This is a genomic window from Kribbella sp. CA-247076, from assembly GCF_050942445.1.
Taxonomy (GTDB): Bacteria; Actinomycetota; Actinomycetes; order Propionibacteriales; family Kribbellaceae; genus Kribbella.
In genome coordinates, this window is sequence record NZ_CP192051.1 from 7,022,468 (window position 1) to 7,076,685 (window position 54,218).

Here is a 54,218-nt window from a genome sequence, read left to right on the forward strand (position 1 = left end):
CGCCGGCCCACCGTCCGGTCCGGTCGTCAGCTCACAGCGCGCCGCGACCGCCAGCTCCAGCTGCGCGGTGAATCCGAAACCCAGGCAGACTGCGTCGACAGCGACCGTCCGCTCGGTCCCGGCAACGGGTGTCCAGTCGGCGTGCACGCGCGCGATCGTGACCGCCTCGACCTGCTCGGTGCCGTGCGCCGCGATCACCGTCCACCCGTGCCGCAGCGGAATCCGGTGACGTGCCAGCAGAGCGCCGTACCCGAGCGCCTCGGAAAGCTTGCTAGAAGCAACGAGTGGATCGGTTGCCCAGCCCCGGCGGACCGTGCGCAGGGAGTTTGCCTCGAGCAACCCGACGACCTTGGCACCGACTCCGACCAGGGACTCCGCCACCGGCAGCAGGAACGGTCCGGTCCCCGCCACCAGGACCCGTTTCCCGACCGCGACCCGCTGACCCTTCGCCAGCGCCTGCGCGGCACCGGCGCTGTAGACGCCGGGAAGATCCCAACCAGGGAAGGGCAGCACGCGATCGTACGCCCCGGTCGCGAGCACGATCGCCTTCGCCTCCACCGCGAAGACCTCGCGCCCGGCACCGTCGGCCGGGCCTCGCTGCACCCACAAGCGATTCCCCTGCTCCAGCGCCCACACGGATGTCTCCGCCCGGTGGGTGATCCGCTCGTGCGCGGTCAGCCGATCCCGCTTGGCGACGAAGTCGTTCCACCCGTGCTGCATCCGGCCGGGCCGCCGTACGCCGAGCTCCTCGGCCGGCTGCCGATTGAACTGCCCGCCCACCGCCCGTGCACTGTCGATCAACAGCACGCTCGCCCCGCCGTCGGCCGCAGCCAAGGCCGCCGCGATCCCAGCCGGCCCGGCACCCACCACAGCAACCTGAGGTTGCGAAGTAGGTGGCGCCTCAGCGGCGACTGCCGAGCCGCCCGGCAGCTGGGCACCGTCCTGGGTGGTGATCGCATCGCCCGGACGGACCGTGCGTTGGCAGGCGCGGACGTCCGGGATGCCGTTGACCACGACCAGGCAGTCGTAGCAGGCGCCGATACCGCAGAAGAGTCCGCGGGGACGGCCGTTGCCACGGGTCGTGCGCCACGACGTGAGGCCATGAGAGAGGAGTATGGCGGCGACCGTCTGGCCGGAGGCTGCCTCGATGGGCTCGCCGTTCACGGTGATCCTCATCCGGCCAGCACCGCCGGGCGGTCGACGCGGAACGGGTCCGCGGCGAGGTGCGGGGTGAGCCCCAGGAACAATTCGGTGACGAGCCGGCCGGTCGAGGCAGCCAGGCCGATGCCAGCACCTTCGTGACCGGTCGCGTGCCAGAGCCCGCTGACCCGTGGATCCGGCCCGATGACCGGCAGATGATCAGGGGCGTACGGCCGGAACCCGCCGTACGTGCGCATCACCGGCACGTCCCCGAGGAACGGGAACAGCCCGACCGCCTTCCGCGCGAGCTCCCGCAGCACGTTCACCCGCAGGGAGTCGTCGTACCCGATCCGCTCCCGGCTGGACCCGATCAGCACCGTCCCGGCCCGCGTCGACTCCACCACCGTCGACGTCTGCAACTCGGCGTCGCCACTCCCGACCGCGCCGACGTAGTCCGCGTCGTACACCTTGTGCCGCACGCACTCCGGCAGCGGCGCGGTGACGAGCAGCATCCCGCGCCGGGGCAGCACCTGGATCGGCGCACCCGCAGCCGCGGCGAACGCCCCGGACCACGGGCCGCACGCGTTCAGCACGGCACCACAAGCGATCTCGCCGTCCGAGGTCTCGAGGCCTACGACGCGACCCCCGGCGGTCCGCACCGACAAGGCATCCACTCCGGAGCGGACGACGCTGCCACGAGCCCGTACGGCGGTCAGCAGCGCGGTCGCCGCGAGCACCGGCTGGAGCTGCGCGTCGTCGGGGTAGTGGACGCCGATGGTCACGTCTCGGGTGAGCAGCGGCTCGAGCTCGAACGCCTCGGCCGGCGTGATCACCCGCGCGTCGACACCGGCCGCGCGCTGCTTGGCCGCGAACGCCTTCAACGGCCCGGGATCGGTCGTCGCGACGACGACGCCACCCTTGTCCTCCCACTCGACGTCCGCCACCCGCTCGGGCAACCGTGCCAGCACCGCGCCCCACTCGGCACGTGACGCGATCGCCAGTTCAAGCTCGGGCCCGGGCTCCTTGTCGGAGACCAGCACGTTGCCCTCACCGGAGGCCGTCGTCCCGGAAGCCACCGCTCCCCGGTCGACCACGACGACCCGTACGCCGGCCGCTGTCAGCGCCTCCGCGCAGGCCGCACCGACGATGCCGGCGCCCACGACCACCACGTCGGCCGTCGCCGCAGCAGGCATCTCACCGTCTCCTCGTCGTTCACTTTAATGAACGACTTCGAGCGTACGGCGGGATCCGGCCCAGGTCAACGCGGTCACTCCGGGAGATGCGGGCCGCCGGGCGCGACCGGGTGCGCGTCCGGCGGGTACTCGAGCAGCAGGACCGACCGCACCGGTCCGTCCAGCGCCTCGTACTCGTGCGGTCCGCCGGCCCGGAAGGCGAGATAGTCGCCCTCGCCCAGCTCCTCGGTCCGTCCGCGCGACGTGACCCGGAGCCGCCCGTTCAGGACGATGTGGTGCTCGGTTCCGGGATGGCCGCCCGAGCGCTGGACCGCCCCAGCCCGGACCTCCTGGTTGTAGATCTCGAACAGCCCGCCCGGATGCTCGAGCCGCCGCAGCATCCGCAGGTCGATCGCCTCGCCGGACAGTACGTCGATGTCCGCGGACCGCACGAGCACCACGTCCGCGGCCGGAGCCTCACTCAGCAGCGCCGACACCGGGACACCGAGAGCGTTCGACAGACTGAACACCGTTTCGATCGTCGGGTTGCCCGTCCCGGACTCCAGCTGGGACAGCGTGCCCTTGGCGATCCCGGACCGCCGGGCGAGCTCGGACAACGAGATGCCCTGCTCGTCCCGCCGCGCCCGCAGGTTCGCCCCGAGCAACCGTCCCGCACCCATCGCCGCCACAGCCCGGAGCATGCCATATCCGCCGCCCGGGCCTTCGGCGCCGGCGTCGTACCGGGCCCGTGGTTCAGGGGATGACGCGGCGCCGCCGGAGCTCGGCGAAGAGGCTGTAGAACATCTCGTCGGTGGCCACGTACTCGTGGAATCCGGCCCGCCGCGCCTTCGACGAGTCGGCGAAGAAGTCGTAGTCCCAGCCGAAGACGAAGTCCGCGAACGGCCAGGAGGAGACCTCGGCGTACGACGTCTCCGCGAGACCGTGCTTCGCCTGGAGTTCCTTCCACAGCGGCTCCTTGTCGGACATCACGTCCTGCAAGGACATCCGCAGCGGCGGCGCGACCTCGAGGCCGAACCAGTCGGCCAGCTTCGGCCACAGCTCGCTCCACCGGAACAGGTCGCCGTTCGTGATGTTGAACGCCTGGTTCGCCGCCGCCGGCGCGGTCGCCGCCCACACGGTCGCCTTGGCCAGCAGCCCGGCGTCGGTCAGCTCGAGCAGCGCGTCGTACGCGCCCGGCTTGCCCGGGAACCGCAGCGGTACGCCGAGCTCCTTCGACATCGATGCGTACACGGCGATCGCGACCGCGAGGTTCATCGGGTTGCCGAGGGCAACACCACCGACGACCGACGGGCGCAGCGCCGACCAGGTCCACGCCTTGCCCTGCTGCCGCTGCTCGAGGAACTGCTGCTGGTCCACGTTGAACTCCGGCGGCAGGTGCGGCGGGTCGTCCTCGCGCGCCGGCGTCTTGAACGGCCCGAGGTGGGCGCCGTACACCTTGTAGCCCTGCATCAGGCTGACGTGCCGCAACCCGCGGGCGACCGGCTCGATCGCCTCGACCACGTTGACCAGCATGGCGAGGTTCGGCGGCACGAGCTCGGCCCAGGTCGGGCGGTCCTGGTAGGCGACGTAGAACACATGGGTCACGTCGGTGAGGCCGGCCAGCTTCGACCGGGTGTCGTCCGGGTCCAGCAGGTCGACGGCTACGTGCCGTACCCGAGGCCCGTCCTGCCCGCCGCGGCGGGACAGGCCGATCACCCGCCAATCACCCAGCGAGGCCAGATGCTCGACCAGATTCGTCCCGATCACTCCGCGCGCACCGACCACCAAAGCAACGTTGTTCATACTCAACAGCCTCGCTGACCTGCGCGAATAAAGCCAAGGCATAGTTTTCACTAGGCCCATAAACTCAGCTCATGACAACTCTCCGGCAGCTGGAGTACCTGGTGACCGTCGTCGACCAGGGTTCGTTCACCAAGGCCGCCGAGCTCCTGCACGTCACCCAGCCGGCGCTGTCCCACCAGATCCGGACGCTGGAGCGGTCGGCCGGCGGGCCGCTGCTCGAGCGACTGCCGCGAAACGTCCGGCTGACTCCGACCGGCCGCGCGATGATGCCGCACGCCCGGGCGGCCCTCGCCGACGCCGAGCGCGCCCGGTGCGCCGCGCGTCAGGCCGCGGGTCTGGAGGTCGGCGAGCTGCAGATCGCGACCCTCTACTCGATCACCCTGGGCGTCCTGCCGGCCGCGCTGCGCCGGTGGCGGCAGGCGTATCCCGACGTGGGCATCCGGCTCTTCGAGCACCGGCACACCGACGAGCTGGTCGAGGCGATGAACGCGGGCCAGGCGGACCTGGCCGTCGGTCCCGAGCCGGCCGGCTGGATGGGCGAGACGTACCCGGTGCGCACCGAGGAGCTGGTCGTCGTCCTCGCCGCGGATGATCCCGCCGCCGTCGGCGAAACGGTCACGCTCACGGATCTCGAGGACCGCGCCTGGGTGCACTACACGCCGGGCCACGGCCTGGGCGACGTCCTGGATCGTGCGTGCGCGCAAGCCGGTTTCGAGCCGCGGGTCGCCGTCCGCACCGAACAGACCGCCGCCGCGCCGGCCCTCGCCACCGCCGGACTCGGACCGGCGCTGGTCCCCGACAACATCCTGTCCCCGGCCTTCGAGGGTCACGTCCTGCGGCCCGATCCCCCGGTCCGCCGAACGCTGACGGCGTACACCCGCGCCACCCCCGACCCGCTGGCGGCGGCCTTCATCGAGGTCCTCAGGTCCTAGTGGGTCAGGTAGAAGCGGGACACCGAGCGGAAGGACTTCTTCGGCTCCCAGCGGTACGGCGAGGCCGGGTCGTCGTCGTTCTTCCGGATCACCTTGCACAGGCTGAACGCCGCCATGTCCTCGTCGTGCGGGCGGTCGTGCGGCCGGTGCGGCGCGTCGGGTGAGATGAAGGTGTACGGCGACGCGCCGAGGAACCCCTCGTCGGTGAACACGTCCAGCATGTTCGCCAGGTGGTCGGCCTGCTCCTGCTCGTCGCGGACGTACTGCGGTGGGATCACCGGCACGTCCCCGCTGTAGTCGACGATGTCCCAGCCCATCCCGCCCCGCTCGGCCGCACCGGTGAACGTGCAGCAGCCGAACTCCAGGATCATGATCGGCTTGTTCCAGCGGCGGAACGGCGCCAGCTCCTCGGTGTGGCCGGCCCGGTCCTCGTGGTACGAGTAGTAGTCCAGCCCGACGATGTCGAACAGCGACCAGTCGACCCGTTCCAGGTCGTGCGCGGCGCCGTACGTGATCCGGCCCTTGAAGTTGCTGCGGGCAACCTTCACCATCTGCGCGGTGAAGGCGCGGAACTTCCGCTGCAGCTCGGCCATGTCGAACTCGCCCTGCTGCAGGTACTCGACCCGCTCGAAGAAGTTCGCGCCGGGGATGATGCCGGGAGTGAACAGCATGAACTCACAGCCGATCACCAGGATCACCTCCTGCCGGTAGCGACGGCGGAGCCGCTCGGCCTGGACCGCGACCTTGCGGAGCTTCTCCAGCTCGTCGGCCTGCGGCTCGTCGAACGACCGCGGCTGGATCGAGACCCGCAGCCCCAGCTCGAGCGCCTCGGTCGCGGTGTCGACAAGACGTCGTACGTCGCTGCCGTAGATGCTGACCCAGTTGGCGTGCAGCCGGTCGCGGACGGCCCGGAGCTCGGAACGGACGATGCACTTGCGCCAGAGCACGCGGCTGTCGTCGCCGACGAACCCCGTGCCGGTGTCGTAGGCGACACCCTTGAACTCGAGCTTCCGGCGGCCGGCGGACTGCGGGGCCGCGGCGGCCGTCGCGGTCCCGGTCGTCGCCGCCCCGAGGGCGAGCAGGCCCACGGCGGCGGTGCGTTGAAGGAATTGGGAGCGGTTGATCCGTGGTGTGTCGGTCATGCCACCGAGTGTTCGCCGGTCCGCCGGGCAGGTCGTCGTACCGAGGTCCCTGCCGGCGCGACTTTGGTCGGGTGACACAGGGATGTCCCGTCACCGATGTGCCCGGGCAATCGCTTGCATTACTCCACGTGCCCGCGCGACTCTTCAGAGTCATGGGACCGCACCGCCCTGGCGGTCCACGAACTCTGGAGTGTGAGGCATGTCCGGAAAGCTCAAGCTCGCCCGCGCGACCTTCGCCGCCGTCGTCGTGGCCGCGGCCTCGGTCGGCGCCGTCGGTGCGGCCGAAGCGAAGACCCCGCCGCCGACGACCAACATCGTCGGCGGAACCCTGGCCAGCACCGCGCAGACGCCCTGGGCGATCGCGCTGAACAACAGCCGGTCGCCGTCACCGAGCGGCCAGTACTGCGGCGCCACCCTGGTCAAGGCGAACAAGATCGTCACCGCGGCGCACTGCGTCACCCAGCCGATGAGCACCTACACGGCGATCCAGGGCCGGGACAACCTGAACACCACGGCCGGCCGGACCTCGAAGATCTCCAAGATCTGGAAGGACCCGCAGTACGGCCGGGTGCCCGGTCACGACGTCGCCGTACTCACGCTGGCCACGCCGTTCACCGGGGTCGCCACGCTGCCGCTGGAGACCAGCCGGTCGGCGGACGCGGTCGGTGCGCAGCCGACCGTCTACGGCTGGGGTGAGACCGAGGGGACCGGCCCGTACGACCGGTTCCAGAAGGTGGTCGTGCCGGTGCTCGGGGACGCGTACTGCGGTGACGTGTACGCGGGCTACGACTACGTCGCCAACGGTGAGATCTGCGCCGGCTACCAGCAGGGCGGCAAGGACTCCTGCCAAGGCGACTCCGGCGGCCCGCTGGTGCTGAACGGCCGGTTGTTCGGGGTCGTGTCCTGGGGCATCGGGTGCGCCGACGCGGGCAACCCGGGCGTGTACGCCGAGGTCGCGTCGTACCACTCGGCCCTGACGGCCCAGATCAACAGCTGACCTCTCGGTGGCCGGCCCCCGCCCGGGCCGGCCACTACGTCTTCTTCGGTACGGCGATCACGACGGCGTTGCTGAGGTACGCCGTACCGTCCCAGTCCTCGCAGGTCACCAGGACCAGCCGGCCCGGGACACCCTGGTCGAAGAGCCGGGCGGCCCGCTTGGCCAGGGTCTTCTTGCGGTAGACGGTCACCGCCGAGACCACGTACTCGACCGTGCCGCGGCCGGTCGTGACCGAGACGGTGGCGCCGGCGGACAGTTGGTCCAGGTCGTCGAACGCGCCGCCGCCGTCGTGCACCGTGTGGCCGGTGATGATGGCCGACCCCTTGGCCGCACCGGGCACGGCACCGTCGGACCACCAGCCCACGAGGCGGGGGTTCGCCGGCGGGACGAGCGTGCCGCCGCGAGCGCGGATGCCGAGGACGCGCGCCGAGATCCCCAGGCTGGGCACGCTCACCTTCACCGGGTTGGCCGGTTTCGCCGGAACCGTGCTTCTGGCCTCGGGCGGTGGACTGCTGTAGGTGGCCGCGGACGGGTGTGTTTGTAGGGCGGCAGTCGTCCCGGGAGTCGTGTCTGTGACCGTCTTGGCCGAGGACTGGCCGGCCGCGGCGGTCTGCTGCCGGTCGGGGTCGTTCTTGCCGGCGTTCGGTCCGAACTGCAGGTAGCCGCCGGTGAGGAGAAGTACTGCGCCGGCCGCCAAGGCCCCGATCGTCCACCACGACGAACGAGCACGACCCGGGCGGCGACGCTTCGCAGGCATCTCAGGCAGCGTGCTGACCGCGCGTCTGCCGGGACTTCAGCACGCCGGCGAGCACGAGCACTCCGCCGAGCATGAGCAGGGCGAGCCCGCCGACGCCCTGGCTGGTGGTGACCGCGGACAGATTCGTCAGCCCACCGGACTGACCCGCGTCGATCTCGGTCGGGATCGCGACCGTCGGGGTGCTCGTCGGGCTCGCCGACGGCGTCTCGCTCGGCGACGCGTTCGGCGTCTGGTCGGGAGTCTCGGACGGGGTCTCGCTCGGCGTCTCCGACGGAGTCTCGTTGGGAGTCTCGGACGGGGTCTCGCTCGGCGTCTCCGACGGGGTTTCGCTGGGCGTCTCGCTCGGCGTCTCCGACGGAGTCTCGCTCGGGGTTTCCGATGGCGTTTCGCTGGGCGTTTCGCTCGGGGTCTCCGATGGTGACCCACTCGGCGTCGACGTACCGGTCGACCCCTCCTTGACGCAGAAGTCGAGGTGGCTGATGCCGTAGTACTTGCCGGTCTTCGCGTTTACTGGCGCGTGCAGGCCGGTGTCCGCCACGGTCCCGGCCGGCTGGTAGTTGTAGTGGTTCGCCGCCGGGCCGCCCTTGACCAGGACCGCGAGGACGACGCCGCCCGAGGCGCTCAGGTCGACCACCCGGCCGCCGGTCTGGTCCCCGGGATGCTCGATGTCGTCCGAGTCCAGGGTGCGCTGCGACCACGTCACGGTGACGCCGTCCGCGGTGTCCGAGCCCGGCGTCGGCGGGTCGAACGTGATGGGGGTCGATCCCGGGATCACGTTCTCGCAGGTCGGGTTGCCGTCGATGATCGCTCCGCCGGCCGAGGCGGACGGCGCCAGCGCGAGCGTGACGCCGCCGAGTACGAGCGCGAGCGCTCCGGCACCGCCGAGCAGCGCGACCGCACGCGAACGCTTGGGCCCGCGCGCAACCGATGTGTCGTTCACAGATGTTCCCCATGTCTGAGGCCGGCCAGGCGACCGGCACGTCGGCGGGCGGCCCTGCCGGAGTACGTTCCGGCCGGGCCAGGCGGTGATTTGCCCCTACGTCGAACCGGCGGTCGGCCGGTGGGGCCGAATCCCGGGCCGGCGACGCGCTGTGCGTCCTCCGGCCTGCCCCGCGGGAACCTCGGCCTCCGCATTCTGGGGCCACCGCGAAGTGACGCGCAAGTTATGACCGCACGACGCGCCGCATCCCTTACGGCTCAACAGAAAATGCGCACCGAACTAGTTGCCTTTCGCTTCTAAAACAATGTATTAGTTCGTGAAACACCGTATTCGCTATGCTCTGCCGGATGGCGCGCGAAGCGGACGAGAAGACGGTGCTGGGATCGGTCTGGTTGCGGCCCGACCCGGTCGCGACCCGGGCGCCGCTGAGCCGGGACGACATCGTCCGGACCGCGGTGAAGGTGCTCGACCGCGACGGGCTGGAGACCTTCTCGATGCGGCGGATGGCGGCCGAGCTCGGGACCGCCGCGACGTCCGCGCTGTACTGGCGGATCGCGAACAAGAACGACCTGCTCGAGCTCGCCGTCGACGAAGTACTCGGTGAGGCTCTGGTCGACACCGGCGACGGCGAATGGCGTGACCAGGTGACCGCACTTGCGACCGCGGCGTACGAGGCCTTGTGGGCGCATCCCTGGGCACCGCAACTGCTCGCGTCGCACGCCGGGCTCGGGCCGAACTACCAGGCACTGGCCGAACGGATCCTGACCGTGCTGAGCTCAGCCGGGTTCCGCGGCGTGCACTTGGATGCGGCCGTGTCGGCGATCTTCCACTACCTGATCGGTGCCGCCGTGACCGACGCGGCCTGGACGGCGACCGTACGGCGAAGTGGTCTGACCGAGCACGAGTGGACCACGGCCGCCGGTCAGCAACTCGGAGTCGGCGCGGCCAGCCTCGCGGCGTACCTGAGCCGGGAGAACCTGGCCGGCCCGGAAGCTCGCTTCACCAGCGGACTCCGGGCCGTCCTGGTCGGCCTGCGACCACGGCAGCTCTCCTGACTTTGTGCACCACGTGAGCACCCCACGGCTTCCGGCGTACTCACGTGGTGCACAGAGTCGGCGTCCTAGAGGTCCGCGAAGGCCGAGGCCGGGTTCTCGAAGGCGTCGGCGACGAACCGGAGGAAGGCGGCCGCCGTCCCGCCGTCGCAGACGCGGTGGTCGAACACGAGCGACAACTGGGTGAGCTTGCGGATCGCCAGCTCGCCGTCCACCACCCACGGGCGGTCGATGATCCGGCCGACGCCGAGGATCGCGACCTGCGGGTGGTTGATGATCGCGGCGCTGCCGTCCACGCCGAAGCTGCCGTAGTTGTTCAACGTGAACGTCCCGCTGCCCAGCTCGTACGGCGTCAGCCGGCCGGCCCGGGCGGACTCGGTCAGCCGCCTGATCTCGGCGTCGAGCGCCCGCGCGGTCAGGCGATGCGCGTTCGGGACCGCCGGTACGACGAGACCGCGGTCGGTCTGCGCCGCCAGGCCGAGGTTGATGCCGTCGTACTGGACGAGCTCCTCGCGCTCGGTGTCGACGAACCCGTTCAGCTCCGGGTACTTCTGCAGCCCGGCGACCACGAACCGCGCCATCAACGCGAGCAGGCCCGGTCCCGCACCTGTTGCCGTTCGCAACGATCCCCGCAGCTCGACCAGCGCGGTGGCATCCACGTCCACCCACGTGGTCGCCTCCGGAATCTCGGCCCGGCTCCGGCTCAACGTCGCCGCCACCGCCTTCCGGAAACCACTCATCGGAATCCGCCGAAGCTCTCCCAACCCCGTCCGCGAATCCGGAGCGCTCGACCCCGGCGCGTCGGCCGCGCGCCCGCTCCGCGCGGGCCCGTCGGCCGAGCTCTCGCTCCGCGCCGGCTCGCCTGCCGGCTGGACGCTCCAGCCCTCGCCGTCTGCGACCCGCCCGGCCGGCTCCTCGAGCCGGCGTGCGATCGCCAGCTCCACGTCCCGCCGCACGATCAGCCCGTCCGGCCCCGACCCCGCGAGCTCCCGGAGGTCGACCTCGGCGTCCCACGCCATCCGCCGTACCAGCGGCGAGATCACCAACGGCACCTTCGGGCTAGTCACCGCCACCGTCGTCGTGACCGCACCCCGCGGCTTGCGACGACGGCCCGCGGCACCACTGCCGGTCCCGTAGCCGACGAGCACGTTGCCCGAGCCGCCCTTCTCCTCGTCGCGGTACGTCGTCCCGGCGTCGACCTCCCCGATCGTGATCAGCGGCTTGCCGACCGGGACGACGGTGCCCGGCTCGCCGTGGAGCTCCTCGACGACACCGGCGTACGGCGACGGGAGCTCGACCACCGACTTCGCGGTCTCGACCTCGGCGACCGGCGCGTCGACGGTCACCACGTCGCCGACCTTCACCAGCCAGCGGACGATCTCGGCCTCCGTCAGGCCCTCACCGAGATCGGGGAGCAGGAACGTGTTCACGAGTCCTCCCACTGGAGGTCGTCGACCGCGTCGAGGATCCGGTCCACGCCCGGAAGCTGGTACTTCTCCAGCTTCGGCGGCGGGTACGGGATGTCGAACCCGGTCACCCGCCGGATCGGCGCGGCCAGCGAGTGGAAGCACCGTTCGGTGACCCGGGCAACGATCTCCGACGACACGCTCGCGAATCCGCTCGCCTCCGCGACCACGACCGCCCGGCCGGTACGACGTACCGCCGCGCAGACCGTCTCGTCGTCGAACGGCACGATCGACCGCAGGTCCACCACGCTCAACTGCCGGCCCTCGGCCGCCGCGACCTCGGCGGCCTCCAGCGCGACCGGCACCGTCGGCCCGTACGCGATCAACGTCGCGTCGGCGCCCTCCCGCCGTACGACGGCCGTCCCGATGCCGGGCTGGTCCTCGGTGAGGTCCACCTCCTCCTTGGCCCAGTAGAGCTTCTTCGGCTCCATGAACACCACGGGGTCGGGGAACTCGATTGCCTTACGCAATAAGGTGTACGCGTCCGCGACGGTGGCCGGCGCGACCACGGTCAGGCCCGGGGTGTGCGCGTAGTAGCTCTCGGACGAGTCGCAGTGGTGCTCGACGCCACCGATCCCGCCGGCGTACGGCATCCGGATGACCATCGGCAGCGAGACCCGGCCGCGGGTCCGGTTCCGCATCTTCGCGACGTGGCTGACGATCTGCTCGAACGCCGGGTAGCCGAACGCGTCGAACTGCATCTCGACGACCGGCCGCATCCCGTTCATCGCCAGCCCGACCGCCATCCCGACGATGCCGGACTCGGCCAACGGGGTGTCGAAGCACCGGTCCTCGCCGAACTCCGCGGTCAGCCCGTCCGTGATCCGGAAGACGCCGCCGAGCGCGCCGACGTCCTCGCCGAACATCAGCACGCTGTCGTCGGCCTTCATCGCGTCCCGCAGCGCCTGGTTCAGCGCCTGCGCCATGGTGATCTTCACGTGCGTCATGGCTCAGGCCTCCTCTCGCACGAGCTCGTCCCGGAGGAACGCGGCCTGTTCGGTCAACTGTGGCGTCTGCTCGGTGTAGAGGTGCGTGAACAGGTCCTCGGGGTCCACGTCGGGCTCCGGCATCAGGCCCTCCCGGAGCCGCTCGGCCACCTCCTGGGCGCCGGCCTCGGCCCGTGCACGCACGGACTCGTCGAGCAGACCTGCCTGCTCGAGGTACGTCGCCAGTCGCTTGATCGGATCGCGCTCCAGCCACGGCGTGACTTCGTCGTCGGCGCGGTACCGGGTGGCGTCGTCGGCGTTCGTGTGCGCCTGCACGCGGTAGGTGTGCGCCTCGACGAGCTGCGGACCTTCACCGGCCCGCGCCTTGTCCACGGCCTGCCCGAGGACGGCGAGCAGGCCGGCCAGGTCGTTGCCGTCGGCCCGTTCGCCGGGAACGCCGTACCCGATGCCCTTGTGGGCCAGCGACGGCGCGACGGTCTGCCGGGCGAGCGGGACGGAGATCGCGTACTCGTTGTTCTGGACGAAGAAGACGACCGGCGCGTGGAAGACGGCGCCGAAGTTCAGCGCCTCGTGGAAGTCGCCCTCGCTGGTCGCGCCGTCACCGCAGAGCGCCATCACCACCGTGTCCTCGCCGCGCAGCCGGGCGGCGTGTGCGACGCCGACGGCGTGCGTGAGCTGGGTCGCGAGCGGCGTGGCCTGCGGCGCGACCTTGCGGGCGTACGGGTCGTAGCCCGAGTGCCAGTCGCCCCGGAGCAGGGTGAGCGTCTCGATCGGGTCGACGCCGCGGCTCACGATCGAGACGGTGTCGCGGTACGTCGGGAACAACCAGTCGCCCTCGCGCAGCACCATCGTGGCCGCGACCTGGCACGCCTCCTGCCCGTGCGACGACGGGTAGACGGCGAGCCGGCCCTGCCGGACGAGCGCACTGGCCTGGTCGTTGATCCGGCGCCCCTTGATCAACTCAACGTAGCCGTCGACCAGAGCTTCCTCGGTGGGCAGCCGGTACGACGGGTGGTCGTGCGGTACGCCGTCCTGGTCGATCAACCGGACGGGTTCCGCGGAGGGGAGCAACTGCTCCTCGACGGTGGTCATGGACCCTCCTGCGCAGGAGACGGACGGTGGGCTCATCGTCGTCCTTCTGGCCAATCTGATCCAGACCTGGGAAAATGCCGAGACGTTTGGTACCGCGATGGTTGGTTGGGAGCAGGATGTCCGACGACGTGATGATCGGCGCGGCCGGTCCTGGACAGATGGTCGTGGCTCCGGCGCTGGACGAGGTCGACCGGCAGATCGTCGAGGCGCTCGGCCGGGACGGACGGCTGTCGATCCGGGCGCTCGCGGACCAGGTGCACATCTCCCGCGCGAACGCCTACGCCCGGGTCGAACGGCTCACCACGACCGGGGTGATCACCGGCTTCACCGCGACGGTCGACCCGCTCAAGCTCGGTCTCGCGACGTCGGCGTACGTCACTCTCAGTCTCCGCCAGAGCTCCTGGCGCACCTTGCGCGAACAACTCCAGGCGATCCCCGAGGTCAAGCACATGGCCCTCGTCGGCGGCGACTTCGACGCCATCCTCCTCGTCCGAGCGGCCGACAACGAAGGCCTCCGCCGAGTCGTCCTGGAAAAGCTCCAGGCCATCCCCGAAGTCCTCGCCACCCGAACAGCCCTGATCTTCGAGGACCTCGGCACCCTGTAGCTCGCGGAGACCTAACAGCCGCAGGAGGTTCGGAGAGTGAGGGCGGTGGGGCAGGTCAGGGACTCGACGGCGGGACGGGGGTTGATCAGGCGGTCGACCGCTTGCTGGGCCAGGTGTTCGAGGGGTTGGCGGACGACGGTCAGCGGCGGCCAGGTGTACTCGGTCTCGGCGGTGCCGTCGAAGGAGACGATGGCGACGTCGTCCGGCACGCGCAGGCCGGCCTCGTGAACGGCTCGGAGGACGCCGATCGCCTGCAGGTCCGAGCTCGCGAAGACCGCGGTCGGTCGGTTTGTTGCCGAGAGCAACTCCCGGCCGGCCGCGTACCCGCCCGCTCGGCTGAACGTCGTCCGCGCGATCGGCCCTTCGTCCAGCCCAGCCTCCTGAAGCGCGTCCCGCCATCCCAGCTCACGTTCCGCCCGGCCGCCTCCACCGATCACCAGACCGATCCGCCGGTGGCCGTGGCCGATCAGGTGTTCGACGCCTTGGCGGGCACCTTCGCGGTACTGCGACCGCACCGAGGTGGCCCGCTCCAGCACGCGGTTGATCGCGACGACCGGGACGTCGACGCCGGTGAGATCCGGGTCCTCGGTCGGCGCGACCAGCAGCAGGCCGCTGAGCTGGCGGGTGAGGAGCTCGGCGATCTTGGCGTGCTCCGTGGCCGGGTCGCCGTCGGTGCTGGTCTGCAGGACGACGTACCCGTGGGCCGAAGCCTCCTTGTCGATCGCCTTCGCGAGCTCGGCGAACAGCGGGTTCCCGCCGTCGGGGGTGATCAGGCCGAAGGTGCGGGTCGTCCCCATCCGCAGCGCCCGGGCGGTCGCGTTCGGGCGGTAGCCGAGGACCCGGATCGCCTCGAGCACCCGCTCACGCGTCTCCGGTGAGACCCGGCGCGGACCTTCGTTCACCACGTAACTGACCACGGCCGTGCTGACCCCGGCGTACGCCGCGACGTCGTTGCGGGTCACCGGCGCCTTGGTCATGTGCCGATGATACGGGCGTTGACCGTCCTGGAAAGCGGTTGCTAGCGTGAGCAGCTACACGAGTAGAAAGGCTCCCGTCGTGCCCAGACGCTATGCAGTGGCAGGAACCGGTTCGCGTGCGCAGGCCTACGTCCGCGCGATCCTCCAGGAGCACCCGGAGGAGGCCGAACTGGTCGCGTTGCTCGACCCGAACCCTGGCCGGCTCGCGTTCCACGACCGCAAGGTGAAGGAGCTCGGCGGGCCCGAGCTGCCGCAGTACGGCGCCGACGACCTGGAGCGCATGGTCAAGGAGCAGTCGGTCGACCGGGTCGTCGTCACCAGCCCGGACTACACCCACGCGAGTGTCGTCTCCCGGCTCCTGCGGGCCGGCGCGGACGTGATCGTCGAGAAGCCGCTGACCATCGACGCGGACGGCACCCGGCAGATCGTGGACGCGATGAACGAGTCCGGCAGGTCGGTCGTCGTCACGTTCAACTACCGCTACTCGCCGCGCAACAGCGCGCTGCGGCAACTGATCGCCGACGGCGAGATCGGCGCGGTCACGAGCGTCGAGTTCCAGTGGGTGCTCGACACCCGGCACGGCGCGGACTACTTCCGCCGCTGGCACCGGGAGAAGCGGTTCTCCGGCGGACTGCTCGTGCACAAGGCGTCCCACCACTTCGACCTGGTGAACTGGTGGATCGCCTCCACCCCGGTGCGCGTGTTCGCCTCCGGCGGGCTGGCCTTCTACGGCGCCGACAACGCGGCGACTCGTGGCCTCGGGCAACGACCAGAGCGCGGGACGGTCGACGACTCCGCGAACGACCCGTGGTTGCTCGACCTGCGCGCCGACGAGACCAACCGGCAGTTGTACCTGGAGAGCGAGCAGTACGACGGCTACCGGCGCGACCAGGACGTGTTCGGGCCGGGGATCACGATTGAGGACAACATGGCGGTGATCGCGGAGTACGCGAACGGCGCCCGGCTGAGCTACTCGCTGAACGCCCACTCCCCGTGGGAGGGCTACCGGGTCTGCGTCAACGGCACCGAGGGCCGGGCCGAGCTCGAGGTCGTCGAGCGCGCCGCCGTGGTCGACGACCAGATCGACCCGAGCTACCCGTCCGAGCGGATCGTCGCCGGCGACGTCCGGACGGACGGCGAGCGGCTCGTCCTGCAGAAGCACTGGGCCGAGGCGGTCGAGGTCGAGATCCCCAGCGGGGTCGGCGGTCACGGTGGCGGCGACCGGCTGCTGTACGCCGATCTCTTTCAAGGACCGGGCAACGATCCGCTCGGCCGCGCGGCCGACGTCCACGACGGCGTCCGCGCGGTCGCGGTCGGCATCGCCGCCAACGAGTCCCTGACGTCAGGCCAACCGATCGCGATCGCCGACCTTCAACTCGGCGGCTGGGTGCAGCGTTAGCTGCGAACCGCCAGGCCATCACAATGACGGTCCATCGGTGAACTCCCGCTCAGCCGTCCGTGGCGGGACGCGATTGTGATGGCCTGGCCATCCGTGTCAGTCCCGTCTCGGTGAGGATGCGCGTGACGGTCGTCTCCAGCGAGCTGTGCTGGTCGATGACCGTCTCGCGCGGCTCGCCGAGCAGGTCCTGCGGCTGGTACCACTCGGCCATGTCGTCACCGGAGAACTCGCTCGCCTTCGCCCGGCTGGCGTGCCGCCGGACCGTCTCGTCGAACGGGATGTCCAGGTAGTAGAAGTACGACGGCCCGTCGTACGCCGCCCGCAGTTGCGCGAGCATCTCGCCGTACCGGGCTCTCGGCATGATGCCCTCGACCACCGCGTGGTACCCACGGTCGAGGGCATGCCGGGCGAGCTGCCCGATCGCCTGGATGTTGGCGCCGTCGGGCTCGTCCAGTTCCTTGAAGATGATCCGGCGGACGTAGTCCTGCTCGATCCAGGCGATCCCGCGGCCATAGACCTGCCGGATCGCCGCGACGATCGAGCTCTTACCGGACCCCGAGTTGCCCCGAATGACGATCAGTCGTGGTTGCACCCCACGGTGTCTACCAGGAAGCGGGTTGGCCGGGGCGGTGGGTGCCGAAGGTCCACTCGTAGCCTTCGGGGTCGGCGACGCGGCAGCGGTAGTTGCCCCAGGCGGTGGCGGCCGGCTCCCAGATCGACTCGGCGCCGGCCGCGACCGCGGTCCGGTGGATCGCGTCGACCTCGTCCTGGCTGTCGAAGGCGATGTAGCTGCCGTGACCGACGGTCTCACCCTTGCGGATCGGCTTGTCGTAGCCTTCCTCGTCGGTGAACAGGGTGAAGGCGACGCCGCCGTACCGCATCTCGGCGTGCATGATGCCGCCCTTGTCGTCCGGCACCTCCATCGTGGTCTCGAAGCCGAACGCCTTCTCCAGCCAGCGCAGGGCGCCGACCGCGTCCCGGTAGCCGAAGTACGCATGCAGGGTGGCTGAGGTGCTGCTGTTCTCGGTCATGTCTCCAGCATCCTCGGAGTAGCGGCCAGCTTCTGACCGCTACTCCGCCGGATCTGGCCGAGTTTGCCGGAGACGTCCACCGCTAGGCCTACGGGCAGGCCTGAGTGCCGAGAGGAAATAGGATTCGAGCGGACCAGAGACTCGGGTGAGGAGAGCTATGGGACTGCCAGTGGTGCTGATGCCGGGCCGGATGAACCCCGTGGTCGCGGAGGGACTGGACGGGAAGGTCGAACTGATCCGGCTCTGGGAGGAGGCGGATCCCGACGCGGTCCTGGCCGAGCGCCGGGACGACATCGTCGCGGTCGCGACCGGTGGGACGCCGATCGACGGCGCGTTCCTGGACAGGCTGCCCGCACTCCGGATCGTCGCGAGCTTCGGCGTCGGCTACGACCAGATCGACGCGGCGGCCGCGGCCGAACGCGGTGTCGTGGTGACGAACACCCCGGGCGTCCTGGACGACGAGGTCGCCGACACCGCCCTCGGGCTCCTGCTGATGACGGTCCGCCAACTCCCCCAGGCGGAGCGGTACCTCCGGGCCGGCGAGTGGCAGAACGGTGCGTATCCGTTGACCAAGGCAACATTGCGCGGCCGCCGGATGGGCATCCTCGGCCTGGGGCGGATCGGCCAGGCGATCGCCGACCGGGTGGCGCCGTTCGGGGTCTCCGTCGGGTACCACAACCGGCACCGCAAGGACGTCGAGTACCACTACTACCCGACGCTGCTGGAGATGGCCCACGACGTCGACATCCTGATGATCGTCATTCCCGGTGGCGACAGCACCAGGCACCTGGTCGACGCCGAGGTCCTGCGCGCGCTCGGGCCGGACGGCATCCTGATCAACGTCGCCCGCGGCACCGTGGTCGACGAGCCGGCGCTGGCAGACGCGCTCCGCGACGGCACCATCCTCGGCGCCGGTCTGGACGTCTTCGAGGACGAGCCCAACGTCCACCCGGGTCTCCTCGAGGTCCCGAACGCCGTACTCCTGCCGCACGTCGGCTCGGCCACGATCCCGACCCGCGACGCGATGGGCGGCCTGGTCGTGGAGAACCTGCTCAACTGGTTCAGTTACGGCACTCCGGTGACCCCGGTCCCGGAGTCGGCCGAACTGCTGAAGCGTCAGGACTGACCGGAGTCAGCTGGTGGGGCGCTCGGCCTCCGGGAGGTCCCAGATGCGGCTGTGAGTCCAGGCATACTCCCACGCCTGGATGTCGGGCGGCTGGATGCCGAGGCCGGTGAGGATCGCGCACACCTGCTCGCGGTGGTGGTTGGCGTGGTTGATCGCCTGGGCGATGAAGATGCCGAGCCGGGTGCCGCGGGTGTTGTCGTCGATGATCACCACGCGTTCGACGTCGATCGGCTTGGCCAGCACCTCCTCCCAGAGCGCGCCCGCCTCGTCGTTCCATCGCTCGAGCGCGTCGAAGTCGGCCGTCTCCTCGCTGTCGACGAAGGCGAGCGGGCTGTCCGCGACCCGGCGGACGTAGCTGCCCTCGCACCGGACGATGTGGTCGAGGGTGGCGAGGATCCCGCCGTACGTGCCGACGCCGGTCACTTCCAGCTGTTCGGCGGTGAGGTTCCGGTCGCGGCAGAACTTGATCAAGCTCTTCGTCGCCCAGATGTTGTGCCGGATGGGGTCGTACAGCACGTCGTTGAGTCCCATGCGTTTCACGGTAGCCCCGCGGCCGCCGGACGCCGTACTCAATTTTCCTTGGCCAGCGTGGTCAGGATGTCGTCCCAGTGGTCGTGCAGTACGGCGAGGTGCGTGGTCTGCTCGCGGACGACCAGGGTCGCGTGCGGGATCCGGTCGGCGAGCCAGCGGCCGTTGCGGACCGAGGCGTTCGCGTCCAGGTCGCCGTACCAGAGGTAGGTCGGACAGGTGATCCGCTCGGGGCGGAAGTCCCAGGCGCGGAAGGAGATCGCGGCGTCGCGGAGGTAGCCGTCCGGGCTGGCGAGGGCCTCGCGTACGGCGGCCGCGATCGCGCCGGCCGAGCCGAGGGTCCGGCCGTCGATCGTCGGTCCGGGTCTCGTGGTCAGTTCGGCGTCCCGCGGGTCGAGCTCGGCGAGGAACCGTCGTACGAGCGCCGCGTCGTCCGGATCGGCCGGGTTGAGGTGGTCGACGTACGCCTCGAAGTCGGGACGCATCCGGGCGACCGCCTCATCCGGGGTGAGCCCGGCCAGGCGGGTGAAGAAGGCCTGCTGCTCGGGGCGGAGGTCATCGCGGTGGTACGGCGGGTCCAGCTCGGGAACGATCGCCGGACTCGCCGCGACGCCGACCGCGGTCACCCGGTCGGGGTGGGCGGCCGCGCACGCGAGCGCGTACGGGCCGCCGATCGACATGCCGAGGACGGCGTACCGCTCGATCCCGAGCAGGTCGGCCACCGCGGCGACGTCGTCCGCAACGGTCAGGTGCGTCGACGGGCACGCGTCGGACAGCCCGTAGCCCGGCCGGTTCACCGCGATCAGCCGTACGCCGGCACGTCGCGCGGCCGCGTCACCGGCGTACGCCGCATGCCGAGTGTCCGGACACCCATGCAGAAAGAACACCGGCACCCCGTCACCGGAGCCCCCGTCCCACCCCTGCACGAGCCGCCCACCCGCCAGCCGCAACAACCCATCCGGCCAACCCCACGACCCCTCGCGGTCGGCGTGTTCCGCCCGGTCGGCGGGACCCGCACCGCCGGCGTGACGAGCGCGGTCGGCGCCAGGCACGCCGAGCGCCGGGTCCACTCCCGCGCCGTCGGCCTGTTCCGTGGTCAGGTTCGTGCTCAGCTCTGGCCGATGTTGACCATCCAGTTGATGCCGAACTTGTCGGTGACCATGCCGAACTCGTCGCCCCACATCTGCTTCTCCAGCGGCGCCGTCACCTCTCCACCGTCGGCGAGCTTCTCGTAGTACCCGCGCAGCTCCTCGTCGTCACCGCTCAGGCTGACCGAGATGTTCTGCCCCGGGTTGTACGACATGCCCTGAGGCGTGTCCGACGCCATCAGTGTGAAGCCGCTCGGCGTCTCGAGCTGGCTGTGCATCAGCTGGTTCTCGTCGTCCGGACCGCTGCTCGCGCCGAACTCCGCGAACGTGCTGCTGGTCAGCTCCCCGCCGAACACGCTCTGGTAGAACTCCATCGCCTCCCGCGCCTTGCCGTCGAACTGGATGTACGGGTTGAGTCGAGACGCCATCGGACTGCCCTTCCCCCTCTACGGAAACCACTCTTGCCCGCACAGTAGACCCGGCCACCGACAGTCCGCGAGACCCCGCGAACGCCAACCCCGCGCCGCCCCCTGCGCCGGCGCCACGTCGGCCGTACGCCGATCCCGCGCCGTGACCGATCGTTCACCGCCTGGCCGGGTGGACGGCTATGGTCTCGGCATGATCCTGCGACACGTCACGATCGACGCCGGCGACCCGTACGAGCTCGCGAAGTTCTGGAGCGCGGTCACCGGCTGGCCGATCGCCGACGGCGACGAACCGGGCGACGACGAGGTGCTCGTGGTCGCCCCCGCGCCGGTCCCCGGCCTGCTGTTCATCGCCGTCCCCGAGACCAAGGCCGTCAAGAACCGCGTCCACATCGACTGGGTCCCCGACCAGCGCACCCGCGACGAGGAGGTCGACCACCTGCTCTCCCTCGGCGCCACCATCCACGAGGACCACCGCCAACCCGACGGCCGCGGCTGGGTCACCCTCCACGACCCCGAACACAACGAGTTCTGCATAGAACGCAGCGAATCCGAACGCACCGCCTGACTCGAACCAGGTCCGCGAGCGCCGTCACCCCGACCGGGTGGCGGCGCTCTGCCGTTGCCACCACCAACAGCCATCGCGCGAGCACGGTGGGTGCCCAGGGCAAGGCCTCGCAACTTTTCCGGCGGGATGGCCATCGTGCGTGTGACAGGGAGATTTCACCGCCGGCCGGGGGGCCGCGGTTCGAGGGTTGGGGAATGCGATGGTCAGGTGGGTGTTGGCGTGCGCGCTTGTGGTCGCGGCGGGGGTGACGAGCGGTGGGGGTATGGCGACGGCGACGGAGACCGCGGGGAATCCGGGGATCGCGATCGCGCCCGAGCTGCCGGAGCCGCCGGGGGCGCAGTTCGTGCCGGGGGCAACGAATGTGATTCCGGCCACGGCCGCGCCGGCGAAGGACATCAGGAGCAAGAGCGAGGCCAGGTCGAAGAACGAGGCGCAGGCCGCCGCCGGGACGTACACGTGTCCGGGGTTCAGCACGGTCGACGACGCGACCCCGGTGTCGTACCTCCTGAAGGACACCTACGCCTGGGGCGGGTTCGCGGCGTACAAGGTCGGCAACGGCAGCGGCAACATCAACTGGAAGCTCAATCCGTACCAGAACCCCAGTTGGTACATGTGGTTCCACTCGTTGCGCTGGCTGGGGCAGGGCATCACCGCCGCCGGCCAGGGTGACACGGCCGCGATGGCCCGCGTGACGACGATTGTCCGCGATTGGGTTGTCGACAATCCGTACTCCTGGAAGGCGAACATCGGCGCCTGGGAGTCGACGATGCATCGCACCAACGTGCTCATGTGCACCCGGCAGGCCGTGCTGACCGGCCTGAAGGTCACCACCCTGCCGACGCAGTACCAGTGGCTCGACAAGGCGCTGCTCGACCACGCGGCGTTCCTGGTCTACAACTGGAGCGGCGCCTGGAACCACGGCACGGACGAGAGCATCGCCCTGTTCGGCGTCGGCTGCACGCTGAACCGGACCGACTACAAGAACCTCGCCCAGCAGCGCCTCGCGTCCGGCATCACCACCTCGATCGACGCGCAGGGGTCGACCAACGAGCAGTCGACGGCGTACGCGCAGTTCAACTACTCCCTCTGGGGACGCGCGGTCGAGGTACTGCAGGCCTGCGGCGCCGACCCGGGTACGACGATCACCCAGCGACGGGCCCTGCTCGCGAACTGGATCGCGCTGGCCACGAACTCGCTCGGCAACCTCCACCAGATCGGCGACTCCGAGGTCGTGAAGACCGCACCGATCGCCGGCACCCCGCTGCAGTTCGCCGGCACCAAGGGGGCGGAAGGAACCGCGCCCGCGCAACGCGTCGGCGTCTACTCGGCCGGGTTCGTCTTCGGCCGCTCCGGCTGGGGCACGGGCGCGACGTTCGCGGCCCAATCGTCGTACAGCATCAGGTACGGTCCGAAGCGCCAGCTGCACGGGCACAGCGACCACATGTCGCTCACGTACGTCGCTCGCGGTCGGGACATCCTGATCGACGGCGGTCACGCCGGCTACCAGAACGACGTCTGGCGGACGTGGGCGAAGAGCCCGTTCGCGCACAGCACGATGACGACTCCGCTGTCGGCGGACGCGATGCCGGCTACGAAGCTCAACCGGCACGTGCTGGGCACGAACTCCGACTTCTACGAGTTCTCCGACGTACCCGGGGCCGGGATCAGCCGGGTCCGCGGCGTCCTCGTGCTCAAGGACCCGGACCTAGTCGTCACGCTCGACCGCGGATCGTCCAAGACCGCGCAGCAGTTCCAGACGTTGTGGCACCTGCCGTCGGACCAGAAGGCGTCGGTGTACTCGCGGACGACCGCCCTCGCGGCGAAGCCCGGTGAGAACACGCGGACGATCCTGTTCCAGGTGCCGTACCGGCAGGCGCTGCCGCCCGGCGCGATCCTGCTCAAGCAGGCCCAGACGAAGCCGATCCAGGGCTGGCACTACCCCAACATCCGGACCCGGAACTCGGCGCCCACGCTGATGTTCGCGCGCTCGGGATACTCCGCCTCGATCCTGTCGTTCATCGCCCCGGTCCGCGCGTCCGGCGCGGTCACCTACGCCACCCGCTGGGTCGGTACGACGTACGTCGTCGACCTGACCGTTGCCGGTGTGAAGACCTCCGTCGGAATCACCGCCGGCGGATCACTGGTCCGGCTTGCTTGAATCCGACCGACATCCGGAGGGCCCGTCGTTCGGCGGGCCCTTCGTGATGCAGCGAAGCCTCTCGTGATGCCGCGACGCCGTTCGTGATGCCGCGACGCCTTTCGATGCAGCGAACGGGCCACCCGTCGCGTCGAGAGAAGTAGAGAGGCAAACTGGTAGCCGGGGAGGGTGTGGGGCTGGTGCGGCATCGAGAGGCACTCCGTGAGGGCTTCCTGGATTCGTCGATCGCCATCGTGGTGACGCTCGGCATCCTCGCTGTCACAGGCGGTTTGCTGGTCCTGCTCGAACCGGCCCGGCCGTCCGTGACGTCCATGAGCAGCACCCCGCCGAGCACCGGTGCGCGGTCGATCGATCCGGGAGCCTTCGGCTCCGGCACGCTCGGCCCGTGGCAGGACCTGCTCAAACACATCTCGTCCGACGACGAGATCCAGGACGCGCTGGCGTTCAACGGCGTCTTCATGTTCGGCGACAGCATCGCCGTCCAGGACCGTGCCGCCCTGGAGACCCTCCTCCGGAACCGCACCGGCGAGGCCCTCGCCGTTCACGACTGGTCGGGTCAGCCCACCTCGGCGGCCGTGGACGCGCTGGCCGACTGGGAACGACGGTTCGGACTGCCGAGCCGGATCGTGATGGCGGTGGGCTCGAACGACATCTTCGACCCGCCCGCGTTCGCCGCGCAGGTCGAGCGGGCGCTCCAGATCGCGGGCCCGACGCGGACGGTCTTCTGGGTGAACGTGTACGTCGGCCGGGTCCGTCAGCCGGCCGAGATCCGGGCCGCCGACGAGTCCAACAGCGCGTGGATCAATCAGCAGCTCGAGCAGGCCGCCGTACGCCACCCGAACCTGCGGATCATCCGCTGGGCCGAGTTCCTCGCCGGTCAGCCGGGTGGTCCGGCGAGCTACCTCCGGGACGGGATCCACACCTCCCACCCGGTCGGCACGAACGCGCGCAACGAGCTGATCCTGCAGGCGATTCTGGACCGGTGAAGTCTGCCCGGACGGGCACCGCGGAACCGGAGTGAGGGGTCCGGGCAACTTTTGCCGTGAGTCCGGACATCTATAACAACAGATGCCGGATGCAACCTTATCGGCGCCCGCCGGCGTGTTACCCCAGCAAGAGCTTCCATCGAGACGCCAGACCTTCTCGAGCCTGAGTCCCGCCACCTCGGGCATCGCGACGACACACCAACGGACCTGACCCAGGGACACGTCTGCCCCTATTCAGGTCTAGTCCGGAACAAGGCATGCCCGTGGGGGGCTGCAGTGAGGAATCAACCATGCCCGCGCACCACCGTCGCAAGGCCGCCACGACCCTGCGGCTCAGCATCGCCGTCCTGCTGAGCGCGGTCGTCGTCGTGACCTCTCTGGTCATCCCCTGGAACAACTCCACGCCCGAGGCCGCACCGGACCCGACGATCGCCCGGACTCCGGAGCCGCCGACGCCGACCGTGACGCAGGCGACGAAGCGGGACGTCTACACCTGCCCGGCGTACAGCGGGATCGACCGCGCCAACCCTTTGACCAACCTCTATCGCGACACCTTCACCTGGGGGACGTCGGCGCCGTACCAGGTCGGCAACGGCAAGGGGGACGTCGACTGGAGCGTGAACCCGTACCAGAACCCGAGCTGGTACATGTGGTTGCACTCGCTGCGCTGGCTGGGGAAGGGCATCGCGGCGGCCGAGAAGGGCGACCGGCGCGCCCTGGCCCGGGTGAGCGCGATCGCTCGCGACTGGGTCCGCGACAACCCGTACTCGTGGAAGAAGAACGTCGGCGCCTACGAGGCGACGATGCACCGGACGAACGTGCTGATCTGCTTGCGTCAGGCAACTTTGTCGGGCCTGAAGGTGGCGAAGCTGCCGCTGTCGTACACCTGGCTGGACAAGGCGCTGCAGGAGCACGCGTGGTTCCTGCAGAAGAACTACAGCGGCGACTGGAACCACGGCACCGACGAGAGCATCGCGCTGTTCGGCATCGGCTGCACGCTCGGTCGGGCCGATCTCAAGAAGATCGCCGCGGACCGGTTGACGAACGCGATCAAGACGTCGATCGACACCCAGGGATCGACCAACGAGCAGTCGACGGCGTACGCGCAGTTCAACTACTCGCTCTGGGGACGGGCGAGCGACGTCCTGCAGAAGTGCGGCGTCGACCCCGGTACGACGATCAAGGCGCGCCGGCGTGAGCTCGCCAAGTGGCTCGCCCTCGCGACCAACTCGCTCGGCAACCTGCACCAGCTCGGCGACTCCGAGGTGGTGAAGACGTACCCGGTCGAGGGCACGGTCCTCGAGTACGCCGGGACGCTCGGGAAGCGCGGGATCCGGCCGACCCAGCGGGTCGGGATCTTCGACGCCGGCTACATCTTCGGCCGGACCGGGTGGGGTGAGAGCCGGCCGTTCACGCAGGAGTCGACGTACAGCATCCGGTTCGGGCCGTCGCGGAAGCTGCACGGTCACGAGGACCACACGGCGGTGACGTACACCTCACGCGGCCGGGACATCCTGATCGATGGCGGTCACTCCGGCTACAAGTGGGACGACTGGCGGAGCTGGGCGAAGAGCCAGTTCTCGCACAACCAGATGACGGTGTTGTCCACGGCAACGTCGCATCCGGAGACCGAGCTCGTCCGCTCCTCGATCGGCGCGACGTCGGAATTCTACGAGCTCAGTGACTCGTTGGGTCCGGGCATCGACCGGAAGCGCAGCGTCCTGGTGCTGAAGGATCCGGACCTGATGGTGGTGCTCGACCGCGGGACGTCACGGTCGGACGAGGAGTACCAGACGTTGTGGCACCTGCCGTCGGACCAGAAGGTTCGCGTCGTCGGTAACTCCGCGGTGGCTCAAGCGCCTGGCGACGGGGTGAAGACGACGCTCGTGCAGGTCCCCTTCCAGCAGGAGACGACGCCGATCAAGGTCGCGACCGGCGAGACCGACCCGGTGCAGGGCTGGCACTACCGCACCATCGACGACCGCAAGCCGTCCCCGGTGGTGAAGTTCACCCGCTCCGGCCGGTCGGCCTCGATCCTGTCGCTGATCGTCCCGTCGCGCTCCAACGCCGTGGTCGCGTACACCACCACCCAGCAGGACAATCAGATGATCGTCAATCTGATTGTCGACAAAGTGCGGACGTCGATCGCCGTCTCCCCCGACGGCACACTGAAGCGCCTCAAGTAAACCGCTCGACCGAACCAGGCCGGGCCAAGTCCGAACGTGGGGGCGCGGCCGATGCACCTGCTTCGCGTGCACGGTCGTCTCGGCCTGCCCTGGTTCGCGGTGCCCGCCGCAGCGTCTCCCACCCGGACGGCGCGGAGCTCATTTCACCGGACGGCGCAGGGCTCAGTTCGCTGCGGCACGCGATCCCGCGGACGCGGCCGACGTGTCTCGAGCCCTCCGCCGGCGCGGGGCTCAGTTCGCGGCGCTGGTGCGGGCGCCGACCGGGCGCCAGTCCTCCGGCGGGTCCTCGCCGACGCGGCCGTCGACGGCTTCACGGAGCAGGTCGGCGTGACCGGTATGACGCCCGTACTCCTCAATGAGATCGCAGACCAGCCGCCGCAGACTGGCATGCTGCCCGTCCGGCCAGGAGATGTGCGCCGGCTGATCGAGCCCACCGTCGGCGATCGCGGCAGCCAACGCCTCGCGTGACCGCACCACGGCGCCGTCCCACAGCGCGTAGAGCTCCTCAGGCGTGTCCTCGGCCGCGGACGCGAACTCCCAGTCGTTGTCGTCGGTCCACCCGTTCGTCTCCCACGGCCCGCCCATCGGCTCACCACGGAACTTCACGGTGATCAGGTAGTCCTCGTTCGCCGCCAGATGCTTGAGCAACCCGCCCAGCGTCAACGACGACTTCGCGATCCGCGTGTTCAACCCGTCGGCGTCCAGCCCGTCGGCTTTCCACCGGAACGTCGTACGCAACCGCTCGAGCGCCCCGACCAAGTGCTCCACATCGGTCCCGGCAATCGGAGGTTCCCACGGAATTTCAGCCATGCCGACACGCTAACGCCAGTTCCGGACGTTCCCCTTCCGGAACTATTGTCGACAATCATGATCCGCCTAGAGATGACGTCTCCCGCCCACCTCATCCCCGGCGACCCACCGCCCGCCCCGCTCACCCTCGAAGAAGTCACCGCGGCCGCCGCACCCCAGATCCGCGCCCTGTACAACCGCATCTGGGCACCCCTCGGTCCCAGCGGCCGAACGGCCTGGACCACCGCGGAGTGGACAGCCGAACTGTCACTGCCGGGCATCCACACGCACCTGGCCGTCATCGACGACGAACCGGCCGGCTTCGCCGAACTCTCCGCAGAACCCAACGGTGACGTAGGCATCGTCGTCTTCGGCCTCCTGCCCGAACATCAGTCGAAGGGCTTCGGCAGCGCCTTCCTGACCCTCACCGCCCAACTCGCCTGGACGCTCAACGACCCCACCACCCGCGTGTACCTGCACACCACTCCCGATGAGCACCCCGCCGCCCTCCCCAACTACGAGTCCCGAGGCTTCCGCGTCGTCTGAGTGTGCTAGTAGACAAGTCACCTAGATGTGATGTCTACTAGTTGGCATGATTCTCCAGCGCATCGTCCTGGGACTGCTGTCGATCGCGCCGATGTCGGGCTACGACCTGAAGCGGCACTTCGACTCGACGGTCAACTACTTCTGGTCGGCCGACAAGGCGCAGATCTATCGGACCCTGGCAGCGCTGGTGAGCGACGGGCTGGTCGAGGTGCAGAAGGTGCCGGGTACGGCGGGTCCCGATCGTCAGGAGCACCGCATCACGCCCGCCGGACGTGCGGTACTGCGCGAATGGCTTGTCTCCGACCTGGATCGACAACCCGAACGCGACGCCTTCCTGGCGCGAGTCTTCTTCGCGGGTGAGCTCGACCCCGCGGACGTCTCCGGGCTGCTGCAGCGACGCCGCGACGCAGCGCTCGCGACCCTCGCCACCCTGGAGGCGATCCGCGCCGCCAACCCCGAGCCTGACCAGTCTGCCTCCCGCGCCGAGCGCCTCCGGCTCGCGACGCTCGACCACGGCCTGCGCCACACCCGGACCGAACTCGAGTGGCTCGACAACCTCGAGAAGGAATTCCGATGACCACCACCTTCCCCGAACTCCACCCCGCGACCCGTACGTCCGCGGATGCCCTCGACGACCTCCCCGTCGTACTACTGCACGGCGGCAACGTCGCCGGCTGGATGTGGGAGCCGCAGCTTCCCGCGTTGGCACACCGCACGGTCGTCACCCCCGACCTGCCCGGCTTCGGCCGACGTACGGCGGAGTCCTGGCCCGGCCTCGCCGGTGCCGCCGACGACGTCGCCGGACGCGTCAAGCAACTCACCGGCGCCCAACGCTTCCACGTCATCGGCCTCTCCCTAGGCGGCGCCATAGCCCTCCACCTCGCCGCCCGCCACCCCGACGCCGCGGCATCAGTCCTCGTCTCGGGCGCCCCGCTCCTCCCGGTCAGAGGCTTCTCGCGTTTCCTCGCCCGCCTCCAACTGACCTTCTGGAGCTCGCCCTGGTTCTGGAAGGCCTTCGCGGCTGGTCTCCGACTACCTCCCCAAGCCCGCGAACAGTACGTGCACCACGGCCTCTCGGTTCAGCGCGAAACCGCCGAACGCATGCTGCACGACATCCTGACCGGCGGCGTCCCGGCCGACCTGGAGGCATACGACGGGCCGATGCTCCTCGTCGCCGGCGAGCGCGACACTAAGGCCGTACGACGCTCGTTGCCCAGAGCGGCCGCCGTATTACCCCATGCAAAACTCCGCATCGCACCCAACATGCATCACGTCTGGAACATCGAAAACCAAACCCTCTTCAACGACATGATCACCACGTGGCTCACCGGACAAATTCACCCAGGCCTGCGCGGTCACTAACTCCACGCACATTCCACCAGCCGGGTGCACTGCTTCCACATGTTGCCTCAGGCAACATATTCGCCCGGTCACCAGGATTTGTAGAGACGTCGACGATCCCGACCTGCCTGCAGGTAATCGGCGCGGGCCGGCCGCCGTGCAGTACGCCGGCGACAACGAGACCGAAGGCGATGACGCCGGCGATCGTGAGGACCTGGCCACACGGGCCAACAACCGGCCACAGGACAAGCAGTCGGCCTCAGACACGGCCCGACCCTACGGCAGCGCGCGGCACCCCGACCTTGACTCGCGGCCCGGCCTACCAGCGGTCAAGGCGGCCAACTGGTTGCGCGACGCCCGACCTGCCGCTTGCGCAGAACTCTCGGCCGCCCGCAGCCGCCGCCGAAATACGAGGGACAAGGTGAGATCACGAATGTAGCCTGACCTGGTCATGGAGATGTCCGAGGTTGCGCGTGCGATTGCGGCTGCAACGTCGGTTGCTGCGTCGCTCGATCTGCCGGCCACAGATGCAATCGTTCTCCACAACTCGAACAAGCTGGCGCTGCGGCTGATTCCGTGCGACGTGTTTGCCCGGGTCGCACCTGTGGGGCAAGAGGTTGCACAGTTCGAAATCGACCTCGCTCAACGGCTCACCGAGCTCGGATGCCCCATAGCTCATTTGGAGCCTCGGTGGACCCGCTTGTCTACCAGCGCGATGGCTTCGCAGTGACGCTGTGGATCTACCACGAGCCTGTGACACCTGAGGTCTCACCAATCGAGTACGCCGAGGCGCTGCAGCAACTTCACGCCGGCATGCGCCAGGTTGATATGGCGAGTCCGCGGTTCACGGATCGAGTCGCGGAGGCGGAAGAAGTCGTTGCCAACCCGGATCTCTCGCCGGAGCTCGCCGACGCCGACCGCGTGTTCCTCAGCAGCAGACTCGGACGCGTACGACGGGCGATCGAGGCCCGCGGCGCCGTCGAGCAACTGCTTCACGGAGAGCCGCATCCGGGCAACGTGCTCAGCACGAAGAACGGCCCGTTGTTCATCGACTTCGAGACGTGCTGCCGTGGACCCGTCGAGTTCGATCTCGCCCATGTTCCCGAGGCGGTCTGCGAGCACTACCCAGGCGTTGACCAGACCTTGGTGGACGACTGCCGGCAGCTCGTCCTCGCGATGGTCGCAGCGTGGCGTTGGGAGCGTCGCGACCAGTTTCCGAACGGGAGGCGATTCGGAGAGGAGTTCCTGCGCGCACTGCGCGCGGGGCCACCTTGGCCGACCCTCGACACGATGTCCAGGCGCCTGGACGCTCTGCGGGAATCGCCGAAGGGTCACGTAAACACATAGCCGTCAACCGGAGGGCCGCGACCTCAAAGGGCTGAGCGTGCGCCGCCGCCGACCGGCCAGGGAAATCCAGCTGCTGGGGTTTGCGTCGGCCGGGTTCAAGCCGACCTTGGTCTGCGGACCAGGTCGTAGGCCTTGCAGCCCAGACATAGGCCAGTGGACGCGTTGAGGGCTGCCAGAACGAGGGCGAGGGCGGTGAGGCTATAGCCGGCGAGGTCGGCGCCGAGGATGAAGGTGGTCAGGGCCACGGCGGTGAGTACGAAGCCGATGAACTGGGCGAATCTCGGCGGTCGAGCGTCTTCCAACCCGGGCGGCGGTTCGAGCCGCGGCCAGATGAAGCGAGCGAAGAGCTGCGCCCAGAGCGACCACTGGAAACTCACGAACGCGGTGAACCCGAACACGGCAACCTGGGACGCGAGCAGACCCAGACTCAGCGGTCGAGCAACCTCGACGATGAGCAGTACGACGGCGAGCACGGCCGCCGTTGCCCCGGCACTGAACCGCAAGAGGCGCGGATCGACATGAGCACGGAGTGGGCACGCGCCCGGACTCATGCTGCGCATGTGGCTCTCCAGAGAATGCGATGCCAGGGTGTCGAGTTGGTGGGACCGAGCTCGGGAAATCGGTTTGTGGCGTTTCGAAGAGACGACCTACAGTCTATGCCGATGACCGACACGTCCGAATTGTTGCCATTGCCGGACCGGAAGCCGATCGATGAGGCGGTGGCGAGGAGGCTGATCGCGGGGCAGTTCCCGCAGTGGTCCGACCTCGAAGTCCGGCCGGTCGATTCGCAAGGGTGGGACAACCGCACGTTCCGCCTCGGCGATGAACTGCTCGCGCGATTCCCGACCGCCGAGGAGTACGCGCTCGCAGTGGAGAAGGAACATCGGTGGTTGCCGGTCTTCGCGCGTACGTTGGCGTTGGAGATTCCGGTTCCACTGGCCAAAGGCGTACCCGCCGAAGGCTTTCCGCACAACTGGTCGGTGTATCGGTGGCTCGATGGAGTTCCCGCCGACAGCGCGATCGTCGAGAACCTGACGGCGTTTGCCGTCGAACTCGCCGAGTTTCTCCTTTCCCTGCAGCGCATCGACTCGGCCGCCGGACCGGGGCCGGGGCTGCACAATTGGTTCCGAGGCGGTCCGCTGACGACGTACGACGGATGGGCTCGGGCGGCTCTGAAGACCTTGGACGGCGTCATCCGGACCGAGGTCGCCGAGGAGGTCTGGGAACGGGCGCTGCGAACCTCGTGGAGCGGCCGGCCGGTCTGGTTTCACGGTGACGTGGCCTCGGGAAACCTCCTGCTGAAGGATGGTGCGCTCGCGGCCGTCATCGATTTCGGCACCTGCGGCGTCGGCGACCCGGCCTGCGATCTGGCGATCGCCTGGACCATGCTGTACGGCGAGAGCCGGGCCGTGTTCCGCGATCGCCTGGACGTGGATGACGCGACCTGGGAGCGTGGACAGGGCTGGGCGCTCTGGAAGGCACTGGTCGCCTGCGCCGGAGCAGTCCGCGACGGCAACGCCCTCCCGGCGGACGCCTCGTTCGTGGTCGAGCAGATCCTCACCGCCAACGAGCACCCACACTGACGACGGAAGCCCCGCGCGCCCTCGCCCTGACTCCACGAGGGCCGGAAACTCGTCGCTGTCGGCTCGCGCCTTGTCCCGCCCGGCAGTGCACCCGGGACGGCATGCGCGTTGGGCGAAGAAGCGCCGATGCCGCGCCCTGATCACAGCCGAACTCACATCAGGCTCGGCGATCGCGTTCAACCTTCGCGGCACGTATCAGCGTGGCGGCAGACGAAGAGAGGATGCGACGCATGAAGGCAACACCGGAACCGACCGGCAGTCCGCTCCGGAACGGCAGCTCGCCGCTGTCCGGGGATGATGTGATGGCCGTGTTGAACCGGTTCTACGCGGCCGAGGCGAAGTATGTGGCCGCGCGCGGCATCGGCACCGACTTCACCGAAGTCGCTGCCTTCCTCGATCCCGAGGTCGTGGTGTACCAGGCGCCCGGCCTGCCCTTCACAGGGACCGGGATCTGGCGTGGCCATCGAGGCGTTCAGGCCTTCCTCGACCTCTTCTCCGAGACCTGGCAGTCGATGGACGTGATCGACGCGCGAGCCCTCGTCGATGGGCGTACGGTCGTCGTGCTACTCCGTGTACGTTTCTGCGCACGGGCCACCGGCCGTACGGTCGAGACCCACATCGCCCAGGTCAACGTGGTCACCGACGGCCGGATCACCAAATTCCGGCCGTACTACTGGGACCCGGCAGCGATCGCCGACGTCTGCTCCTGACCATTCCGCGGACTGGTCCGGCGCCTGCTGACGGTGAGGCACCGGACCGGACCTGACGCGGTCAGAAGAGCCGGCCGACCAAGCCGTCGAGGAGGTCGGCGACCCCGGGCTTAGCGTTGTCCGGATCCCACTCCGGCCCCAGGCTTCCCGGGTTCCATTCCGGTCCGAGCTGTCCCGGGTTCCATTCCGGACCGAGGTAGCCGGGCGTCCACTCGGGCCCGGGCGTGGTGGCCGCGGCAGTGCCGGCGGTCAACGCCAGCCCGGTCCGGTCGCAGCGACTAGGGCGAGCGTGCGGTAGACCTTGCGCATCATCGAGAACCATCCGTTGGCATGGTTGGTTGCAGGTGAGTACGTGGCAAAGGACCACCGGCGTTCAGCCGAGTTCGAACTGCTGCATTCCCTGGGCGAAGTTGCCCTTAAGCCCCACCGAGTGGCGGTCGGCTGTATCGCGTAGAGAGGATGGTCCGGACCGGGCGGAGTCCCTGGGGTCGACGCCCGACCTTGGTCCGACAGTGATCTGTGCTAGCCGGAGGAACCGATCGCGGCTGGTCCAGTTGTTGACAGCGTCCGGTCGTAGGTATCTCCGAAGCTCAGGCCGGTTCTTGTGGGTGGAGCAGCGGACGGATTTCAGTGAGCATGTCCCGCAGCTCGGCGGATCCCTGACGAACCTGTGCACTGGCGTCGAGCGACAGCTCGTCGCATGCTTCGACCGCACGGTCCCTCTCGGAGGCGAACATCGTGAACACAGCCGCGACGGCGTCTCCGACGTACGTGCGGTGTTGAAGATCCGCTGAGGCCAACGCTTCAGCGATGATTGCGAGTCCTGCGAGGTCGTGGCGCCGGAGCAACGCCTCTGCGGTCGCATAGGTGACGAACGTGTCGTTGGCATCAAGGACTAGTCGAAGCAGCGACTCGCGTGCTTCTCGAGCGTCGGCGAAACTGGCGAGGGCACGACCCGCGTCGACTCGATCGTGGTAGTCCTCGCTGTTCGCCAGCGCGGTGAGCGCGATGATCGCCGGGCGCCTCCGATCGTCGTCCATACCAAGATCGTGTCACGCGCTCAGGCCGAATCCGCTTAACCGGACATCGTCAGTCGAGGCCTTCGACGATGCGGAAGTCGCGTTCGACGCCGTCGGACAGGGCGACGAGCGCTTTGTGGTAGGCCGCACTCTCGCGCGCTGCAATGGCCTGCTCGAAGCTGTCGAACTCGACCAGGACCGTGCGTTCGGCGATTCCGGCGTCGTGGGCGACGACCCGACCGCCACGGATGAGGGTCCGGCCGCCAAACGCCTGGACGGCCGGACGGGCCAACTCGTTGTAGGCGGCCAGCTTCTCAGGGTCTGAAATGGTGCGGTAAACGCTGACCCAGTAGCCCTTGGACACGAAACCTCCAGTGTGATGAGCGGATGTGACTTGCGGGAGCCGGGTCATCGAGCGCCGGCAGGCTTGCCGATGGCAACCATCCGCTCGACCGAACGCTGGGCTCGCTCGATGATCTCGGGCGGCAGGTGGATCTCGTCGCGGCCTTCGCGTAGGCATCGCACCAGCAGCTCCGGGGTGATCATCTTCATGAACCGGCACGAGGCCTTCGGGTTCACCGGCACGAAATTCGTTCGCTCGTTGACCTTGCGCAGCTGATGGAGCATGCCGATCTCGGTCGCGATCAGGGCCGTCTTCGCGGTCAGGTCGCGGGCGGTGTCCAGCATGCCGGCGGTGGAGAGGATGTGGGTCCGCTCGGCCGGCAGATCACCCACGCCGGCGAGCCAGATCGCGGACGATGCGCAGCCGCACTCGGGATGGACCAGGACCTCGGCCTCGGGATCGGCCGCCACCTGCGCGCGCAGGTCGGCCGCGCTGATGCCGGCATGCACGTGGCATTCGCCCATCCATACTTCGATGTTGTCTCGGCCGGTCTGCCGCCGGACGTGTGCTCCGAGGAACTGGTCGGGAAGGAACAGGATCGGCTGATCCGCCGGAATCGAGTTCACCACCTCCACCGCGTTGGACGACGTACAGCAGACGTCGGCCTCGGCCTTCACCGCCGCGGTTGTGTTGACGTAGGCAACGACTGCGGCATCGGGGTGCTGGGCCTTCCACGCCCGTAGCTGGTCGGCATCGATGGTGTCAGCCAGCGAGCAACCCGCCTGAGCAGTCGGGATGAGCACGGTCTTGTCCGGGCTGAGGAGCTTGGCGGTCTCCGCCATGAAATGTACGCCGCAGAACACGATGGTGGAGGCGTCCGTGTCGGCAGCGATACGCGACAGTGCGAGTGAGTCGCCGACGTGGTCGGCGACGTCCTGGATCGCCGGTTCCTGGTAGTTGTGGGCGAGAATCACCGCGTCGCGCTCCTGGGCGAGGCGGCGTACTTCGTCCTGCCACGTGATCGCTGGGTGCTGACCAATGGTCACAACAGTTCCTTCTTCCTCAGTTGACGCCGTGATCGCGAGCGACCAGCAGGCTGATGTCGAGTGCCGTGGGGGAATGGGTCAGGGCGCCGACCGAGACGGCGTCGACACCGGTGGCGGCGACGTCTGCGACGGTGTCGAGCGTGATGGTGCCGGAGGCCTCGAGTTGTGAAGTGGACCCGGAGGCGTTGCGCCGCTCGACGATCAGGGCCATCTCCTCGGCCGGCATGTTGTCCAGCAGGATCCACTCGACCTGGCAGTCCAGCGCTTCGCGGGCTTCCGCCGCGGTGGTGACCTCGACCTCGATCGCCAGGCCTCTGCCTTCCGCGGTCATGCCGTCCCGGACCCGGCGTACGGCGGGAAGGATGCCGCCGGCCGCAGCGAGATGGTTCTCCTTGAGCAGGACCATGGCGGCCAGGTCGAGCCGGTGATTCGTCCCGCCGCCGCAGTTGACGGCGTACTTGTCCATGGCCCGAAGGCCGGGCGCCGTCTTGCGAGTGTCGAGGAGTCGCACCGGGCGCGCTCCGATCGCGGCCACGAAGGCGGCCGTAAGGGTTGCGATGCCGGACATCCTTTGGACGAAGTTCAGCGCCACGCGCTCGCCGGTGATGATCGAGCGCGCCGCACCACTGATCGACGCGAGCCGCTGTCCAGGGAGGACCGGATCGCCATCGGCAACAGCCGGCCGCACCGTAACGGTGGGATCGATCGCGGCGAACACACCCTGTAGGAGCGGCAGACCGGCCACGCGACCCGCCTGCTTGGCGACCACCGTCGCCTCGACGTGTAGTTCAGCCGGGACGCTCCATCGCGTGGTGACGTCGTCCACCGTCTGGTCCTCGGCCAATGCGGCCGTCACCGCGGTCCGGACCGTCTCCGTCGTCAGTTGCATCGCTTGCTCCGACCCTTCGTGGTGTTTTCGCTTCAGAGGCGATAACTAGCTTCACGCTACCATCGGCGTCGTGCCCGCAGCCAAGAAAGGTGACCCGGTTAACTTCCCCAGCTACCCGCACGAGGTGCTGTCGGTGGTCTTGTCGGTCCGGGACGGCAGGTTGTGCGTCCTGCTGTGGAAGCGCGCACGGAGCCCGTACCGCGGTCGCTGGGCGCTGCCCGGCGGCGGGGTCGAGCCCACACAGCGGCTCCGGGAAGCCATCACCGGGCACCTGGCGACGAAGGTCGCCGTCCGCGACGTCGCACACCTCGAACAGCTGGCCACCCACAGTGCGATCGATCGCGATCCGCGGGCCCGCGTCCTGGCGACGGCGTACCTCGGCCTGGTGCCGTCCGACGTACAGCCGGTGCTTCCGTCCGACACGGTCTGGCATCCGGTCGACGATCTGCCGCAGACCGCGTTCGACCATCACTACTTCATCGATGCCGCGGTCGGTCGGCTGCGCGCGAAGCTGTCCTACACGAACATCGGCTTCGCGCTGGCTCCCCTGGAGTTCACGATCGCCGCGCTGCGCGACCTGTTCGGCGCCGCCCTGGGGTACGAGCTCGGCGCCACCAACCTGACCCGCGTCCTGACCCGACGCCACGTCATCGACCCGACCGAGCGCCGAGCCTCCCCCGGCCAGAGCGGCGGCCGGCCCGCCACCGTCTACAAATTCGTCGCCCGCGAACTGACCGTCACAGACCCCTTCGCAGTACTCCGACCACCCCGCTGAACCGCAAGCAGCTGAGGACCGTCCCGCACCACGACCGCCTAAACGAAGAAACCCCCGAGTCAGAAAGTTGCCTCTGACCTGGGGGTTCGGGTGGAGCCGCCTGTCGGAATCGAACCGACGACCTTCTCATTACGAGTGAGACGCTCTGCCGACTGAGCTAAGGCGGCGTGGCCCGGGGGCCGAGGCAAGAGTGTAGCGGGAGGGGTGGGGAGATTCCGAATCGGATAGGTCGGCAGGCTCGATCCCGGCGCGGGTGGAGGCGGGCCGTGGGGGTGTCAGGGAGCCAGCCGTGGGGGTGTGGGAGAGCTCGGCGTGGGGGTGCGGGCGAGCTCGGCGTGGGGGTGCCGGAGAGCTCGGCTTGGGGTGCTGGAGCTCAGCGTGAGGTGTTAGGGGGATAGGAGGGCGGGCCAGTTGACTGAGTGGGCGTAGGTGGGGAAGGGGATGGGTGGGCGGCCGGTGAGGTGTTCCACGGTGGGGGTGGGGTGGGAGTCGCCGAAGGATTGCTGGTGGGTGAAGAAGGCGATCTCGGCTTCGACCTGGTCGGGTGGGGCGGTGGATGCCTGGCGGTAGTCGGCCGATGCCCCCTTGTAGTGGATGGGGCGGTCGGCGGCCTCAGCGATGAGGGCGACGGCTTCGGCGAAGCTGTGCATCGTGGGGCCGGTGACCTCGTAGGTCTGGCCGTGGTGGCCGGAGCCGGTGAGGGCTTCGACGGCGACGGTTGCGATGTCCTCGGCGTCGACGAAGGAGTGGCGCTGGTCGCCGAGCGGTACGACGAGTTCGCCGGCCTGGATCGCCGGCAGGAAGAAGCCCTCGTCGAAGTTCTGGTTGAACCAGTTGGCCCGCACCACGGTCCACTCGGCGCCGGCATCGCGGACGAGGCGTTCGGCGGCGTACAGGCGGTCGTCGATCTCCTCGGCGTGCATTGTCGACAACAGGACAAGACGCCGTACGCCGCTCGCGACGGCCTGCTCGATGAACGCCGGCTCGACGGGTACGCCGTCCGGCGCCATCACGTAGATGCCGGTCACACCGTCCAGCGCGGGCGCCCAGGTCTTCGGGTCGGCCCAGTCGAACCGCGGGTCACTGTGGCGAGAGACAGGGCGTACGGCGATCTCCCGCTCGCGGAGGAGCCGGGTGACCCGCCGGCCGGTCGAACCTGTTGCGCCGAGCACCAGAAGAGTCATGCACCCATGACACCAGAATCCGCGGAACCGGGCCGCACGGGAGCGCGTCGGAGTGCACGAGAAATACCGCCGGAACATTTCACCACCGAAATACGTTGACTTCTTTGTGGCGCATGGGTGAGACTAATGCCCGCAAGGAACGACAGACCGAGGAGATCACTGTGACCGGGAAGTGGAACGCGAGAGAGGCGTGGCGGGTTGCCATCGCCTTGCCGGCGTGCCCGCGACCCGGGTTCGCCGACCGATCCGTCTGCGGCGAAGCCTTTTATCACCAGCTCGGCACCGAGCTGAGCCCGAGCATGGACGGCCCACCTGGCTGATCTCCAGCAGGAGATCCTCTCCAGGAGCCGTCTGATCCGGGTATCCGGAACCAGGCGGCTCTTTTCATTTCACGTCGGTGTGCACTGGTTGCCGACCGGATTCCAAACCCGCGTCGCGAGGGTTCGATTCCTTCCACCGATGCTTTCTTCGGCATTTACGAATGCCGACCCGAACAATTGACAACTGGACATTCATCGCATTTTCCGCCGGGCCGCCGAGGTCCGGCGGACCTTCCCTGCGGCGCCGCCCGTGCGCCGGGGAAGACGCCCGGGCGGGTCCCGGGCAACCGTCCCCGGGACTGCCTCGGGGGACAGCCGCCGGCCGTCCCCACGCACCTCCCGGGGACGCGACCAGCTGTGGGCCAGTGGCTAGGCCGCCTCATTTGGGTTGAGGACGACGGGGGTTCGAGTCCCTCCAGCTGGACCAGGCGCCCGCAGGATGCTCAGCTACCGGCCGAGCGGGCGCCACGAACGTGCCCTGCGCCGGAAATCCGCACCACATCCGGCGCAGGGCGCTGGACGCCCGTGGCTCAACAGGAGAGAGCACCGGTCTACGAAGCCGGGGAGTGCAGGTTCGAGTCCTGCCGGGCGTGCTGTGTCCGAGGCTGAAGTGGGCGAGGCACCGGGACGTGACCCCGGAGGAAGCGGGTTCGAGCCCCGCCGGACACCCGAGACGTACGACGGCCGGCCACGGCGCGCCGCCGTACGAGAAGAACCTGCGGCTCTGGCCCAACTGGGAGAGGCGCCTGGCTTAGAACCAGGAGGTTCAGGGTTCGAATCCCTGGAGCCGCACCACGTACACGACCGACACAGAGATCACCGACTTCGCGGGGCGGGGTCGGGCACTGGGAGGGAGGAGGGACCACATGAGCGGTGTGATCGTGCTCAACGCCTCGTACGAGCAGCTGCATGTCGTGTCGATCCAGCACGCCATCCGGATGCTCGTCCGCGAGGTCGCCGTCGTCGAGGAAGCGCACGACGGCGCCGGCATCGGCCCGTTCCCCCGGCCCCGGGTGCTCCGCCTGGTCCGGTACGTCGTGACCAAGTGGCGCTACGCCTCCGGCCGCCTGCAGTACACGCGGGCCGGCGTACTGAAGCGCGACAAGCACACCTGCGCGTACTGCGGCCAGCCCGGCGCGACCACGATGGACCACGTGATCCCGCGATCCCGTGGTGGACGTGGCGAGTGGCTGAACGCCGTCGCCGCGCACGCGTCCTGCAACGAGAAGAAGGGCTCGCGCACGCCCGAGGAGGCCGGCATGCCACTGCTGTGGAAGCCGTGGATCCCCTCGCGTGCCGAGATAGCGCTCTGACGCGACCCCCGCGGCGGAGCGCGATGCCAGGTGGGCGACGGCGTCCCACCCTCGGTTCTGACCCGGGGTCCCGCAGGTTCGAGCCCTGCCCTGGCAGCTGTACGCCGTACGCGGCGTACGTGACCTGGTGAGATAAGCCGAGTGTCAGGCCTAGCGGCAGCCGTCTCGAAAACGGCCGGTCCTTCACGGGACGTCTGGGTTCGAATCCCAGTCTCACCGCATGCACACGATCGAGGAGAGTGAGGAGATGAACGTGGAGTTCCCGGTCGAGCTCAGTGGGGCCAAGGGCTCCACGCTCATGTGGGCGCACGAGCACGAGGTGGATGTGCAGGCGCTGCAGCAGCTGCGGAACATCGCGGCGCTGCCGTGGGTGCACGGCGTCCGGGTCATGCCCGACGTCCACCTCGGCAAGGGGGCGACCGTCGGGTCGGTGATCGCGATGAAGCAGGCGGTGTCGCCGGCCGCCGTCGGGGTCGACATCGGCTGTGGGATGGAAGGCGTGCTGACCTCGCTGACGGCCGCGGACCTGCCGGACGACCTGTCCGCGATCCGGTCCCGGATCGAGGCCGCCGTACCGGTCGGGTTCCGGGCGCACGAGTACCCGGTGAGTGTGCGCAGGCTCGGGCTCAACCGCGGGTGGGATCGGTTCTGGGGTTCGTTCTCGAGCCTGCACGACGGGGTGCAGGACCGGGAGAAGAAGGCGCAGCAGCAGATGGGATCGCTGGGTGGCGGCAACCACTTCATCGAGGTCTGCCTCGACGACGAGGACCGGGTGTGGCTGATGCTGCACTCGGGCAGCCGCAACATCGGCAAGGAGCTCGCCGAGCGGCACATGCGGATCGCCCGGACGCTGCCGCACAACGCGGACCTGCCGGACCGTGACCTCGCGGTCTTCCTGTCCGGCACGCCGGAGATGGACGCCTACCGGCGTGACCTGACCTGGGCGCAGGAGTACGCGTCGCGCAACCGCGCAGTGATGCTCGCCCTGGTGATGCAGGCGGTGCGGGAGTCGTTCGTCCAGGAGGTCCGGTTCGAGCGGCCGATCTCGTGCCACCACAACTACGTCGCCGAGGAGCACCTCGACGGGCTCGACCTGCTCGTCACCCGCAAGGGCGCGATCCGGGCCGGGCGCGGGGATCTCGGGCTGATCCCGGGGTCGATGGGCACGGGGTCGTACGTCGTTCGCGGCCTCGGGTCGGAGCGGTCGTTCTACTCGGCCTCGCACGGGGCAGGCCGGCGGATGAGCCGCAACGAGGCGAAGCGCCGGTACACGGTCGACGACCTGATCGCCCAGACCGCCGGCGTGGAGTCCCGCAAGGACGCGGGCGTGGTCGACGAGATCCCGGCGGCGTACAAGGACATCGAGTCGGTGATCGCCGCTCAGTCCGACCTGGTCGAGGTCGTGGCCCACCTCAAGCAGGTCATCTGCGTGAAGGGCTGAACGGGTCCTGCCGTGGTCAGGGGACACGGCAGGACCTGTTGGTGAGGTCCGCCTGAAGGCAGGGGCAGCGGTTTGCTAAACCGTCGGCCGGGTGCGCCCGGTCCGCGAGTTCGAATCTCGCTCTCACCGCTCTCCGGGGTACATGGTGCTGTGGAGGAACACAGTCGAGGAATGGCGGGTGGACGTCACACGATCGCGAAGCTGACCAACGTCCCGATCCCCGAGGCCGTTCTGGCCGGGATCGCGGTCGGGTGCGCGCTCGAGCAGGTTCGCCCGTGGCGGTTGAAGCGCCGGCAAGCCGCCGGATGGTCGGCGGTCATCGCGGGCAGCGTGATCGTCACGGCCGCGGTGAGCGCCGCGGGACGTACGACGCTGGCGCAGCCCGACACGTTGGTGACGACCGGCGTGTACGGCGTCAGCCGCAACCCGATGTACGTCGGCACCACGCTGCTGCACCTGGGAATCGGCCTGACCACCCGATCCGGATGGATCCTCGCCACGCTGCCCCTCACGTCCGCGGCGATTCACCACGGCGTGCTCGCCGAGGAACGCCGGTTGAGCGAGCAGTTCCCCGAAGAGTTTCGGCAGTACTGCGGCGCAGTTCGCCGATATCTGTAGGAGCGCCACCGTGGGAGAGGTGGGGCGGGCTGTAAACCCGTTGCCGCGAGGCTGAGCAGGTTCGAATCCTGTCTCCTGCACGTCAGTTGTCGACAATCCGACAGAGAGGAGGACCGGCCATGGCCGACCTCAGGAACAGAAAGCGAGTGCCCGGCGGACGGACCGGTGCTCCGGTGCGGCAGGGGCACGCGATGCGCCGGGTGCGGCTCGCGTGCGGGCACGTCCAGCGCGACCGGATCGCCCACCGCGGCGATCACGTCTGGTGTGAGGCCGACTGCTCCGACTGGGTCCGCGTCGTCGCGGTCGAAGAGTAGGCGGTCGAAGAGTAAGCGGTCGAGGAGTAAGCGGTCGAAGGCAGCCGACCGGCCGGCCAGGCCGGCGAGAAAGTAGGCAGCCGGGGTACGCCGTACGGAAGCGGCGTACCCCACCGCCCTCTGGTGACGGATGCACGCCTGGCTCTCCGAAGGCCGGGTCCCTGGTTCGACTCCAGGCAGGGGGACGTCAGAGGAACAGCTTGTCCGGGTTGAGCAGATTGTCCGGGTCGAAGACCGCCTTGATCTCGCGCTGCAGGCGGACGCCGACCGGCCCCAGCTCCTGCGCGAGCCAGTGCCGCTTGAGCTTGCCGATGCCGTGTTCGCCGGTGATCGTGCCGCCCAGGGACAGGCCCAGCTCCATCACCGCGCCGAAGGCCTCGAGCGCCCGCGCCTCGGCGGCCGGGTCGTTGCGCTCGAAGATGACGGTCGGGTGCATGTTGCCGTCACCTACGTGCCCAGGGCAACAGATCAGTACGTCGTACTTGGTGCCGATCTCCGCGATCCCGCGCAGCAACGCGACCAGCTTCGACCGCGGTACGGCGACGTCGTCGACCAAGGTGATCCCGAGCGGCTCGAGCGCGGGGTTGACCAGCCGGCGCGCCTCGAGCAGCATCCGCGACTCCTCGGCGTCCGAGGCCTCCGCGACCTCGATCGCACCGTGCTCCGAGCAGATCGCGGCGATCAACGCCACGTCCTCGGCCGCGCGCGGCCCACGGTCGGACTGCGCGATCAGCAGCGAGCCGACGTCGGCCGGCAGGCCCATGTCCCGGTAGTCCTGGATCGCCCGGGCGGTCGGCCCGTCCAGGAACTCCAGCAGCGACGGCCGCAGCCCGGACGCCATCACCGCGGCAGCCGCGGCGATCCCGTCCTCGACGGACAGGAACGTGGCCGCCGCGGTCAACGCCGCTTCGGGCACGGGCCGCAGCGCCAGTGTCGCCTCCGTGACGACACCGAGCGTCCCTTCGGATCCCACCATCAACCGCGTCAGGTCGTACCCCGCGACGCCCTTCGCCGACCGGCGGCCGGTCCGGACGACCTCACCCGACGCCAGCACCACCTCCAGTCCACGCACGAAGTCCGACGTCACGCCGTACTTCACACAACACAGCCCACCGGCGTTGGTGGCGATGTTGCCACCCACCGTGGACATTTCCCACGACGACGGATCCGGCGGGTAGAACAGCCCCTTGTCCAGCACGGCTCGCGACAACTCGGCGTTCACCACCCCGGGCTGGACGACGGCGACCTGGTCCTCGACCGAGACCTCCAGGATCTGGTCGAGACGCGCGGTCGACAGCAGCAGGCAGCCGTCCAGGGCGTTCGCCGCACCGGACAGCCCGGTCCGCGCCCCCTGCGTGACGACCGGCACCCCGAACGAACCGGCCGCCTTCAGCACCTCCGACACCTCGGCGGTCGACGACGGCCGCACGAGCACCCGCGGTACGCCGGCCGTGCAGAAGGTCGCGTGGTCGTTGCGATGAGTGTCCAGTACGTCGGGATCGTCGAGGACAGCCTTGTCCCCGAGCGCCGACCGCAGCCGAGCGACGAGCGGATCGGTCATCCTTCGTCCTGCTCGGCCAGGAGACGCAGGATCAGTTCGGCCCGGCGGACGCGTTCGCGGCCGAGGGCTTCCGCCGTACCGGCGAGGTGGGCGCCGACCGGGTAGATGTTCGGCGCGTTCCGCAGCCCCATCTTCAGGTAGACGGGCGCGGCGACGCGGACGATCTCCGGGACGTCGTAGAAGCGCACATGCCCGCCCTGGTCGTCCGGCACCTCGATGTACATGTCGATCGGCACGGACGTCACCGACCGGATCTCGGCGAGCACCGGCACCGGCAGGTCGGTCGACACGTTCAGACTGGTCGCGCCGAACCGCTCGTACAGCCGGGCGGTCGGCGCGTTCGCCAGCGGCATCAGCACCGACGTCTTCAGCACGAGGTCCGACGGCAGCGACCCGTCGACCTTGAGCTCACCGAGGATCTCCAGGACGCCGAGGTCGCCGACGAGCAGGCTGCGGACACCGAGCTCGACCGCCCGGAAGGCATCACACAGCGAGGCGGCAACCATCTCGTTGCCTCGGGCAACTCCGCCGACCGCGGCCGACACCTTGGCCTGACCGCCGATGTCCCACGCGCCCCGCGGCCCGAGGAACAGGCAGACCTCGACGCCCGCGGACGCACCGAGCGACAGCATCTCCTCGATCTCGCCGTCGGTCAGCATCATCACGCCGCTGCCCTGCGACACGCGGTCGATGGTCACCCCGCGGGTCTTGGCCTCCTCCAGCACGGCCGCCATCACCCCCGGCCCTTCGCAGGACGGGATCTCCACCTTGTACGGCGACCCGTCCGGGAACGTCGACGTGGACGTGTCGCCGGGGCGGAAACCGCGGTCGGCCAGCAGCGCGTGTGCCTCGCGAAGGTTCATGCGTCACTCCAGGGTCCGAGCCGGCCGGCCGACGTCAGGTCCCGCGCCGTCCCGGTGATCTCCAGGTCGAAGCGGTCACCTGCCTCCGTCAGCAGCGCCGGCGTCACCATCAACTCGTTCGGGGACAGGGTGTCCTTGATCCGGGCCAGTCGCAGCTCGGACCAGTCGCGCCGGCCGCACATCGTGACGGCGGCGAGGACGGCGGCCTCGTCGTCCTCCATCACCATCGGCAGCCGCGACCGGCGGGCACCGCCGGCGCCCGAGGTCAGCGCGTTCACGTAACTCACCCGCAGGTCGATCTGCTCGAGGATGCGCGCCGGGATCACGTCGGCCAGGCCGAGTCCCGAGGCGTTCCCGTGCGAGGCCGGGGACAGCGAGTGCACGGTGATCGCGGCGATCGACGGCGATTCGAACTCCGGGATCCCGTGCACCCAGCACCGGCCGATCACGTTCGTGTCCATGCCGGCGCCGGACTTGTCCTTGCCGAGCTCGTCCACCACCAGGACGTCGAGCTCGTCGAACGGCAGCCGCCCGAGCAGGCTGCCGGCCCGTTGCAGCAAGGCGTTCTCGGCCGGTCCGGCGATCCCGTCGGCGTCGACGAACTCCACCGACGCGGTCCGTTCGAGCGCGTTCTCCAGGATGCCGAGGCCGCCGAGGATCTTGCCTTGAGCAACCACCATCCGGGCGGCCGCCTCGATCGAGGAACCCAGTGAAGGGATTCCGCCGGCGTGCAGGGAGGCTGCGCCGGCGTGGTTGCCGAGCCCGATCGCCAGGATCTTCGCGAGACCGCTCTCGATCGGCCCGCGGAAGTCGGTGTGCGGTTTGATCCGGTTCACCAGGAGTACGCCGTCCGCCTTCGCGGCGATCGCGTCGTGGTGGACCGGCGTACCGTCGTCGAGACTGCCGACGACGACCGTCTCCATCGTTGCCTCGACCGGGCAGCCGACCGACTCCGGAGTGATCCCGAGCCCGGCCAGCATCTCCCGCTGACCGTCCGCGGTCGCACCGCCGTGCGAGCCCATCGCCGGTACGACGAACGGCGCGGCGCCGACTGCGGTGAGCCAGTCCACGGCGGCGCGCACCACCGGCACGAGATCGTGGATCCCGCGACTGCCGGCGGTCACCGCGATCCGCGCGCCCGGGAGGATGCGCTCGCGCAACGGTTCCAGCGCCGCCTGGGCCTCGGCGTACGGATCGGCCGAGGCCGGGAGGTCCGGGAGCAGTCGCCGGACGGGCGTGACCTGCGGGATCACGCCGTCCGGCCGCAGCCCGCGGACCTGCTCGAACGGCCCGAGAGGCCCAAGAGCACCCCTCGCTCCGCTCGGCGGTGGGGAGGAGACGGGCGGTGGGGAGGAGGCGGCCGATGGGGAGGAGCCGGGCGGCGGGGAGGAGGGTGTGTCGGGGGGCCCGGAGGAGGCTGGGGGCTGGAGTGGGGTTGTCATCAGTGGCTCTGGCGGGCGACGGCGGAGCCGGTGCGGCCGACCAGGAAGTCGAGGTCGCACCCCTGGTTGGCCTGCGTGACGTGGTCGACGTACAACCGGGCCCAGCCGCGGTCCGACGGCGGCGCCGGCGGCTGCCAGTCGGCCCGCCGCTTCTCCAGCTCCTCCTCCGGGACATCGAGGTGCAACCGCCGCGCCGGGACGTCGAGCTCGATCCAGTCCCCCGTCCGTACGAGCGCCAACGGTCCGCCGACGGCCGCTTCCGGCGTGACGTGCAGTACGACGGTGCCGTACGCCGTACCGCTCATCCGCGCGTCCGAGATCCGCACCATGTCGTCGATCCCCTGCTCGGCCAGCTTGCGCGGGATCGTCATGTTGCCGACCTCCGGCATCCCCGGGTAGCCCCGCGGGCCGGCGTTCTGGAGCACCAGCACGGTGTCCTCGTCGACGTCCAGGTCGGGGTCGTCGACCGCCTTGTCGTAGTCCTCGATGGCGGTGAACACCAGTGCCTTGCCGCGGTGCCGCAGCAACCGCTCGGATGCCGCCGACTGCTTGATCACTGCACCGTCGGGCGCCAGATTGCCCTTCAGTACGGCGGTCCCGGCGCCACTTCCCAACGGGTTGCCGACAGCACGGATCACGTCAGTGTCCACGGTCCGCTCGGCCTGAGCGACGTTCTCTCCGATGGTCTTGCCGGTGACGGTGATCGCGTCGGTTTTGAGCAGCGGCAGGATCTCCTTCATCACCGCGGGCAGGCCGCCGGCGTAGTAGAAGTCCTCCATCAGGTACTTGCCCGACGGCTGCAGGTCGACCAGCCACGGCACCCCGCGGGCCCACTCGTCGATGTCGTCCAGCGTCACGTCGACACCGACCCGGCCGGCGATCGCGAGCAGGTGGATGACGAAGTTCGTCGAGCCGCCGATCGCCGCGTTCGCCCGGACGGCGTTCGCGAACGCGTCCCGGGTGAGGATGTCGCTCGGCTTGAGGTCCTCGCGCACGAGCTGGACGATCCGCTGACCGGTCTGCTGGGCGATCGAGTAGCGCCGCGAGTCGACCGCGGGGACCGCCGCGCCCCCGGTCAGCTGCAACCCGAGCGCCTCAGCCATGCAGGCCATCGTGGACGCCGTACCCATCGTCATGCAGTGCCCGTTGCTGCGGGACATGCCGGACTCGGCCGCTGCGTAGTCCTCCTCGGACATCCGGCCGGCGTTGCGGTCCTGGGTGAACCGCCAGACCGCCGTGCCCGAGCCGATGTCGCAGCCGCGGAATTTACCGTTCAACATCGGTCCGCCGGTGACCACCATCGTCGGCAGGTCGACACTGGCAGCGCCCATGATCGAGCCCGGCGTGGTCTTGTCGCAGCCGGTCAGCAGCACCGCGCCGTCGATCGGGTTGCCGCGCAGCGACTCCTCGACGTCCATGCTGAGCAGGTTGCGGAACAGCATCGCGGTCGGCCGCAGCATCGTCTCGCCGAGCGACATCACCGGGAACTCCAGCGGGAACCCGCCGGCCTGCCAGACGCCGCGCTTCACCGAGTCGGCGACTCGCCGCAGGTGCGCGTTGCACGGGGTCAGCTCGGACCAGGTGTTGCAGATCCCGATCACCGGGCGGCCGTCGAACACCTCGTCGGAGAAGCCCTGCGCGCGCATCCAGGACCGGTGGATGAACCCGTTGCGGTCCTTCTCGCCGAACCAGTGGTCGAAACTGCGCCGCCCGATCGGCGCCTCCGGCCGCTCACCGCCGAAACCGCCACCGGTCTTCTCCGGCGTCGGCTCACCAGGTACGTCGCCCGGCAGCCGCGGATCGGAGTCCACCGGGTCGTTGGTCGGGGGAAGATCGCTCATCGAGACACCTCACCTGTTGTCACGGCCCCGTTGATCCGGCGGCTGATGCCGGCCGGGTTCGAGTCCTTCAGTACGGCGGGCAGCACCGCGTCGGGCGTGTCCTGGTAGGCCACCGGACGCTGGAACCGGCGGGCGGCCGTCACACCGACGCTGGTGTGGATCGATCCGACGGTCGAGGGGTACGGGCCGCCGTGGTGCTGCGCCCAGGACACCGCCACGCCCGTCGGCCAGCCATTCCAGAGCACACGTCCGGCCCTTGCCGTCAGCAACGGCAGCAGCTCGGCCGCCAACTCGGTGTCGGACTCCTCGGCGTGCAGCGTGGCGGTCAGGTTGCCCTCGAACGTCTCGACGGCGGCCTTCAGCTCGTCGACTCCGTCGTACTCGACAACGATCGAGACCGGGCCGAAGCACTCCTCGAGGATCTCGTCCCGGTGGGCGACCAGCTCGGTGACCGTTGTCTGCAGCAACGTCGCCGCACCGGCCGACCAGACTCGGATGCCCTCCACCTTCTGCAGCCGGTCGAGGCCGGAGGTGAAGCCCTCCTGGATCTTGTCGTTCAGCATCTTCGCTTCGGCCACACCGCCGGTCGCCTCGGCCAGCTGCTCCTGCAGGCCGTGGCCGGACGGGAGGAACAGCAGGCCCGGCTTGGTGCAGAACTGACCGACGCCGAGGGTGAAGGAACCGACGTACCCGGTCGCGATGTCCTTGCCTCGGGCATCGATCGCGGCCTGGGTGACGAAGACCGGGTTGAGGCTGCCGAGCTCGCCGTAGAACGGGATCGGCTCGGGCCGGGTGACCGCGATCTCGTGCAGCGCCTTGCCGGCCGGCACCGAACCGGTGAACCCGGCCGCCGTGATCCGTGGGTCCTTGAGTGCGGTGACGCCGACGTCGAAGCCCTGGATCAGGCCGAGGGTGCCGTCCGGCGCGCCCGCGGTCCGCAGCGCGTCGATCATCACCTCGGCGGTCCGGACCGACAGGTCGGGGTGGCCCGGGTGCGCCTTGACGATCACTGGGCAGCCGGCGGCCAGCGCGGACGCGGTGTCACCGCCGCAGACGCTGAACGCGAACGGAAAGTTGCTGGCCGCGAACACCAGCACCGGCCCGAGCGGGACGAGTACGCGGCGAAGATCCGGCCGTGGCACCGGCTTGGCGTCCGGGTCGGCCGTATCGATGATCACGTCCAGCAGCGAACCCTCGTCGAGTACGTCGGCGAACATCCGCAGCTGCCCGCTGCTCCGCGCGACCTCGCCGCGCAGCCGGGCCTCGGGGAGCGACGACTCCCGCATCGCGATCGGGACGAGCTCGTCGGCGGCCGCGTCCAGCGCGTCCGCGACGGCGCGGATCCACCCGGCCCGAGCGGCGGGCTCCGAAGCGCCGAGCGCCGGTGCGGCCGCCGCCGCGTCGGCCAGGGCCTGCTCGAGCTCGGCGGGCGTGGTGTCGGGGGTCATCGCTTTGCCTCCAAGTTCTCGGTCGCCAGGAACGCGAAGGGTTCCCGGCCGACTGCCACCGTATTCATCAGCGTGCCGACCTCGGCGACGGTGATCGTGATGACGTCGCCCTCGGCCAGCGCGAAGCCGAGCTCGGGCACGATCCCGGTCCCCGTCGCCAGGATCACGCCGTCCGGGAAGTCGTTCGGCAGGAACAGTACGTCGATCAGGTCCTGGAGCTCCCGCACCAGCTTCGCGGTGGACGTCGTACCCGCGAACACCTCGTCGCCCGCGCGCTCGATGACCAGGTCGATGCTCAGGTCCTTCGGGTTCCCGACCTCCCAGACCGGCCGGATCCCGGCGGCCAGCGCGCACCCGCCGGCGAACAGCTTGGCCTGCGGGACGTAGAGCGGGTTGACGCCCTCGATCGACCGCGAGCTCATGTCGTTGCACACGATGAAGCCGACGATCTCGCCGTGACTGTTGGCGACGACCGCGAGCTCCGGCTCGGGTACGTCGTGACCGGAGTCGGACCGGATCCCCACCGGCTCGCCGTCCACGACCACGCGCCAGGCCGGCGCCTTCTGGAACAGCTCCGGGCGGTCCGCGGTGTAGACCTTGTCGTACACGGACTGCTCGGTGCTCTCCTCCATCCGCGCACCCCGCGACCGCTCGTAGGTGACACCCGCGCACCAGACCTCGCCGCGACCGTCGAGCGGGGGCAGGAACCGGACGCCGTCGGCCGGCACCGGCTCGCCGAGCTTGCCGACCGCGGTCTGCAGCTCGTCGACGGTCAGCCGGAGCAGCTCGGCGACGCTGCCGACGCCCTCCACCGGAGCCACCGTGTCGCCGGTGCGTACGCCGACGACCGGGCGCCCGCCGGAGGACTGGTAACGGACCACATGCATAGGTACGCCTTTCACATCGAGGTGCCGAGCAAACCGCGGGTGATCTGGAAACCGACGTTGCCAGAGGCAACCGCCTTGGGGACGAGCTCACGACTCGCGACCGCCGCGATCGTGTCGAGGCCGGCCCGGGCCTGTTCGGCCGCGTCCCCGGTGGCGACCGCGTCGAGGTCGTCGCCGTACTTCGCGACCGTCTCCGAGTCGTTGCTGATCGCGGCCACCGGGACGAACCGCTGGGCGGACAGGGTGCCGCCGGCCACGTGCGCGAGGATCTGCTGGACCCCGCCGGCACCGAACCCGGTCGCGGTCTCCATCCAGTCGGTGCCGGGCATCCGCATCACGTGCCAGCCCGGCTCGGCGAACCGCTGGCCGTGCGCGATCGTCGGCTCCACCCGGTCCGGCGATCCGAAGGCCGCCGTACGGAAGAGCTCGTGGGCCGGCAGCGCACCGCGCGAGGACAGTACGACGGAGCCGCCGGAGCCCACGATCTCGCGGCCGACGAGGGCCATGGCTTCGGCGGTCTCGTCCGACAGCGGGCCGCGGGCCTCGAGTCCGACGGTGAGGTCGCCGAGCGTGCCGTCGTACTCGACCGGGGCCAGCAGGTCGAAGCCGCTGAACCAGTCGCGCACCTTGGCGCCGACGGCCTCGAGCCCGCCGTCGGCCTGGATGCTGGCCCAGCCGAAGCGGGCCGGATCCAGGCCGGCCTCGACCAGGCGGGAGCGGAAGTAGTCGTTGTGGGTCTTCTCGCAGCCGTGCTCGAGCAGGAGCGCCATCCGGGTGTTCGGGTGCATCAGGTAGCCGAGCATCGTCCGGGCGAACGTCTCCTCGGAGGCGCCGCCGCTGCTGCCGCAGCCCTCGGTGTGCGGGAGCGCGACCATCCGGGTGACCGCGTCGCCGGCCCACTTCTCCAGCTCCGCCTGGGCCGCCAGCCGGAGCGCGATCTGACCGGAGCACAGGCTCGTCGGCAGGATCAGCCCGACCGACTCGGGCACCAGTCGATCGTCGACTGTCAACAATCGGACAGGAGTCCGGGTGTTCGTCCCCAGGCCTGTCAGCGGAAGGCCGTCCAGCGGGGCGTCGCGGTCCTCGACGGGGAGGTCGGTCAGGTTCCGGCTCATCCGGCCGTCGGTGGTGATCGAGATGCCCTCGCGCGGTCCACTCTGCCGCCAGTTCCGCCAGATCGACACCTGGCTGTGGCCGGCCCGCTCCCCCGCGCTCGGCTCCCCCGACGCGACCCGGACGGTCAGGTCGAACGTGTCCGCGGTCAGCTCGGCCATCGGCGTCCCGGTGAGGTAGCGGCCCGCGTCCACGTCCATCTCGGCGTGCAGGCGCTCGTACCTGGCGCTCGTGGTGACGAACTTGAGCGTGGGGACGAACGGGAAGTTGGTGATCGAGCCGTTCCCGGTGGTGAAGAAGATCAGGTTGCAGCCGCTGGCGACCTCGCCCGCGACAGACTCGAGATCGTTGCCGGGACTGTCCATGAAGATGTAGCCGTTGCCCGGGAGCGGCTCGCCGTACTCGATGACGTGGTCGAGCCGGACCTCGCGCGGCAGTTTGCGGGCGGCGCCGATCGACTTCAGCACGATGTTGTAGAGACCGCGGTACACGTTCCCGCCGGACGGATTGCCCTCCGCGGTGTGCCCGTGCCAGCCGACGCGCTCCTTGAACGAGCGGATGGTCGCCAGGAACCGCCGGGCCGTCTCGAGATCACGGACGTTCGTCAGCACGTACGGCTCGGCGCCGATCAGCTCGTCCGTCTCCGCGAGGACGGCGGCGCCGCCGTGCTTGATCACCTCCGCCCCGACCAGGCCCGCGAGCGGGTTGGCCGAGATCCCGGAGAACGCGTCGGACCCGCCGCACTGCAACGCAATCCTCAGGTTGCTCAGCGGGACCTCGACGCGCGTCTGATTGTCGACAATCGGCAGCCACGGCTCGATCAGCGCGCCGGCCGTGGTCAGGTCGTGCTCGAACCCGGCCCGACGGGTGAAGTACGCGTGCGGAACCTTGATCGACGGGTAGCCGTGCTCGGCCATGAAGTCCTTGATCGCCCGGCCGGACACCACGTCGTCCTCGGTGTCGACGATCAGGACGGCGCCGACGTTCGGATTCAGCGTGAAGCCGGCCAGGGTGGCGAGCAGGAAGTGCAGGTTGTTCGGAACGCCGTCCTCGCCGCCCTCGGTGTGCGCCACCGGTACGACGCCGTCGCCGGCGGCCGCGCCGTCGAAGCGGCGGGCGAGCTCGGTGACGAACCCGCTGCTGCGCGAGCTGGTCGCCATCACCACCACGTGGTTCCGGGTGCCGGCCACGCCCTGCTCACGGGGGTAGCCGAGGAACGTCCCGGGCTGCTCGACGCTGGTCACCTGGGCGCCGAAGTGCAGCGCGGACTCGTCCAGCTCGTACGGGTCGAGCGGCTCGTTCGTGGCCGACGGCTCGGTCGGCAGACCCTTCACCCCGCGGGCGGTGACGGCGGCGAGGCTGGTCGGCGTACACACGTAGTCGCCGGGCACCAGGTCCCGGGAGGCACGGGCGAACGGCGTGTTCCACGAGGTGATCGCGTCGCCCGCGCGGACCGGCCGGACGACGAAGCGGTGGCCCTCGAGAATCGTGTGCGGCAGCGTCACCACGGTCCCGTCGAGGTCGATCGACGTACCCGCGTCCAGGCGGCGGGAACAGATCGCGGCGTTGTCCTCGGGCTCGGGCAGTACGCCGACCTCGTCGAACCTCAGCATGCCGTGCCTCTCTGGCTCTCGGACCTCAAATCATGCATGATGCATGATTACCAGTGCCACCCTGCCGAACCCGACCGGCCGGGTCAAGGCCGCGACCAGGATCCGGAGAGGCCGATGACGGAGTCGACAGCCGGGACCGTGGAGCCGCAGGACCGGCGGCTGCTACGGCGGCAGATGCTCGCCGACGACGTGTACGAGGCGATCAAGGCGATGCTGATGGACCACGTCATCCGGCCCGGTGCCCGGATCTCCATCGACGGACTCGCCCGCGACTTCCAGGTCTCGTCGACACCGGTCCGGGAGGCGCTCGCGCGGCTCGAGTCGGTGGGGCTCGCGCTGAAGGAGCCGCTGAAGGGGTATCGCGCGACGCCGCTGCTCACCCTCGCCGAGTTCGACGACCTGTACCGCTTCCGCCGACTGCTCGAGCCGTGGGCGGCCCGGCGGGCGGCCGAGCTGATCGACGACGACGGCCGCGCCCGGCTCCAGGCCGAGCTGGCGACCGCGGTCGAGCCGACGTCGGTCGACTACGCCGGCTACCGGTCCCTGACGGTGCACGACAACCGGTTCCACCTGCTGATCGCGTCGCTGTCGGGCAGTGAACAGGTCCGGCTCGCGTTCGAGCGGACCCACTGCCACCTGCACATCTTCCGGCTCCACTACGACCGCGACATCGGCCCCGAAGTACTCACCGAGCACCGCGCCCTCGTCGAGGCGATCAGCTCCGGCGATCCGGAGGCCGCCGAAGCCGCGATGAACCAGCACATCGACAACTCGATGTCACTGAGACTCCGCAAGATCTACGAGTAGGTCATTGTTTCGGACTGCCGGGCGCGGGCACGCGGAGAGGATGACGGCACCCGACCTCCCTGCGCCGCGTCCCGTTCTCTGGCCACTCCGTCCACTCGACTCGGCCGCGGTCCGGACCGCGGCCCGCGACGGCCGGACCGTGGTCACCATCCGGCATGCCCTGCTCTCCGACGTCACACCCGAGATGCTGTCGTGGTGGTACTGCCACGTCCCCGGCACCATGCGGTACGCCGGGAAGCAGTGGCCCCGCTACCTCGTCTGGCACCCGCTCGACCACATCACGTACGACGTGACGAGCCCCGGCACCGACGGCACCGTCGGACCAGGCGCCCGCCTGCACATCACCGAGGCCCCCGGCCGCAACCTCGACCAACTGATCGACATCAAGGTCGGCGTCGAACAGATCGACTCCCAGGCCGCGATCATCTCGTCCCGCCTGCTCGGTACGGCGCTCGTCCGCCTCGAGAACGAGTTCACCGCAACCCGCGGCGGAACCCGCTACGTCACCCGCCTCACCATCGGCGACCACACCCCCGCCGGCCGCCTGG

55 protein-coding genes and 10 tRNA genes (2 of these 65 running past the window's edge) are annotated in these 54,218 nt (G+C 69.5%); 33 read left to right on the forward strand and 32 right to left on the reverse strand.

Translation table 11 applies throughout. The features are described 5' to 3' along the window. The 4 genes from ACQPYZ_RS33430 to ACQPYZ_RS33445 all read right to left on the reverse strand — a co-directional run. On the reverse strand, positions 1 to 1,176 hold the 5' portion of the coding sequence (locus tag ACQPYZ_RS33430; protein ID WP_433163067.1) for an FAD-dependent oxidoreductase. Its footprint begins 570 nt before the window's first position; only the first 1,176 of its 1,746 coding nucleotides appear in the window; the start codon lies at positions 1,174 to 1,176; its stop codon lies beyond the left edge, outside the window. Further along, a complete protein-coding gene (locus ACQPYZ_RS33435) occupies positions 1,173 to 2,333 on the reverse strand; it encodes an NAD(P)/FAD-dependent oxidoreductase (protein WP_433163069.1) in 1,161 nt (386 codons plus the stop codon). The genes ACQPYZ_RS33430 and ACQPYZ_RS33435 overlap by 4 nt, the downstream gene beginning before the upstream one ends. A gap of 74 nt (positions 2,334 to 2,407) precedes the next feature. After that, a complete protein-coding gene (locus ACQPYZ_RS33440) occupies positions 2,408 to 3,013 on the reverse strand; it encodes a helix-turn-helix domain-containing protein (protein ID WP_433163070.1) in 606 nt (201 codons plus the stop codon). Positions 3,014 to 3,065: 52 nt separating this feature from the next. Then, positions 3,066 to 4,115, reverse strand: coding sequence for an SDR family oxidoreductase (locus tag ACQPYZ_RS33445; protein ID WP_433163072.1), 1,050 nt, complete (start codon positions 4,113 to 4,115; stop codon positions 3,066 to 3,068). 71 nt (positions 4,116 to 4,186) lie between these two features. On the opposite strand from ACQPYZ_RS33445, the gene ACQPYZ_RS33450 reads away from it, so the two are divergent. Beyond that, on the forward strand, positions 4,187 to 5,047 hold the full coding sequence (locus tag ACQPYZ_RS33450; RefSeq protein WP_433163074.1) for a LysR family transcriptional regulator: 861 nt from the start codon (positions 4,187 to 4,189) through the stop codon (positions 5,045 to 5,047). Here ACQPYZ_RS33450 and ACQPYZ_RS33455 read toward each other — a convergent pair. Continuing rightward, positions 5,044 to 6,189, reverse strand: coding sequence for a hypothetical protein (locus tag ACQPYZ_RS33455; protein WP_433163075.1), 1,146 nt, complete (start codon positions 6,187 to 6,189; stop codon positions 5,044 to 5,046). The genes ACQPYZ_RS33450 and ACQPYZ_RS33455 overlap by 4 nt on opposite strands. A 199-nt stretch (positions 6,190 to 6,388) precedes the next feature. Here ACQPYZ_RS33455 and ACQPYZ_RS33460 point away from each other — a divergent pair, with 199 nt between their 5' ends. Further along, the gene (locus tag ACQPYZ_RS33460) at positions 6,389 to 7,186 is read left to right on the forward strand and encodes a S1 family peptidase (protein ID WP_433163077.1); all 798 of its coding nucleotides are present in this window, start codon (positions 6,389 to 6,391) and stop codon (positions 7,184 to 7,186) included. 34 nt (positions 7,187 to 7,220) lie between these two features. Here ACQPYZ_RS33460 and ACQPYZ_RS33465 read toward each other — a convergent pair whose 3' ends face one another. Then, positions 7,221 to 7,943 carry a class F sortase gene (locus ACQPYZ_RS33465; protein WP_433163079.1) on the reverse strand — a complete coding sequence of 241 codons (723 nt, stop codon included), beginning with the start codon at positions 7,941 to 7,943 and terminating at the stop codon, positions 7,221 to 7,223. 1 nt (position 7,944) lies between these two features. Continuing rightward, on the reverse strand, positions 7,945 to 8,883 hold the full coding sequence (locus ACQPYZ_RS33470) for a hypothetical protein (RefSeq protein WP_433163081.1): 939 nt from the start codon (positions 8,881 to 8,883) through the stop codon (positions 7,945 to 7,947). A gap of 347 nt (positions 8,884 to 9,230) precedes the next feature. Here ACQPYZ_RS33470 and ACQPYZ_RS33475 point away from each other — a divergent pair, with 347 nt between their 5' ends. Continuing rightward, entirely contained in the window at positions 9,231 to 9,938 is a 708-nt protein-coding gene (locus tag ACQPYZ_RS33475) for a TetR/AcrR family transcriptional regulator (RefSeq protein WP_433163082.1), read from the forward strand. A gap of 65 nt (positions 9,939 to 10,003) precedes the next feature. Here ACQPYZ_RS33475 and ACQPYZ_RS33480 read toward each other — a convergent pair whose 3' ends face one another. The 3 genes from ACQPYZ_RS33480 to ACQPYZ_RS33490 are packed head-to-tail and all read right to left on the reverse strand — an operon-like array spanning position 10,004 to position 13,440. Next, positions 10,004 to 11,365 (reverse strand): dihydrolipoamide acetyltransferase family protein, encoded by a 1,362-nt coding sequence (locus tag ACQPYZ_RS33480; protein ID WP_433163084.1) that lies wholly within the window; start codon positions 11,363 to 11,365, stop codon positions 10,004 to 10,006. Next, on the reverse strand, positions 11,362 to 12,348 hold the full coding sequence (locus ACQPYZ_RS33485; RefSeq protein ID WP_433163085.1) for an alpha-ketoacid dehydrogenase subunit beta: 987 nt from the start codon (positions 12,346 to 12,348) through the stop codon (positions 11,362 to 11,364). The genes ACQPYZ_RS33480 and ACQPYZ_RS33485 overlap by 4 nt, the downstream gene beginning before the upstream one ends. A 3-nt stretch (positions 12,349 to 12,351) precedes the next feature. Continuing rightward, positions 12,352 to 13,440: a thiamine pyrophosphate-dependent dehydrogenase E1 component subunit alpha gene (locus ACQPYZ_RS33490; protein WP_433163087.1), complete on the reverse strand. Its 1,089-nt coding sequence runs from the start codon at positions 13,438 to 13,440 to the stop codon at positions 12,352 to 12,354. Positions 13,441 to 13,556: 116 nt separating this feature from the next. Between ACQPYZ_RS33490 and ACQPYZ_RS33495 the strand changes: the two genes are divergently transcribed. Continuing rightward, positions 13,557 to 14,045 (forward strand): Lrp/AsnC family transcriptional regulator, encoded by a 489-nt coding sequence (locus ACQPYZ_RS33495; protein WP_433163088.1) that lies wholly within the window; start codon positions 13,557 to 13,559, stop codon positions 14,043 to 14,045. Positions 14,046 to 14,056: 11 nt separating this feature from the next. Here ACQPYZ_RS33495 and ACQPYZ_RS33500 read toward each other — a convergent pair whose 3' ends face one another. Next, positions 14,057 to 15,022: a LacI family DNA-binding transcriptional regulator gene (locus ACQPYZ_RS33500; RefSeq protein WP_433163090.1), complete on the reverse strand. Its 966-nt coding sequence runs from the start codon at positions 15,020 to 15,022 to the stop codon at positions 14,057 to 14,059. Positions 15,023 to 15,101: 79 nt separating this feature from the next. Here ACQPYZ_RS33500 and ACQPYZ_RS33505 point away from each other — a divergent pair, with 79 nt between their 5' ends. Beyond that, positions 15,102 to 16,421, forward strand: a complete 1,320-nt coding sequence (locus tag ACQPYZ_RS33505) for a Gfo/Idh/MocA family protein (protein ID WP_433163092.1) — start codon at positions 15,102 to 15,104, stop codon at positions 16,419 to 16,421. Between the two features lie 49 nt (positions 16,422 to 16,470). Here the strand turns inward: ACQPYZ_RS33505 and ACQPYZ_RS33510 are convergent, their stop codons facing one another. Together ACQPYZ_RS33510 and ACQPYZ_RS33515 are read right to left on the reverse strand one after the other, a co-directional pair. Next, the gene (locus tag ACQPYZ_RS33510; protein ID WP_433163094.1) at positions 16,471 to 17,013 is read right to left on the reverse strand and encodes an AAA family ATPase; all 543 of its coding nucleotides are present in this window, start codon (positions 17,011 to 17,013) and stop codon (positions 16,471 to 16,473) included. A 10-nt stretch (positions 17,014 to 17,023) separates the two neighbouring features. Further along, positions 17,024 to 17,452, reverse strand: coding sequence for a VOC family protein (locus tag ACQPYZ_RS33515; RefSeq protein WP_433163096.1), 429 nt, complete (start codon positions 17,450 to 17,452; stop codon positions 17,024 to 17,026). A gap of 157 nt (positions 17,453 to 17,609) precedes the next feature. Between ACQPYZ_RS33515 and ACQPYZ_RS33520 the strand changes: the two genes are divergently transcribed. Beyond that, positions 17,610 to 18,578: a 2-hydroxyacid dehydrogenase gene (locus ACQPYZ_RS33520; RefSeq protein ID WP_433163097.1), complete on the forward strand. Its 969-nt coding sequence runs from the start codon at positions 17,610 to 17,612 to the stop codon at positions 18,576 to 18,578. A gap of 6 nt (positions 18,579 to 18,584) precedes the next feature. Here the strand turns inward: ACQPYZ_RS33520 and ACQPYZ_RS33525 are convergent, their stop codons facing one another. The 3 genes from ACQPYZ_RS33525 to ACQPYZ_RS33535 all read right to left on the reverse strand — a co-directional run bounded on the left by ACQPYZ_RS33525 (position 18,585) and on the right by ACQPYZ_RS33535 (position 20,622). Beyond that, positions 18,585 to 19,109, reverse strand: a complete 525-nt coding sequence (locus ACQPYZ_RS33525; protein ID WP_433163098.1) for a DinB family protein — start codon at positions 19,107 to 19,109, stop codon at positions 18,585 to 18,587. A 38-nt stretch (positions 19,110 to 19,147) separates the two neighbouring features. Next, positions 19,148 to 19,993: an alpha/beta fold hydrolase gene (locus ACQPYZ_RS33530; RefSeq protein ID WP_433163100.1), complete on the reverse strand. Its 846-nt coding sequence runs from the start codon at positions 19,991 to 19,993 to the stop codon at positions 19,148 to 19,150. Between the two features lie 221 nt (positions 19,994 to 20,214). Continuing rightward, a complete protein-coding gene (locus ACQPYZ_RS33535) occupies positions 20,215 to 20,622 on the reverse strand; it encodes a VOC family protein (protein ID WP_433163101.1) in 408 nt (135 codons plus the stop codon). Between the two features lie 190 nt (positions 20,623 to 20,812). Here ACQPYZ_RS33535 and ACQPYZ_RS33540 point away from each other — a divergent pair, with 190 nt between their 5' ends. The 4 genes from ACQPYZ_RS33540 (at position 20,813) to ACQPYZ_RS33555 (ending at position 26,517) form a co-directional block, all read left to right on the forward strand. Then, complete coding sequence (locus ACQPYZ_RS33540) at positions 20,813 to 21,187, forward strand: VOC family protein (RefSeq protein ID WP_433163102.1); 375 nt, start codon at positions 20,813 to 20,815, stop codon at positions 21,185 to 21,187. Positions 21,188 to 21,449: 262 nt separating this feature from the next. Further along, positions 21,450 to 23,345: a heparinase II/III domain-containing protein gene (locus ACQPYZ_RS33545; protein ID WP_433163103.1), complete on the forward strand. Its 1,896-nt coding sequence runs from the start codon at positions 21,450 to 21,452 to the stop codon at positions 23,343 to 23,345. 179 nt (positions 23,346 to 23,524) lie between these two features. Continuing rightward, positions 23,525 to 24,331: a hypothetical protein gene (locus tag ACQPYZ_RS33550; RefSeq protein WP_433163104.1), complete on the forward strand. Its 807-nt coding sequence runs from the start codon at positions 23,525 to 23,527 to the stop codon at positions 24,329 to 24,331. A gap of 290 nt (positions 24,332 to 24,621) precedes the next feature. Next, the gene (locus ACQPYZ_RS33555) at positions 24,622 to 26,517 is read left to right on the forward strand and encodes a heparinase II/III domain-containing protein (protein ID WP_433163106.1); all 1,896 of its coding nucleotides are present in this window, start codon (positions 24,622 to 24,624) and stop codon (positions 26,515 to 26,517) included. Between the two features lie 231 nt (positions 26,518 to 26,748). On the opposite strand, the gene ACQPYZ_RS33560 is transcribed toward ACQPYZ_RS33555, so the two are convergent. Further along, positions 26,749 to 27,327 (reverse strand): DUF664 domain-containing protein, encoded by a 579-nt coding sequence (locus tag ACQPYZ_RS33560; protein ID WP_433163108.1) that lies wholly within the window; start codon positions 27,325 to 27,327, stop codon positions 26,749 to 26,751. 57 nt (positions 27,328 to 27,384) lie between these two features. Here ACQPYZ_RS33560 and ACQPYZ_RS33565 point away from each other — a divergent pair, with 57 nt between their 5' ends. The 5 genes from ACQPYZ_RS33565 to ACQPYZ_RS33585 all read left to right on the forward strand — a co-directional run bounded on the left by ACQPYZ_RS33565 (position 27,385) and on the right by ACQPYZ_RS33585 (position 30,540). Beyond that, positions 27,385 to 27,852 (forward strand): N-acetyltransferase family protein, encoded by a 468-nt coding sequence (locus ACQPYZ_RS33565; protein WP_433163109.1) that lies wholly within the window; start codon positions 27,385 to 27,387, stop codon positions 27,850 to 27,852. Positions 27,853 to 27,898: 46 nt separating this feature from the next. After that, positions 27,899 to 28,429, forward strand: a complete 531-nt coding sequence (locus tag ACQPYZ_RS33570; RefSeq protein WP_433163111.1) for a PadR family transcriptional regulator — start codon at positions 27,899 to 27,901, stop codon at positions 28,427 to 28,429. Beyond that, complete coding sequence (locus tag ACQPYZ_RS33575; protein WP_433163113.1) at positions 28,426 to 29,214, forward strand: alpha/beta fold hydrolase; 789 nt, start codon at positions 28,426 to 28,428, stop codon at positions 29,212 to 29,214. The genes ACQPYZ_RS33570 and ACQPYZ_RS33575 overlap by 4 nt, the downstream gene beginning before the upstream one ends. Positions 29,215 to 29,644: 430 nt before the next feature. Beyond that, complete coding sequence (locus ACQPYZ_RS33580) at positions 29,645 to 29,923, forward strand: hypothetical protein (protein WP_433163115.1); 279 nt, start codon at positions 29,645 to 29,647, stop codon at positions 29,921 to 29,923. Between the two features lie 98 nt (positions 29,924 to 30,021). Continuing rightward, the gene (locus ACQPYZ_RS33585; protein ID WP_433169821.1) at positions 30,022 to 30,540 is read left to right on the forward strand and encodes a phosphotransferase family protein; all 519 of its coding nucleotides are present in this window, start codon (positions 30,022 to 30,024) and stop codon (positions 30,538 to 30,540) included. A 95-nt stretch (positions 30,541 to 30,635) separates the two neighbouring features. Here the strand turns inward: ACQPYZ_RS33585 and ACQPYZ_RS33590 are convergent, their stop codons facing one another. After that, a complete protein-coding gene (locus ACQPYZ_RS33590; protein WP_433163116.1) occupies positions 30,636 to 31,100 on the reverse strand; it encodes a DUF4395 domain-containing protein in 465 nt (154 codons plus the stop codon). 39 nt (positions 31,101 to 31,139) lie between these two features. On the opposite strand from ACQPYZ_RS33590, the gene ACQPYZ_RS33595 reads away from it, so the two are divergent. Both ACQPYZ_RS33595 and ACQPYZ_RS33600 read left to right on the forward strand, forming a co-directional pair. Beyond that, positions 31,140 to 32,123, forward strand: a complete 984-nt coding sequence (locus tag ACQPYZ_RS33595; protein ID WP_433163118.1) for an aminoglycoside phosphotransferase family protein — start codon at positions 31,140 to 31,142, stop codon at positions 32,121 to 32,123. A gap of 230 nt (positions 32,124 to 32,353) precedes the next feature. Further along, entirely contained in the window at positions 32,354 to 32,833 is a 480-nt protein-coding gene (locus tag ACQPYZ_RS33600; RefSeq protein WP_433163120.1) for a nuclear transport factor 2 family protein, read from the forward strand. Between the two features lie 61 nt (positions 32,834 to 32,894). On the opposite strand, the gene ACQPYZ_RS33605 is transcribed toward ACQPYZ_RS33600, so the two are convergent. From ACQPYZ_RS33605 to nadC, 5 genes are all read right to left on the reverse strand, one after another. After that, positions 32,895 to 33,086 carry a hypothetical protein gene (locus ACQPYZ_RS33605; RefSeq protein ID WP_433163122.1) on the reverse strand — a complete coding sequence of 64 codons (192 nt, stop codon included), beginning with the start codon at positions 33,084 to 33,086 and terminating at the stop codon, positions 32,895 to 32,897. 337 nt (positions 33,087 to 33,423) lie between these two features. Beyond that, positions 33,424 to 33,873 (reverse strand): hypothetical protein, encoded by a 450-nt coding sequence (locus ACQPYZ_RS33610; RefSeq protein ID WP_433163123.1) that lies wholly within the window; start codon positions 33,871 to 33,873, stop codon positions 33,424 to 33,426. 49 nt (positions 33,874 to 33,922) lie between these two features. Beyond that, positions 33,923 to 34,216 carry a DUF1330 domain-containing protein gene (locus ACQPYZ_RS33615; RefSeq protein ID WP_433163125.1) on the reverse strand — a complete coding sequence of 98 codons (294 nt, stop codon included), beginning with the start codon at positions 34,214 to 34,216 and terminating at the stop codon, positions 33,923 to 33,925. Positions 34,217 to 34,260: 44 nt separating this feature from the next. After that, positions 34,261 to 35,241: a quinolinate synthase NadA gene (gene nadA, locus ACQPYZ_RS33620; protein WP_433163127.1), complete on the reverse strand. Its 981-nt coding sequence runs from the start codon at positions 35,239 to 35,241 to the stop codon at positions 34,261 to 34,263. Between the two features lie 16 nt (positions 35,242 to 35,257). Then, complete coding sequence (nadC, locus tag ACQPYZ_RS33625) at positions 35,258 to 36,130, reverse strand: carboxylating nicotinate-nucleotide diphosphorylase (RefSeq protein ID WP_433163128.1); 873 nt, start codon at positions 36,128 to 36,130, stop codon at positions 35,258 to 35,260. Between the two features lie 70 nt (positions 36,131 to 36,200). Between nadC and ACQPYZ_RS33630 the strand changes: the two genes are divergently transcribed. After that, entirely contained in the window at positions 36,201 to 36,905 is a 705-nt protein-coding gene (locus ACQPYZ_RS33630) for an NUDIX hydrolase (RefSeq protein WP_433163130.1), read from the forward strand. Between the two features lie 91 nt (positions 36,906 to 36,996). Here ACQPYZ_RS33630 and ACQPYZ_RS33635 read toward each other — a convergent pair. Together ACQPYZ_RS33635 and ACQPYZ_RS33640 are read right to left on the reverse strand one after the other, a co-directional pair. Continuing rightward, positions 36,997 to 37,072: transfer RNA gene (locus ACQPYZ_RS33635), tRNA-Thr, on the reverse strand. Between the two features lie 219 nt (positions 37,073 to 37,291). Further along, positions 37,292 to 38,089, reverse strand: a complete 798-nt coding sequence (locus ACQPYZ_RS33640; protein ID WP_433163131.1) for an SDR family oxidoreductase — start codon at positions 38,087 to 38,089, stop codon at positions 37,292 to 37,294. Between the two features lie 393 nt (positions 38,090 to 38,482). On the opposite strand from ACQPYZ_RS33640, the gene ACQPYZ_RS33645 reads away from it, so the two are divergent. From ACQPYZ_RS33645 to ACQPYZ_RS33705, 13 genes are all read left to right on the forward strand, one after another. Then, a tRNA-OTHER gene (locus ACQPYZ_RS33645) sits at positions 38,483 to 38,551 on the forward strand. 209 nt (positions 38,552 to 38,760) lie between these two features. Beyond that, positions 38,761 to 38,836: transfer RNA gene (locus tag ACQPYZ_RS33650), tRNA-Pro, on the forward strand. A 92-nt stretch (positions 38,837 to 38,928) separates the two neighbouring features. Continuing rightward, positions 38,929 to 39,002, forward strand: a tRNA-Arg gene (locus ACQPYZ_RS33655). A gap of 2 nt (positions 39,003 to 39,004) precedes the next feature. Continuing rightward, positions 39,005 to 39,078: transfer RNA gene (locus ACQPYZ_RS33660), tRNA-His, on the forward strand. Positions 39,079 to 39,127: 49 nt separating this feature from the next. Beyond that, positions 39,128 to 39,204: transfer RNA gene (locus tag ACQPYZ_RS33665), tRNA-Leu, on the forward strand. 71 nt (positions 39,205 to 39,275) lie between these two features. Next, positions 39,276 to 39,722: an HNH endonuclease gene (locus tag ACQPYZ_RS33670; RefSeq protein ID WP_433163133.1), complete on the forward strand. Its 447-nt coding sequence runs from the start codon at positions 39,276 to 39,278 to the stop codon at positions 39,720 to 39,722. A gap of 24 nt (positions 39,723 to 39,746) precedes the next feature. Continuing rightward, positions 39,747 to 39,819: transfer RNA gene (locus tag ACQPYZ_RS33675), tRNA-Gln, on the forward strand. A 29-nt stretch (positions 39,820 to 39,848) separates the two neighbouring features. Further along, positions 39,849 to 39,941 (forward strand) — tRNA-Ser (locus ACQPYZ_RS33680). A 1-nt stretch (position 39,942) separates the two neighbouring features. Beyond that, on the forward strand, positions 39,943 to 41,163 hold the full coding sequence (locus tag ACQPYZ_RS33685) for an RtcB family protein (RefSeq protein WP_433163135.1): 1,221 nt from the start codon (positions 39,943 to 39,945) through the stop codon (positions 41,161 to 41,163). 40 nt (positions 41,164 to 41,203) lie between these two features. Continuing rightward, a tRNA-Ser gene (locus tag ACQPYZ_RS33690) sits at positions 41,204 to 41,292 on the forward strand. Between the two features lie 42 nt (positions 41,293 to 41,334). After that, on the forward strand, positions 41,335 to 41,781 hold the full coding sequence (locus tag ACQPYZ_RS33695; protein WP_433163137.1) for a methyltransferase family protein: 447 nt from the start codon (positions 41,335 to 41,337) through the stop codon (positions 41,779 to 41,781). Then, positions 41,778 to 41,861, forward strand: a tRNA-Tyr gene (locus ACQPYZ_RS33700). Before ACQPYZ_RS33695 ends, ACQPYZ_RS33700 begins: the two co-directional genes overlap by 4 nt. A 39-nt stretch (positions 41,862 to 41,900) precedes the next feature. Beyond that, positions 41,901 to 42,095 carry a hypothetical protein gene (locus ACQPYZ_RS33705; protein ID WP_433163139.1) on the forward strand — a complete coding sequence of 65 codons (195 nt, stop codon included), beginning with the start codon at positions 41,901 to 41,903 and terminating at the stop codon, positions 42,093 to 42,095. A 187-nt stretch (positions 42,096 to 42,282) separates the two neighbouring features. Here the strand turns inward: ACQPYZ_RS33705 and ACQPYZ_RS33710 are convergent, their stop codons facing one another. From ACQPYZ_RS33710 to ACQPYZ_RS33740, 7 genes are all read right to left on the reverse strand, one after another. Then, positions 42,283 to 43,656 carry an FAD-binding oxidoreductase gene (locus ACQPYZ_RS33710; protein ID WP_433163140.1) on the reverse strand — a complete coding sequence of 458 codons (1,374 nt, stop codon included), beginning with the start codon at positions 43,654 to 43,656 and terminating at the stop codon, positions 42,283 to 42,285. Beyond that, entirely contained in the window at positions 43,653 to 44,519 is an 867-nt protein-coding gene (locus tag ACQPYZ_RS33715) for a U32 family peptidase (RefSeq protein ID WP_433163142.1), read from the reverse strand. The genes ACQPYZ_RS33710 and ACQPYZ_RS33715 overlap by 4 nt, the downstream gene beginning before the upstream one ends. Further along, positions 44,516 to 45,772: a DUF2088 domain-containing protein gene (locus ACQPYZ_RS33720; protein WP_433163143.1), complete on the reverse strand. Its 1,257-nt coding sequence runs from the start codon at positions 45,770 to 45,772 to the stop codon at positions 44,516 to 44,518. Before ACQPYZ_RS33720 ends, ACQPYZ_RS33715 begins: the two co-directional genes overlap by 4 nt. 188 nt (positions 45,773 to 45,960) lie before the next feature. After that, positions 45,961 to 47,802 carry an IlvD/Edd family dehydratase gene (locus ACQPYZ_RS33725; protein ID WP_433163145.1) on the reverse strand — a complete coding sequence of 614 codons (1,842 nt, stop codon included), beginning with the start codon at positions 47,800 to 47,802 and terminating at the stop codon, positions 45,961 to 45,963. Beyond that, entirely contained in the window at positions 47,799 to 49,250 is a 1,452-nt protein-coding gene (locus ACQPYZ_RS33730; RefSeq protein ID WP_433163147.1) for an aldehyde dehydrogenase (NADP(+)), read from the reverse strand. The genes ACQPYZ_RS33725 and ACQPYZ_RS33730 overlap by 4 nt, the downstream gene beginning before the upstream one ends. Beyond that, the gene (locus ACQPYZ_RS33735) at positions 49,247 to 50,137 is read right to left on the reverse strand and encodes a fumarylacetoacetate hydrolase family protein (RefSeq protein WP_433163149.1); all 891 of its coding nucleotides are present in this window, start codon (positions 50,135 to 50,137) and stop codon (positions 49,247 to 49,249) included. The genes ACQPYZ_RS33730 and ACQPYZ_RS33735 overlap by 4 nt, the downstream gene beginning before the upstream one ends. An 11-nt stretch (positions 50,138 to 50,148) precedes the next feature. Further along, positions 50,149 to 52,863 (reverse strand): UxaA family hydrolase, encoded by a 2,715-nt coding sequence (locus tag ACQPYZ_RS33740; protein ID WP_433163151.1) that lies wholly within the window; start codon positions 52,861 to 52,863, stop codon positions 50,149 to 50,151. A 114-nt stretch (positions 52,864 to 52,977) separates the two neighbouring features. On the opposite strand from ACQPYZ_RS33740, the gene ACQPYZ_RS33745 reads away from it, so the two are divergent. Then, positions 52,978 to 53,670: a GntR family transcriptional regulator gene (locus ACQPYZ_RS33745; protein WP_433163153.1), complete on the forward strand. Its 693-nt coding sequence runs from the start codon at positions 52,978 to 52,980 to the stop codon at positions 53,668 to 53,670. Between the two features lie 40 nt (positions 53,671 to 53,710). After that, positions 53,711 to 54,218, forward strand: the 5' portion of a protein-coding gene (locus ACQPYZ_RS33750; RefSeq protein WP_433163155.1) for a hypothetical protein. Its footprint extends 140 nt past the window's final position; the window shows 508 of its 648 coding nt (coding positions 1-508); its start codon is at positions 53,711 to 53,713; its stop codon lies beyond the right edge, outside the window.

Bases quoted from the DNA above. Each gene is read 5' to 3' on its own strand.
- ACQPYZ_RS33435 (WP_433163069.1), bottom strand. From the start codon at position 2,333: ATGCCTGCTGCGGCGACGGCCGACGTGGTGGTCGTGGGCGCCGGCATC.
- ACQPYZ_RS33440 (WP_433163070.1), bottom strand. From the start codon at position 3,013: ATGCTCCGGGCTGTGGCGGCGATGGGTGCGGGACGGTTGCTCGGGGCG.
- ACQPYZ_RS33445 (WP_433163072.1), bottom strand. From the start codon at position 4,115: ATGAACAACGTTGCTTTGGTGGTCGGTGCGCGCGGAGTGATCGGGACG.
- ACQPYZ_RS33450 (WP_433163074.1), top strand. From the start codon at position 4,187: ATGACAACTCTCCGGCAGCTGGAGTACCTGGTGACCGTCGTCGACCAG.
- ACQPYZ_RS33455 (WP_433163075.1), bottom strand. From the start codon at position 6,189: ATGACCGACACACCACGGATCAACCGCTCCCAATTCCTTCAACGCACC.
- ACQPYZ_RS33460 (WP_433163077.1), top strand. From the start codon at position 6,389: ATGTCCGGAAAGCTCAAGCTCGCCCGCGCGACCTTCGCCGCCGTCGTC.
- ACQPYZ_RS33465 (WP_433163079.1), bottom strand. From the start codon at position 7,943: ATGCCTGCGAAGCGTCGCCGCCCGGGTCGTGCTCGTTCGTCGTGGTGG.
- ACQPYZ_RS33475 (WP_433163082.1), top strand. From the start codon at position 9,231: ATGGCGCGCGAAGCGGACGAGAAGACGGTGCTGGGATCGGTCTGGTTG.
- ACQPYZ_RS33485 (WP_433163085.1), bottom strand. From the start codon at position 12,348: ATGACGCACGTGAAGATCACCATGGCGCAGGCGCTGAACCAGGCGCTG.
- ACQPYZ_RS33490 (WP_433163087.1), bottom strand. From the start codon at position 13,440: ATGACCACCGTCGAGGAGCAGTTGCTCCCCTCCGCGGAACCCGTCCGG.
- ACQPYZ_RS33495 (WP_433163088.1), top strand. From the start codon at position 13,557: ATGTCCGACGACGTGATGATCGGCGCGGCCGGTCCTGGACAGATGGTC.
- ACQPYZ_RS33500 (WP_433163090.1), bottom strand. From the start codon at position 15,022: ATGACCAAGGCGCCGGTGACCCGCAACGACGTCGCGGCGTACGCCGGG.
- ACQPYZ_RS33515 (WP_433163096.1), bottom strand. From the start codon at position 17,452: ATGACCGAGAACAGCAGCACCTCAGCCACCCTGCATGCGTACTTCGGC.
- ACQPYZ_RS33520 (WP_433163097.1), top strand. From the start codon at position 17,610: ATGGGACTGCCAGTGGTGCTGATGCCGGGCCGGATGAACCCCGTGGTC.
- ACQPYZ_RS33525 (WP_433163098.1), bottom strand. From the start codon at position 19,109: ATGGGACTCAACGACGTGCTGTACGACCCCATCCGGCACAACATCTGG.
- ACQPYZ_RS33535 (WP_433163101.1), bottom strand. From the start codon at position 20,622: ATGGCGTCTCGACTCAACCCGTACATCCAGTTCGACGGCAAGGCGCGG.
- ACQPYZ_RS33540 (WP_433163102.1), top strand. From the start codon at position 20,813: ATGATCCTGCGACACGTCACGATCGACGCCGGCGACCCGTACGAGCTC.
- ACQPYZ_RS33545 (WP_433163103.1), top strand. From the start codon at position 21,450: ATGGCGACGGCGACGGAGACCGCGGGGAATCCGGGGATCGCGATCGCG.
- ACQPYZ_RS33555 (WP_433163106.1), top strand. From the start codon at position 24,622: ATGCCCGCGCACCACCGTCGCAAGGCCGCCACGACCCTGCGGCTCAGC.
- ACQPYZ_RS33560 (WP_433163108.1), bottom strand. From the start codon at position 27,327: ATGGCTGAAATTCCGTGGGAACCTCCGATTGCCGGGACCGATGTGGAG.
- ACQPYZ_RS33565 (WP_433163109.1), top strand. From the start codon at position 27,385: ATGATCCGCCTAGAGATGACGTCTCCCGCCCACCTCATCCCCGGCGAC.
- ACQPYZ_RS33570 (WP_433163111.1), top strand. From the start codon at position 27,899: ATGATTCTCCAGCGCATCGTCCTGGGACTGCTGTCGATCGCGCCGATG.
- ACQPYZ_RS33575 (WP_433163113.1), top strand. From the start codon at position 28,426: ATGACCACCACCTTCCCCGAACTCCACCCCGCGACCCGTACGTCCGCG.
- ACQPYZ_RS33580 (WP_433163115.1), top strand. From the start codon at position 29,645: ATGGAGATGTCCGAGGTTGCGCGTGCGATTGCGGCTGCAACGTCGGTT.
- ACQPYZ_RS33585 (WP_433169821.1), top strand. From the start codon at position 30,022: ATGGCGAGTCCGCGGTTCACGGATCGAGTCGCGGAGGCGGAAGAAGTC.
- ACQPYZ_RS33590 (WP_433163116.1), bottom strand. From the start codon at position 31,100: ATGCGCAGCATGAGTCCGGGCGCGTGCCCACTCCGTGCTCATGTCGAT.
- ACQPYZ_RS33600 (WP_433163120.1), top strand. From the start codon at position 32,354: ATGAAGGCAACACCGGAACCGACCGGCAGTCCGCTCCGGAACGGCAGC.
- ACQPYZ_RS33610 (WP_433163123.1), bottom strand. From the start codon at position 33,873: ATGGACGACGATCGGAGGCGCCCGGCGATCATCGCGCTCACCGCGCTG.
- nadC (WP_433163128.1), bottom strand. From the start codon at position 36,130: ATGCAACTGACGACGGAGACGGTCCGGACCGCGGTGACGGCCGCATTG.
- ACQPYZ_RS33640 (WP_433163131.1), bottom strand. From the start codon at position 38,089: ATGACTCTTCTGGTGCTCGGCGCAACAGGTTCGACCGGCCGGCGGGTC.
- ACQPYZ_RS33670 (WP_433163133.1), top strand. From the start codon at position 39,276: ATGAGCGGTGTGATCGTGCTCAACGCCTCGTACGAGCAGCTGCATGTC.
- ACQPYZ_RS33685 (WP_433163135.1), top strand. From the start codon at position 39,943: ATGCACACGATCGAGGAGAGTGAGGAGATGAACGTGGAGTTCCCGGTC.
- ACQPYZ_RS33695 (WP_433163137.1), top strand. From the start codon at position 41,335: ATGGCGGGTGGACGTCACACGATCGCGAAGCTGACCAACGTCCCGATC.
- ACQPYZ_RS33705 (WP_433163139.1), top strand. From the start codon at position 41,901: ATGGCCGACCTCAGGAACAGAAAGCGAGTGCCCGGCGGACGGACCGGT.
- ACQPYZ_RS33710 (WP_433163140.1), bottom strand. From the start codon at position 43,656: ATGACCGATCCGCTCGTCGCTCGGCTGCGGTCGGCGCTCGGGGACAAG.
- ACQPYZ_RS33715 (WP_433163142.1), bottom strand. From the start codon at position 44,519: ATGAACCTTCGCGAGGCACACGCGCTGCTGGCCGACCGCGGTTTCCGC.
- ACQPYZ_RS33725 (WP_433163145.1), bottom strand. From the start codon at position 47,802: ATGAGCGATCTTCCCCCGACCAACGACCCGGTGGACTCCGATCCGCGG.
- ACQPYZ_RS33730 (WP_433163147.1), bottom strand. From the start codon at position 49,250: ATGACCCCCGACACCACGCCCGCCGAGCTCGAGCAGGCCCTGGCCGAC.
- ACQPYZ_RS33735 (WP_433163149.1), bottom strand. From the start codon at position 50,137: ATGCATGTGGTCCGTTACCAGTCCTCCGGCGGGCGCCCGGTCGTCGGC.
- ACQPYZ_RS33740 (WP_433163151.1), bottom strand. From the start codon at position 52,863: ATGCTGAGGTTCGACGAGGTCGGCGTACTGCCCGAGCCCGAGGACAAC.
- ACQPYZ_RS33745 (WP_433163153.1), top strand. From the start codon at position 52,978: ATGACGGAGTCGACAGCCGGGACCGTGGAGCCGCAGGACCGGCGGCTG.